40 protein-coding genes are annotated in these 57,671 nt (G+C 70.4%); 24 read left to right on the forward strand and 16 right to left on the reverse strand.

All coding sequences use genetic code 11. The annotated features are described in order from the left end of the window. The first annotated feature begins 100 nt into the window (after window positions 1-100). The 8 genes from ACF062_RS32685 to ACF062_RS32720 all read left to right on the forward strand — a co-directional run bounded on the left by ACF062_RS32685 (window position 101) and on the right by ACF062_RS32720 (window position 12,313). Window positions 101-2,038, forward strand: coding sequence for an acyl-CoA dehydrogenase family protein (locus ACF062_RS32685; RefSeq protein WP_223777087.1), 1,938 nt, complete (start codon window positions 101-103; stop codon window positions 2,036-2,038). Between the two features lie 171 nt (window positions 2,039-2,209). After that, a complete protein-coding gene (gene secA, locus ACF062_RS32690; protein ID WP_392143257.1) occupies window positions 2,210-4,921 on the forward strand; it encodes a preprotein translocase subunit SecA in 2,712 nt (903 codons plus the stop codon). Between the two features lie 77 nt (window positions 4,922-4,998). Further along, complete coding sequence (gene dxr / locus ACF062_RS32695) at window positions 4,999-6,267, forward strand: 1-deoxy-D-xylulose-5-phosphate reductoisomerase (protein ID WP_392143213.1); 1,269 nt, start codon at window positions 4,999-5,001, stop codon at window positions 6,265-6,267. Beyond that, window positions 6,264-7,565, forward strand: a complete 1,302-nt coding sequence (locus ACF062_RS32700; RefSeq protein WP_392143214.1) for a M50 family metallopeptidase — start codon at window positions 6,264-6,266, stop codon at window positions 7,563-7,565. The genes dxr and ACF062_RS32700 overlap by 4 nt, the downstream gene beginning before the upstream one ends. Before the next feature lie 191 nt (window positions 7,566-7,756). Beyond that, a complete protein-coding gene (gene ispG, locus ACF062_RS32705; protein ID WP_392143215.1) occupies window positions 7,757-8,914 on the forward strand; it encodes a flavodoxin-dependent (E)-4-hydroxy-3-methylbut-2-enyl-diphosphate synthase in 1,158 nt (385 codons plus the stop codon). Window positions 8,915-9,018: 104 nt separating this feature from the next. Continuing rightward, the gene (locus tag ACF062_RS32710) at window positions 9,019-9,867 is read left to right on the forward strand and encodes a GNAT family N-acetyltransferase (protein WP_392143216.1); all 849 of its coding nucleotides are present in this window, start codon (window positions 9,019-9,021) and stop codon (window positions 9,865-9,867) included. Between the two features lie 73 nt (window positions 9,868-9,940). Further along, window positions 9,941-10,483: a GNAT family N-acetyltransferase gene (locus ACF062_RS32715; protein WP_392143217.1), complete on the forward strand. Its 543-nt coding sequence runs from the start codon at window positions 9,941-9,943 to the stop codon at window positions 10,481-10,483. 135 nt (window positions 10,484-10,618) lie between these two features. Further along, a complete protein-coding gene (locus tag ACF062_RS32720; RefSeq protein WP_392143218.1) occupies window positions 10,619-12,313 on the forward strand; it encodes a proline--tRNA ligase in 1,695 nt (564 codons plus the stop codon). A gap of 140 nt (window positions 12,314-12,453) precedes the next feature. Here the strand turns inward: ACF062_RS32720 and ACF062_RS32725 are convergent, their stop codons facing one another. From ACF062_RS32725 to ACF062_RS32735, 3 genes are read right to left on the reverse strand one after another with little or no spacing between them, the layout of a single operon-like run. Continuing rightward, a complete protein-coding gene (locus ACF062_RS32725; RefSeq protein ID WP_392143219.1) occupies window positions 12,454-13,353 on the reverse strand; it encodes an aminoglycoside phosphotransferase family protein in 900 nt (299 codons plus the stop codon). 45 nt (window positions 13,354-13,398) lie between these two features. Then, the gene (locus ACF062_RS32730; RefSeq protein WP_392143220.1) at window positions 13,399-13,872 is read right to left on the reverse strand and encodes a ferritin-like domain-containing protein; all 474 of its coding nucleotides are present in this window, start codon (window positions 13,870-13,872) and stop codon (window positions 13,399-13,401) included. Continuing rightward, on the reverse strand, window positions 13,869-14,411 hold the full coding sequence (locus tag ACF062_RS32735; protein WP_392143221.1) for a hypothetical protein: 543 nt from the start codon (window positions 14,409-14,411) through the stop codon (window positions 13,869-13,871). The genes ACF062_RS32730 and ACF062_RS32735 overlap by 4 nt, the downstream gene beginning before the upstream one ends. 236 nt (window positions 14,412-14,647) lie before the next feature. Between ACF062_RS32735 and rimP the strand changes: the two genes are divergently transcribed. The 9 genes from rimP to ACF062_RS32780 all read left to right on the forward strand — a co-directional run bounded on the left by rimP (window position 14,648) and on the right by ACF062_RS32780 (window position 27,101). After that, complete coding sequence (rimP, locus tag ACF062_RS32740; protein WP_356580390.1) at window positions 14,648-15,166, forward strand: ribosome maturation factor RimP; 519 nt, start codon at window positions 14,648-14,650, stop codon at window positions 15,164-15,166. Window positions 15,167-15,168: 2 nt separating this feature from the next. Continuing rightward, complete coding sequence (gene nusA, locus ACF062_RS32745; RefSeq protein WP_223777098.1) at window positions 15,169-16,155, forward strand: transcription termination factor NusA; 987 nt, start codon at window positions 15,169-15,171, stop codon at window positions 16,153-16,155. 167 nt (window positions 16,156-16,322) lie between these two features. Further along, complete coding sequence (locus ACF062_RS32750; protein ID WP_356580392.1) at window positions 16,323-16,613, forward strand: YlxR family protein; 291 nt, start codon at window positions 16,323-16,325, stop codon at window positions 16,611-16,613. Window positions 16,614-16,759: 146 nt separating this feature from the next. Next, the gene (gene infB, locus ACF062_RS32755; protein WP_392143222.1) at window positions 16,760-19,894 is read left to right on the forward strand and encodes a translation initiation factor IF-2; all 3,135 of its coding nucleotides are present in this window, start codon (window positions 16,760-16,762) and stop codon (window positions 19,892-19,894) included. Between the two features lie 161 nt (window positions 19,895-20,055). Continuing rightward, window positions 20,056-20,349: a DUF503 domain-containing protein gene (locus ACF062_RS32760; RefSeq protein ID WP_392143223.1), complete on the forward strand. Its 294-nt coding sequence runs from the start codon at window positions 20,056-20,058 to the stop codon at window positions 20,347-20,349. 51 nt (window positions 20,350-20,400) lie between these two features. Next, window positions 20,401-20,877, forward strand: a complete 477-nt coding sequence (rbfA, locus tag ACF062_RS32765; protein ID WP_223777104.1) for a 30S ribosome-binding factor RbfA — start codon at window positions 20,401-20,403, stop codon at window positions 20,875-20,877. Beyond that, window positions 20,874-21,782 carry a tRNA pseudouridine(55) synthase TruB gene (gene truB, locus ACF062_RS32770; protein ID WP_392143224.1) on the forward strand — a complete coding sequence of 303 codons (909 nt, stop codon included), beginning with the start codon at window positions 20,874-20,876 and terminating at the stop codon, window positions 21,780-21,782. Before rbfA ends, truB begins: the two co-directional genes overlap by 4 nt. A gap of 240 nt (window positions 21,783-22,022) precedes the next feature. After that, window positions 22,023-25,820 (forward strand): trypsin-like peptidase domain-containing protein, encoded by a 3,798-nt coding sequence (locus tag ACF062_RS32775; RefSeq protein WP_392143225.1) that lies wholly within the window; start codon window positions 22,023-22,025, stop codon window positions 25,818-25,820. Between the two features lie 327 nt (window positions 25,821-26,147). After that, window positions 26,148-27,101, forward strand: coding sequence for a bifunctional riboflavin kinase/FAD synthetase (locus ACF062_RS32780; RefSeq protein WP_392143226.1), 954 nt, complete (start codon window positions 26,148-26,150; stop codon window positions 27,099-27,101). An 89-nt stretch (window positions 27,102-27,190) separates the two neighbouring features. On the opposite strand, the gene ACF062_RS32785 is transcribed toward ACF062_RS32780, so the two are convergent. The 8 genes from ACF062_RS32785 to eccE all read right to left on the reverse strand — a co-directional run bounded on the left by ACF062_RS32785 (window position 27,191) and on the right by eccE (window position 39,194). Further along, the gene (locus ACF062_RS32785) at window positions 27,191-28,201 is read right to left on the reverse strand and encodes an ABC transporter ATP-binding protein (RefSeq protein WP_392143258.1); all 1,011 of its coding nucleotides are present in this window, start codon (window positions 28,199-28,201) and stop codon (window positions 27,191-27,193) included. Window positions 28,202-28,230: 29 nt separating this feature from the next. Beyond that, window positions 28,231-29,259, reverse strand: a complete 1,029-nt coding sequence (locus ACF062_RS32790; protein ID WP_392143227.1) for an ABC transporter ATP-binding protein — start codon at window positions 29,257-29,259, stop codon at window positions 28,231-28,233. After that, the gene (locus ACF062_RS32795) at window positions 29,256-30,215 is read right to left on the reverse strand and encodes an ABC transporter permease (protein WP_392143228.1); all 960 of its coding nucleotides are present in this window, start codon (window positions 30,213-30,215) and stop codon (window positions 29,256-29,258) included. Before ACF062_RS32795 ends, ACF062_RS32790 begins: the two co-directional genes overlap by 4 nt. After that, window positions 30,212-31,306, reverse strand: a complete 1,095-nt coding sequence (locus ACF062_RS32800) for an ABC transporter permease (RefSeq protein ID WP_392143229.1) — start codon at window positions 31,304-31,306, stop codon at window positions 30,212-30,214. Before ACF062_RS32800 ends, ACF062_RS32795 begins: the two co-directional genes overlap by 4 nt. Window positions 31,307-31,309: 3 nt before the next feature. After that, entirely contained in the window at window positions 31,310-33,211 is a 1,902-nt protein-coding gene (locus ACF062_RS32805; RefSeq protein WP_392143230.1) for an ABC transporter substrate-binding protein, read from the reverse strand. 321 nt (window positions 33,212-33,532) lie between these two features. Continuing rightward, on the reverse strand, window positions 33,533-36,850 hold the full coding sequence (locus ACF062_RS32810) for an SCO5717 family growth-regulating ATPase (protein WP_392143231.1): 3,318 nt from the start codon (window positions 36,848-36,850) through the stop codon (window positions 33,533-33,535). A 305-nt stretch (window positions 36,851-37,155) separates the two neighbouring features. After that, complete coding sequence (locus ACF062_RS32815; protein ID WP_392143232.1) at window positions 37,156-37,872, reverse strand: hypothetical protein; 717 nt, start codon at window positions 37,870-37,872, stop codon at window positions 37,156-37,158. Beyond that, window positions 37,869-39,194: a type VII secretion protein EccE gene (eccE, locus tag ACF062_RS32820; RefSeq protein ID WP_392143233.1), complete on the reverse strand. Its 1,326-nt coding sequence runs from the start codon at window positions 39,192-39,194 to the stop codon at window positions 37,869-37,871. Before eccE ends, ACF062_RS32815 begins: the two co-directional genes overlap by 4 nt. Window positions 39,195-39,403: 209 nt before the next feature. Between eccE and eccB the strand changes: the two genes are divergently transcribed. Next, complete coding sequence (eccB, locus tag ACF062_RS32825) at window positions 39,404-40,936, forward strand: type VII secretion protein EccB (protein ID WP_392143234.1); 1,533 nt, start codon at window positions 39,404-39,406, stop codon at window positions 40,934-40,936. Window positions 40,937-40,958: 22 nt separating this feature from the next. Next, a complete protein-coding gene (gene mycP, locus ACF062_RS32830; protein WP_392143235.1) occupies window positions 40,959-42,227 on the forward strand; it encodes a type VII secretion-associated serine protease mycosin in 1,269 nt (422 codons plus the stop codon). Window positions 42,228-43,552: 1,325 nt separating this feature from the next. Here the strand turns inward: mycP and ACF062_RS32835 are convergent. Genes ACF062_RS32835 through ACF062_RS32845 form a run of 3 tightly spaced genes read right to left on the reverse strand, consistent with a single transcriptional unit; the run spans window position 43,553 to window position 46,466 of the window. Then, complete coding sequence (locus tag ACF062_RS32835; RefSeq protein WP_392143236.1) at window positions 43,553-44,146, reverse strand: hypothetical protein; 594 nt, start codon at window positions 44,144-44,146, stop codon at window positions 43,553-43,555. Next, on the reverse strand, window positions 44,143-46,026 hold the full coding sequence (locus ACF062_RS32840; protein WP_392143237.1) for an alpha/beta hydrolase: 1,884 nt from the start codon (window positions 46,024-46,026) through the stop codon (window positions 44,143-44,145). The genes ACF062_RS32835 and ACF062_RS32840 overlap by 4 nt, the downstream gene beginning before the upstream one ends. Next, window positions 46,023-46,466 carry an amino acid ABC transporter permease gene (locus ACF062_RS32845; RefSeq protein WP_392143238.1) on the reverse strand — a complete coding sequence of 148 codons (444 nt, stop codon included), beginning with the start codon at window positions 46,464-46,466 and terminating at the stop codon, window positions 46,023-46,025. The genes ACF062_RS32840 and ACF062_RS32845 overlap by 4 nt, the downstream gene beginning before the upstream one ends. 412 nt (window positions 46,467-46,878) lie before the next feature. Here ACF062_RS32845 and ACF062_RS32850 point away from each other — a divergent pair, with 412 nt between their 5' ends. The 4 genes from ACF062_RS32850 (at window position 46,879) to ACF062_RS32865 (ending at window position 51,043) form a co-directional block, all read left to right on the forward strand. After that, window positions 46,879-47,418: a hypothetical protein gene (locus tag ACF062_RS32850; RefSeq protein WP_392143239.1), complete on the forward strand. Its 540-nt coding sequence runs from the start codon at window positions 46,879-46,881 to the stop codon at window positions 47,416-47,418. 1,792 nt (window positions 47,419-49,210) lie between these two features. Continuing rightward, window positions 49,211-50,302: a S8 family serine peptidase gene (locus ACF062_RS32855; RefSeq protein WP_392143240.1), complete on the forward strand. Its 1,092-nt coding sequence runs from the start codon at window positions 49,211-49,213 to the stop codon at window positions 50,300-50,302. 85 nt (window positions 50,303-50,387) lie between these two features. Further along, window positions 50,388-50,693: a WXG100 family type VII secretion target gene (locus ACF062_RS32860; protein ID WP_230903069.1), complete on the forward strand. Its 306-nt coding sequence runs from the start codon at window positions 50,388-50,390 to the stop codon at window positions 50,691-50,693. A 47-nt stretch (window positions 50,694-50,740) separates the two neighbouring features. After that, on the forward strand, window positions 50,741-51,043 hold the full coding sequence (locus ACF062_RS32865) for a WXG100 family type VII secretion target (RefSeq protein WP_392143241.1): 303 nt from the start codon (window positions 50,741-50,743) through the stop codon (window positions 51,041-51,043). Window positions 51,044-51,155: 112 nt separating this feature from the next. Here the strand turns inward: ACF062_RS32865 and ACF062_RS32870 are convergent, their stop codons facing one another. Then, a complete protein-coding gene (locus ACF062_RS32870) occupies window positions 51,156-51,458 on the reverse strand; it encodes a DUF397 domain-containing protein (protein ID WP_392143242.1) in 303 nt (100 codons plus the stop codon). A gap of 147 nt (window positions 51,459-51,605) precedes the next feature. Next, window positions 51,606-55,589, reverse strand: a complete 3,984-nt coding sequence (gene eccCa, locus ACF062_RS32875) for a type VII secretion protein EccCa (protein WP_392143243.1) — start codon at window positions 55,587-55,589, stop codon at window positions 51,606-51,608. A gap of 319 nt (window positions 55,590-55,908) precedes the next feature. On the opposite strand from eccCa, the gene eccD reads away from it, so the two are divergent. After that, window positions 55,909-57,420: a type VII secretion integral membrane protein EccD gene (gene eccD, locus ACF062_RS32880; RefSeq protein WP_392143244.1), complete on the forward strand. Its 1,512-nt coding sequence runs from the start codon at window positions 55,909-55,911 to the stop codon at window positions 57,418-57,420. The last annotated feature ends 251 nt before the right edge of the window (window positions 57,421-57,671 follow it).

Genomic DNA, 57,671 nt, shown 5'->3' on the forward strand with positions numbered 1-57,671 from the left:
ACTGGTGGGTACGGGACGAATGGGGTACCAACGATCCAGTAGCACCAGGCAGTAACCGAAGCCCGTACCCGACCCTTCTGCGCGGCGAGGTGAGCTCCTCATGACCGCACCAACCCCCAAACCGTCCGTGAGCGAACGCGAGGCCCGGCGGGTCGCCGAGGCCGCCCGCGAGCAGGACTGGCGCAAGCCCAGCTTCGCCAAGGAACTCTTCCTCGGGCGCTTCCGGCTCGACCTGATCCACCCGCATCCGATGCCCCCGGCCGAGGACGCCGTACGCGGCGAGGAGTTCCTCGCCAGGCTCAGGGAGTTCTGCGAGACGAAGATCGACTCGGCCCGCATCGAGCGCGAGGCGCGCATTCCCGACGAGACCATCAAGGGCCTCAAGGAACTCGGCGCCCTCGGCATGAAGATCGACACGAAGTACGGCGGGCTCGGTCTCACGCAGGTGTACTACAACAAGGCCCTCGCCCTCGTCGGCTCCGCGAGCCCCGCGATCGGCGCGCTGCTCTCCGCGCACCAGTCGATCGGCGTACCGCAGCCGCTGAAGATCTTCGGTACACAGGCGCAGAAGGACGCCTTCCTGCCGCGCTGCGCCACCACCGACATCACGGCCTTCCTGCTGACCGAGCCGGATGTCGGCTCGGACCCGGCACGCCTTGCCACCATGGCCGTGCCCGACGGCGACGATTACGTCCTGGACGGCGTGAAGCTGTGGACGACCAACGGCGTCGTCGCCGACCTGCTCGTCGTGATGGCGCGCGTGCCGAAGTCGGAGGGCCACAAGGGCGGCATCACGGCCTTCGTCGTCGAGGCGGACTCCGAGGGCGTCACCGTCGAGAACCGCAACGCCTTCATGGGCCTGCGCGGCCTGGAGAACGGCGTCACCCGCTTCCACCAGGTGCGGGTCCCGGCCGCGAACCGCATCGGTCCGGAGGGCGCGGGACTGAAGATCGCCCTCACCACCCTCAACACCGGACGGCTCTCCCTGCCCGCCATGTGCGTCGGCGCGGGCAAGTGGTGCCTGAAGATCGCCCGCGAGTGGTCGGGCGCCCGTGAGCAGTGGGGCAAGCCGGTCGCGCACCACGAGGCGGTCGGCGCGAAGATCTCTTTCATCGCGGCGACCACCTTCGCGCTCGAAGCCGTACTCGACCTCTCCTCGCAGATGGCCGACGAGGACCGCAACGACATCCGCATCGAGGCCGCGCTTGCCAAGCTGTACGGCTCCGAGATGGCCTGGCTGATGGCCGATGAACTGGTGCAGATCCGCGGCGGCCGCGGCTTCGAGACCGCCGAGTCCCTCGCGGCGCGCGGCGAGCGTGCCGTGCCCGCCGAGCAGATCCTGCGGGACCTGCGCATCAACCGCATCTTCGAGGGCTCCACGGAAATCATGCACCTGCTGATCGCCCGCGAGGCCGTCGACGCCCACCTGAAGGTCGCCGGCGACCTCATCGATCCCGACAAGACCCTCTCCGACAAGGCCAAGGCGGGCGCGCGGGCCGGCGGCTTCTACGCCCGCTGGCTGCCGAAACTCGTGGCGGGCCCCGGCCAACTGCCGCGCTCCTACGCCGAGTTCCACCCGCCCGGGCACGCGGACCTCTCCGGCCACCTGCGCTACGTCGAGCGCGGCGCCCGCAAGCTGGCCCGCTCCACCTTCTACGCCATGTCCCGCTGGCAGGGAAAGATGGAGACCAAGCAGGGCTTCCTCGGCCGCGTCGTCGACATCGGGGCGGAGCTCTTCGCCATGAGCGCGGCCTGCGTACGCGCCGAGCTCCTGCGCACCACCGAGGACCACGGCCGCGAGGCGTACCAACTGGCCGACGTCTTCTGCCGTCAGTCCCGCATCCGCGTCGAGGAACTCTTCGGCCGGCTGTGGACCAACACCGACGACCTGGACCACAAGGTGGTCAGGGGCGTCCTCTCGGGCACCTACACCTGGCTCGAATCCGGGATCATCGACCCCTCCGGCGACGGGCCGTGGATCGCGGAAGCGGCCCCGGGCCCCTCCAAACACGACAACGTCCACCGCCCCATTCGCTGAGAGCACGCGCCCCACCCGCTGAATCAATTCCCACCCGTCGCATTCCGCCCCGCCCGAAACCGGTCCGCTTGCCCGGGAGTTGGAGCCCGCCCACAATGAGCGGACCGGCCGGGGAATCAGGGGGGAATTCCGTTGTCCGTACTCAAATTGGAACGCCTCACCGGAAAGATCATGCGCGCGGGCGAAGGCAGAATGCTGCGCCGCCTGGAACGCCTGCGGGATCAGGTCAACTCCATCGAGAGCGACGTCGAGCGGCTCTCCGACGCCGAACTGCGCGCGCTCACCGACGAGTACAAAGAGCGGTACGCCGACGGCGAGAGCCTCGACGACCTGCTCCCCGAGGCCTTCGCCACCGTCCGCGAGGCGGCCCGGCGCACCCTCGGCATGCGCCACTTCGACGTACAGATCATGGGCGGCGCGGCCCTCCACCTCGGCACCGTCGCCGAGATGCAGACCGGCGAGGGAAAGACCCTGTCCGCGACGCTGCCCGCCTATCTGAACGCGCTGACGGGCAAAGGCGTCCACCTCGTCACGGTCAACGACTACCTGGCCGCGCGCGACGCCCGCTGGATGGGCAGCGCCTACGATTTCCTCGGTTTGAGCGTCGGCGTCATCAGGGCCGAGATGAGCCCGGCCGAGCGCCGTTCCGCGTATGCCTGCGACATCACGTACGGCACCAACAACGAATTCGGTTTCGACTATCTGCGCGACAACATGGCCTGGTCCAAAGACGAACTGGTGCAGCGCGGGCACCATTTCGCGATCGTCGACGAGGCGGACTCCATCCTCATCGACGAGGCGCGCACCCCGCTGATCATCTCGGGGCCCGCCGACCAGCCGACGCAGTGGTACGCGTTCTTCGCCGCGGCGGTACGGCGCATGAAGGGTGTCGCGATCCAGGACGAGAAGTTCACCACCCCGCAGGCCAAGCTCGAACTGGCCGAACTGCGGGCCGCGTACGACTACGAGTACGACCCGAAGAAACGCACCGTCGCGATCCTCGACAGCGGCGTGGAATTCCTGGAGGACCAGCTCGGCATCGACAACCTCTACGACTCGGCCCACACCTCCCTCATCGGCCAGCTGCACAACGCGCTCAAGGCGAAAGAGCACTTCAAGAGGGACAAGGACTATGTCGTCACCGACGGCGAGGTATTGATCGTCGACGAGCACACCGGGCGCATCCTCGCCGGACGCCGGTACAACGAAGGCGTCCACCAGGCGATCGAGGCCAAGGAAGGCGTGACGATCAAGGACGAGAACCAGACCCTCGCCACGATCACCCTCCAGAATTTCTTCCGCCTCTACGACAAACTCTCCGGAATGACCGGCACCGCCATGACGGAGGCCGCCGAATTCCATCAGATCTACGAACTGCACGTGGTGCCCATTCCCACCAACAAGCCGATGGTCCGCGCCGACAGACCCGACGTCGTCTACCGCGAGGAGTCCGTGAAGTTCGACGCGGTCGTCACGGACATCGCCGAACGGCACCGCGAGGGCCAGCCCGTCCTGGTCGGCACCGTCTCCGTCGCGAAGTCCGAGCACCTCTCGGCACTACTGGCCCGGCGCGGCATCCCGCACGAGGTGCTGAACGCCAAGAACCACCGGCGCGAGGCGCAGATCGTCGCCCAGGCCGGGCGCAAGGGCGCCGTCACCGTCGCCACGAACATGGCGGGACGCGGCACCGACATCATGCTCGGCGGCAACCCCGAGGCCATGGCCGAGGCCGAGCTGACGCAGCGCGGCCTCACTCCCGAGACGGCCCAGGAGGAGTACCGCGAAGTCCTGGCACGCATCGAGGCCGAGGCAGCCGCCGAGCACGACGAGGTCAAGGAACTCGGCGGCCTGTACGTCCTCGGCACCGAGCGGCACGAGTCCCGCCGCATCGACAACCAGCTGCGCGGCCGCAGCGGCCGCCAGGGCGACCCCGGGCAGTCCCGCTTCTACCTCTCGCTCGGCGACGACCTGATGCGGCTGTTCCGCGCCGAACTCGTCGAGCGGGTCATGCTGATGGCCAACGTCCCCGACGACGTGCCCATCGAGAACAAGATGGTGACCCGCGCCATCGCCTCCGCGCAGTCCCAGGTCGAACAGCAGCACTTCGAGACCCGCAAGAACGTCCTCAAGTACGACGAGGTCCTCAACCGCCAGCGCTCCCTCGTCTACGCCGAACGCCGCCGCGTCCTGGAGGGCGAGGACCTGCGCGAGCAGATCCATCACTTCATGGACGACACCATCGACGCGTACGTGGCCGCGGAGACCGCCGAGGGGTTCGGCGAGGAATGGGACCTCGACCGGTTGTGGAGCGCCTTCGGCCAGCTCTACCCCGTGGGCGTCACCGTCGAGGAGCTGGAGGAGGCCGCGGGTTCCCGCGCGGAGCTGACCGCCGCCGTGATCGGCGAGCGCCTCATCGAGGACATCCACGCGCGCTACGCGGAACGCGAGCGCGAACTCGGCGAGGACGTCATGCGCGAGCTGGAGCGCCGCGTGGTGCTCGCGGTCCTCGACCGGAAGTGGCGCGAACACCTGTATGAGATGGACTACCTCCAGGAGGGCATCTGGATGCGCTCCTACCTCGGCAGGGACCCCCTCTTCGAGTTCCAGCGCGAGGGCTTCGACCTGTTCACCGCGATGATGGACGCCATCAAGGAGGAGTCCGTCGGCTACCTCTTCAACCTGGACGTCCAGGTCGAACCGTCGGACCTGGAGGCGCCCCGGAGCACCGGCCCGCTCCGCTTCAGCGCGCCCACGATGGACACGGAGGAGGGCGTCGTACGGGGCGACTTCGCGCCCACGGAGGACGAGCCGGGGGAGGCGGGGGAGGACGGCCCGAGCCCCGCGGACCGTCCCCGGCAGAGGCGCCGCCGCAAGAAGCGGTGACCCGCGCCGGACGCCACGTACGCCACATCGGGGCCCGCGGGGTCCGGGCGGCGACGTCGTGCGGCCACAATGGGGGCATGAGCGACAGCCCATCTCCCCTCGCCGACCCGCATCTCGTCTTCGACCCCGTCTCCATCGCGGACGGGGACGGACCGCGGGACATCGTCATCCTCGGGTCCACGGGTTCGATCGGCACCCAGGCCATCGACCTCGTCCTGCGCAACCCCGACCGCTTCCGCGTCACCGCGCTCTCCGCCGCGGGCGGCCGCGTCGGCCTCCTCGCCGAGCAGGCACGCCGGCTCCGGGTGAAGACCGTCGCGGTCGCCCGCGAGGACGCCGTACCGGCGCTGCGCGAAGCGCTCCAGGGGCAGTACGAGGCGGGGGAGCCGCTCCCCGAGATCCTCGCCGGACCGGACGCCGCCACGCAGGTCGCCGCCTTTGCCTGTCACACGGTCCTCAACGGCATCACCGGCTCCATCGGCCTCGCACCGACGCTCGCCGCGCTGGAAGCGGGCCGCACCCTGGCGCTCGCCAACAAGGAATCGCTGATCGTCGGCGGCCCGCTCGTGAAGGCGATCGCGAAGCCCGGCCAGATCATCCCGGTCGACTCCGAGCACGCCGCCCTCTTCCAGGCGCTCGCCGCCGGCACCCGCGCGGACGTACGCAAACTCGTCGTCACCGCCTCCGGCGGCCCCTTCCGCGGACGTACGAAGGCCGATCTCGCGCACGTCACCCCCGAGGACGCGCTCGCGCACCCCACCTGGGCCATGGGCCCGGTGATCACGGTCAACTCCGCGACGCTGGTCAACAAGGGTCTTGAGGTCATCGAGGCACACCTCCTCTACGACATCCCCTTCGACCGCATCGAGGTCGTCGTCCACCCGCAGTCGTACGTGCACTCCATGGTGGAGTTCACCGACGGCTCCACCCTCGCCCAGGCGACCCCGCCGGACATGCGCGGCCCGATCGCCATCGGCATCGGCTGGCCCGAGCGGGTGCCCGACGCGGCGCCCGCCTTCGACTGGACCAAGGCGTCGAGCTGGGAGTTCTTCCCGCTCGACGACGACGCGTTCCCGTCGGTCGGGCTGGCCCGGCACGTCGGAGCGCTCGCGGGCACGGCCCCGGCGGTGTTCAATGCCGCCAACGAGGAATGCGTGGCCGCGTTCCTCAAGGGCGCGCTGCCCTTCAACGGCATCATGGAGACGGTGACGAGGGTCGTGGACGAGCACGGCACCCCCTCGGGGGGAACCTCCCTCACCGTCGCGGACGTCCTCGAAGCGGAGACCTGGGCGCGCGCCCGGGCATGCGAACTGGCAGCACAGACGACCGCGGAGGCTCGTGCATGACGACCTTGATGATGATCCTCGGGATAGTCGTCTTCGTGATCGGGCTGCTCTTCTCGATCGCCTGGCACGAGCTGGGGCACCTGTCGACCGCCAAGTTGTTCGGCATCCGGGTGCCGCAGTACATGGTCGGCTTCGGCCCGACCCTGTTCTCGCGCAAGAAGGGCGACACCGAGTACGGCATCAAGGCCATCCCCCTCGGCGGCTACATCCGCATGATCGGCATGTTCCCGCCGGGCGCGGACGGCCGCATAGAGGCACGCTCCACCTCGCCCTGGCGCGGCATGATCGAGGACGCCCGCTCGGCGGCCTTCGAGGAGCTGCGGCCCGGCGACGAGACCCGCCTCTTCTACACGCGCAAGCCGTGGAAGCGCGTGATCGTGATGTTCGCGGGCCCCTTCATGAACCTGGTCCTCGCCGTGGCGATCTTCCTCGGCGTGATGATGACGTTCGGCATCAGCAGCCAGACGACCCAGGTCAGCAAGGTCTCGGACTGCGTCATCCAGCAGAGCGAGAACCGCTCCAAGTGCGAGAAGGGCGACAAGGCGGCGCCCGCCAAGGCGGCGGGCCTGAAGCCGGGCGACAAGATCGTCGCCTTCCAGGGGCAGCCCGTCGACGACTGGTCCACGCTCCAGTCGAAGATCCGCGAGACCATCGGCCCGGCCACGATCACGGTCGAGCGGGACGGCAAGCGCCTGGACCTGCACGCCGACCTCATCAAGAACCAGGTCACCAAGACCGACGGCGAGGGTGCGTACGTCGAGGGCAAGTACGTCTACGCGGGCTTCCTCGGCTTCACCCCCGCCACCGGCATCGTCCAGCAGTCCTTCGGCCAGTCCGTGGAGCGCATGGGCGACATGATGGAGAACGGCGTCGAGTCGATCATCGCCCTGCCGTCCAAGATCCCGGACCTGTGGGACGCGGCGTTCGGCGACGGCGAGCGCAAGCAGGACTCGCCCATGGGCGTGGTGGGTGCCGCCCGCGTCGGCGGCGACGTGTTCACCCTGGACATCCCGCCGCAGAACCAGATCGCGATGATGCTGTTCCTCATCGCGGGCTTCAACCTCTCGCTCTTCCTCTTCAACATGCTGCCGCTGCTGCCACTGGACGGCGGCCACATCGCGGGCGCCCTGTGGGAGTCCGTGCGCCGCAACGCGGCGAAGGTCCTGCGCCGCCCCGACCCGGGCCCGTTCGACGTGGCGAAGCTGATGCCGGTCGCCTATGTGGTGGCGGGGATCTTCATCTGCTTCACGATCCTGGTACTCATCGCGGATGTCGTGAATCCGGTGAGAATTTCCTGATTCAGCATGATAGGGACGGCCCGGCGTGCTATACGCCGGGCCGCCCCCATTGGGTGGACTTCCGGACGTGGTGTGCCCGGGCCCCGCGGGGTGCCGTAATCTCGAAGCCCGGAGCCCGCCGATCTCGGGACCTCGATCCACGCTCTTGTGACCACACTCTTGTGATCCACACTCTTGGGGATGCTCGCCAGATGACTGCCGTATCGCTCGGAATCCCGTCCGTTCCGACCAAGCTCGCCGACCGAAGGGTCAGCCGCAAGATCCAGGTCGGTTCGGTGGCCGTCGGCGGAGACGCGCCGGTCTCGGTGCAGTCGATGACCACGACGCGTACGTCCGACATCGGCGCCACCCTCCAGCAGATCGCGGAGCTGACGGCCTCGGGCTGCCAGATCGTGCGCGTGGCCTGCCCGACGCAGGACGACGCGGACGCGCTGGAGACCATCGCGCGGAAGTCGCAGATCCCGGTCATCGCGGACATCCACTTCCAGCCGAAGTACGTGTTCGCGGCGATCGACGCGGGCTGCGCGGCGGTCCGCGTCAACCCCGGCAACATCAAGCAGTTCGACGACAAGGTCAAGGAGATCGCGAAGGCCGCCAAGGACGCGGGCACGCCGATCCGCATCGGTGTCAACGCCGGCTCCCTGGACGCGCGGCTGCTGAAGAAGTACGGCAAGGCGACCCCCGAGGCCCTGGTCGAGTCCGCGCTGTGGGAGGCGTCCCTCTTCGAGGAGCACGACTTCCGGGACATCAAGATCTCGGTCAAGCACAACGACCCGGTCGTCATGGTCAACGCCTACCGCCAGCTCGCCGCCCAGTGCGACTACCCCCTGCACCTCGGCGTCACCGAGGCCGGCCCCGCCTTCCAGGGCACCATCAAGTCGGCGGTCGCCTTCGGCGCGCTGCTCTCCGAGGGCATCGGCGACACGATCCGGGTGTCCCTGTCGGCACCACCCGCCGAGGAGATCAAGGTCGGCATCCAGATCCTTGAGTCCCTCAACCTCCGCCAGCGCCGCCTGGAGATCGTCTCCTGCCCGTCCTGCGGCCGCGCCCAGGTCGACGTCTACAAGCTGGCCGAAGAGGTCACCGCCGGTCTGGAGGGCATGGAGGTGCCGCTGCGCGTCGCCGTCATGGGCTGCGTCGTCAACGGCCCCGGCGAGGCCCGCGAGGCCGACCTCGGCGTCGCCTCCGGCAACGGCAAGGGCCAGATCTTCGTCAAGGGCGAGGTCATCAAGACCGTCCCCGAGTCGAAGATCGTGGAGACCCTCATCGACGAGGCGATGAAGATCGCCGAGCAGATGGAGAAGGACGGCGTGGCCTCCGGCGAACCGACGATCTCGGTGGCGGGCTGAGACACCGCGGCGGGGGGGCCGCGGACAGAAGGCGCCCCCCGCACCCGCCGCCCTCGCCAGGTACAGTGCGGAGATCAGCAGACCGTATGGTGAGGCCCCCGCACGTGTTGACTCAGACCACCACCCGGGTCCTCGAACCGAGTGACCTCGACGCCGCGATGGCCGTGCTCGACCGCGAGCCGGTCGCGAACGCCTTCGTGACCGCTCGCGTCCAGGTGGCCGGTCTCGACCCGTGGCGCCTCGGCGGCGAGATGTGGGGCTGGTACGAGGGCGGCATGCTGGAGTCGCTCTGCTACGCGGGCGCCAACCTCGTCCCCATCTGCGCCACCCCGCGGGCCGTGCGCGGCTTCGCCGACCGCGCCCGCAGGGCCGGCCGCCGCTGCTCCTCCATCGTCGGCCCCGCGACCGCCACGGCCCAGCTGTGGCGGCTCCTCGAACCGTCCTGGGGCCCCGCCCGCGAGGTCCGCGCCCGGCAGCCCCTGATGGTCACCGACCGGCTGCCGGACGACGTCGCCCCCGATCCGTACGTCCGCCGCGTCCGCAAGGACGAGATGGACACGATCATGCCGGCGTGCGTGGCGATGTTCACCGAGGAGGTCGGCGTCTCCCCGATGGCCGGCGACGGCGGCCTGCTCTACCAGGCGCGCGTCGCGGAACTGGTCGGCTCCGGGCGCTCGTTCGCCCGCCTCGACGACGAGGGCAAGGTCGTCTTCAAGGCCGAGATCGGCGCCGCCACCGCGCGGGCCTGCCAGGTCCAGGGCGTCTGGGTGGCCCCCGAGTACCGCGGCCGCGGCCTCGCCGCCCCCGGCATGGCCGCCGTCCTGCGCTACGCCCTCGCGGACGTCGCCCCCGTCGTCAGCCTGTACGTCAACGACTTCAACACCGCGGCCCGGGCGGCGTACCGACGCGTGGGCTTCCGAGAGGTCGGCGCGTTCATGAGCGTGCTGTTCTGACGCCCGGCCGGGCCCCTCGCCCCATCCAGAGCGCCCTGTTCAGAAGCGCGGCGGCGCGAAGTAGGGTCGCCCCATGACTGACGACGTCGTGATCGGGCCCCTCGACCTCGCCGCGCGGGTGGACGAAGCGCTGGACGTCCAGGCCCATGCCTTCGGGCTGAGCGACGACGAGGTGGCCGTGCGGCGCCAGATCGTCCTGCGCCACCTCACCTACCCCGGGGCCCGCTCGTTCGGCGCGACCACCCCCGACGACCGGCTCGTCGGGTTCGTCTACGGCATGCCCAACGACCGCCGCCACTGGTGGTCGACGGTCGTCGAGCCCTACCTCCGCGGCCGGCGGCTGGACCACTGGCTCGACGGCTCCTTCGTCATCACCGAACTGCACGTGCACCCCGGCCACCAGAACCGCGGCATCGGCCGCTCACTGATCACCACCATCACCGACGGCGTCGCGGAGCCCCGCTCGATCCTCTCCGCGATCGACGTCGAGAGCCCGGCCCGCGGCCTGTACCGCTCCCTCGGCTACACCGACCTCGCGCGGCGCGTTTTGTTCCCGAGCGCCGCCAAGCCGTACGCCGTGATGGGCGCCCCGCTGCCCCTGCCGCGCCGGGTCTGACCGAGAACCGGCCGGGTCCGCACGAGAACCGATTTCCGCCCGCGCCCGCGCCCCGGCTAACCTCCTAGCCATCACCCTTCCCCGAGCTCTCGGCACCGTTCGAGCGGGGGGACCCCCTTGTAGCAGGAGTTCATCATGGCCCAGGTCCAGCGCATGTCCCGGTTGATGGTCAAGACACTGCGCGACGACCCCGCGGACGCCGAGACGCTCAACCACAAGCTGCTCGTCCGGGCCGGTTACGTCCGCCGCACCGCCGCCGGCATCTGGACCTGGCTGCCGCTCGGCAAGAAGGTCTACGAGAACATCGCCCGCGTCGTCCGCGAGGAGATGGACGCCATCGGCGGCCAGGAGGTGCTGCTCCCGGCCCTCCTGCCCAAGGAGCCCTACGAGGCCTCCGGCCGCTACGAGGAGTACGGCGACCTGCTCTTCCGCCTCAAGGACCGCAAGGGCGCCGACTACCTCCTCGGCCCGACCCACGAGGAGATCTTCACCCAGGTCGTCAAGGACCAGTGCTCGTCCTACAAGGACCTGCCGGTGATCCTCTACCAGATCCAGACGAAGTACCGCGACGAGGCCCGCCCGCGCGCCGGTGTGCTGCGCGGCCGCGAGTTCCAGATGAAGGACTCGTACTCCTTCGACACCACGGACGAGGGCCTCGCCGAGTCGTATGCCCTGCACCGCGGCGCCTACCAGCGCATCTTCGAGCGCCTCGGCCTCGACTACCGCATCGTGTCCGCCGTCGCGGGCGCCATGGGCGGCTCCAAGTCGGAGGAGTTCCTGGCCCCCGCCCCGGCCGGCGAGGACACCTTCGTGGACTGCCCCGCCTGCGACTACGCCGCCAACACCGAGGCCGTCACCTTCGCGCTCGCCCCGGTCGACGGCTCGGCGCACGGCCCCGTCGAGGAGCTGGACACCCCCGACACCCCGACCATCGAGACCCTCGCCGAGCACCTCGGCGTCCCGGCCTCCGCGACCCTGAAGAACCTCCTGGTCAAGGTCGACGGCGAGATCGTGGCCGTCGGCGTCCCCGGCGACCGCGAGGTCGACCTCGGCAAGCTCGGCGAGCACCTGGCCCCGGCCGATGTCGAGCTCGTCACCGCCGAGGACTTCGAGGGCCGCGACGACCTCGTACGCGGCTACGTCGGCCCGCAGGGCCTGGACAAGGTCCGCTACATCGCCGACCCGCGTGTCGCCCCCGGCACCGCCTGGATCACGGGTGCCAACAAGCAGGACAAGCACGCCAAGAACGTCGTCTGCGGCCGCGACTTCGAGGTCGACGACTACCTGGACGTCGTCGTGGTCGAGGAGGGCGACCCCTGCCCCAACTGCGGCGCCGGCCTCAAGCTGGACCGCGCCATCGAGATCGGCCACATCTTCCAGCTCGGTCGAAAGTACGCCGACACCTTCCAGCTCGACGTCCTCGGTCAGCAGGGCAAGCCGGTCCGCGTGACCATGGGCTCGTACGGCATCGGCGTCTCCCGCGCGGTGGCGGCCCTCGCCGAGCAGACCGCCGACGACAAGGGCCTGTGCTGGCCCAAGGAGGTCGCCCCCGCCGACGTCCACGTGGTCGCCGCGGGCAAGGCGCTCCAGACTGAGCTGGCCCTGGACGTCGCCGAGAAGCTGGGCGCCGCGGGCGCGCGGGTCCTCGTGGACGACCGGGCCGGGGTCTCCCCGGGCGTGAAGTTCACCGACGCGGAACTGATCGGCGTCCCCCAGATCCTGGTCGCGGGCCGCCGCTCCGCCGAGGGCGTCGTGGAACTGAAGGACCGCCGCACGGGCGAACGAGAAGAAATGACGGTCGAAGAGGCCATCGCCCGCCTGACGGCGTAACCCGAGCGACATCCCGAAGGGGCGCCCCTGGGGGGGCGCCCCGCCCCCTCAGGGGCGCGGGGAACTGCGCGCGAAACCACACACGCCCCGCAGACTCATCCGAAGAGCAACCCCCAACGGCGGCCCCCCCACCGCCACCCTCACAACCAGCCCGCGAACTCCAGCAACAGCTCCGCATCCTGCCCACGCCCCACGCGAAGTGCCCGCACACCGGACTCGACCGCCCGGAACAGCGTCCACCCCCGCAGCCGCTCCTGATCGACCTCAAGAGACTCCGCGAGCTTCTTCACGCGCCGCCGCGTGACCGCCGCACCGGACGGCGAGGCGATCAGGTCCTCCACGCGGTCACGGACCAGCCGCGCCAGATCGAACGCGGGGTCGCCCACCACCGGATCCGGCCCCACGGCCAGCCACGGCACCCGGTCCCCCGCAAGGACCTTGCTCTGCCGGAAGGTGCCGTGCAGCAGCCTCGGCGCCACCTCCACCGCGAGCAGCTCCTCCCGCGCCGCGAGCGCCGCGTCGACCAGCGGCACGACCTCCGCGTCCGCGTCGGCGGAACCCCGCATCGCCTCGGCCTGCCGCCCCGTCCGCTCGGCGACCGTCTCGAAGCGGTGCCCGGCGGGCGGCGGAGCCCACAGCCGCCGCAGCGTCCCCGCGGCTTCGAGCAGCGCCTTGGCCTCGGGCAGCGACCGCACGGACACATCACGGTGCAGCCGCTCGAGAAGCAGCGCCCCGTCCGAGCACTCGGGGTCGAGCAGCCGGGCGGCGCCGAGCCCGTTCCAGTGCGCGAGGGCGGCCCGCTCGCTCTCCGGCCGGGACCGGGGCGGCACGAGCTTGAGCACGGCGGGCGTGCCGTCGGCCCGCAGGACCATCAGGACGAGGCCGCTGCGCCCACCGGGGACGTGCACCCGCTCGACGGTCAACTCGCGTGCCGCGACGGCCCGTTCGACCGCCTCCGGCAGTCTCTCCAGCCAGTCGTCGCCGTCCTGCGCCGTCTCGCCGAGTGCGGTGACAAGGCGCCGGGGCGGTTCGAAAGCCATACGCGAGTCGTTTCCCTTCCCTGAGCTCCCTGAGCTCCCTGAGCGTCACGCCTTGGGCGTCGTCGGTACGGACGCGGGTGACGTCCGCTCGGCGAGCCCAGGGAAGGCTACGCTCCCGCCCCGCCACCGCGCCGCCCGGACCGCCGCCTCCCGCAGCGCGCGGGCCGCGTCGCCGCGCCGGTCGCCCGAAGAGGCGCGTACGAGATCGGAGTAGACCCCGGCGATGCGGTCCTCCAGCTCGGCGGCGAGCCGGACCGCGGCGGCGGTGTCCGGTACCGGGAACGGCAGTGCGTAGGCCGCGTCCGCGGGCTGCGGCTCGCCGCCGAGGTCGCGCACGGCGCGCCGCAGTCCGTCGCGCCGGGCGCGGTGCGCGTCGTACGCGGTGCGCGCCTCGTCCCGGCGCCTCTCGCCGACCCGGCCGCCGACGACGCCGTAGCCGTACACCGCCGCGTGCTCGGCGCTCAGGGCGGCCTGAACCGCCTTCAGCTCCTCGTCCTTCGAGTCCTCGGCCTCGCTCACTTGTCCCCCTCCGTCAGCAGATACGCGTGCGCCGCCCCCGCGGCGGCCACCGAGGCGAGCAGCCTGGCCTCCGCGGCCGGGGCGTCGACCAGGGCCGCTCCCCGCCGGTCGGCCAGTTCCCGCTCGGCCTTGGCGAGGTCGCCCACGGCCTTCTTGGGATCGGACGCCACAGAACGCGCCGGCGACGGCTTGGAGGCGACGTGGGAACCGGCGGCCGACGCCGACGCGGCGGCCGGAGCGCGGCCGTCCTCGAACGCCTCCGCGTGCTTCTTCACCTCAGCCCGCAGCGGCGCGAGCCGCCCGGAGAGCGAGGGATGCGCGGCGAGCACGGCGTCGTAACGCCCGAGCAGTTCCGCGCTCTCCTCGGCGGCCCGGGCGCGCAGGCGGCGGGCGGCGGAGGAACGGCCGTCGGCGTCGGAACCGGCGGAGTCCGTACAGCCCGTGAGCAGCGCCGCGGACGCGACGCCGGCGGCCCCGGCGAGCAGACTCCTGCGGCGCGGTCCCGGGCGGGACCGGGGAGCGGTGAGATACGACGGCACGGCAGACGTCCTCGGAAAGGAAGGCCAAAAGGCGCGAGCGAGAAGGAAGAAGGTGGGCGCGGGCCCTGTGATCACCGTACCTTCGGACGGTCTCCGTACGGGTGAGCGGCTCGGGACGAAGCGGTACAGGGCCCCGCAGGTGGGCGGCAACACCCCTCCGGACCGGATACCCTTTGACCTGACACGCAGACTTGCAACGCACCCACAACAGCACACGCGGCCGAGGAGTCACCCGGATGAGCACCACCCAGAGCGAGAGGCTGCGGCAACTACTGGAACCGCTCGTCAGCTCCCAGGACCTGGATCTCGAAGAGATCGAAGTGGCCTCGGTCGGACGCAAGCGAGTGCTGAGAGTCGTCATCGACTCCGACGACGGCGTGGACCTGGACCAGATCGCGGAAGTGAGCCGCCTGCTCTCCGCGAAGCTCGACGAGACCGACGCCATGGGCGAGGGTGAGTACGACCTGGAGGTCGGATCCCCCGGCGCCGAGCGTGCGCTGACCGAGCACCGTCACTACCTGCGTGCCGTGGACCGCCTGGTGAAGTTCCAGCTCACCGAGGGCGGCGAGCTGACCGCCCGCATCCTCGCGGTGGACGACGAGGGCCTCGACCTCGAAGTGCCCGGCGTGAAGGGCCGCAAGCCCACCAGCCGCCGGATCGCCTTCGCGGAGATCGACAAGGCGCGGGTGCAGGTCGAGTTCAACCGCAAGGACAAGAAAGACAACAAGGACATGAAGGAAGAGGAGGAGGCGTAGCCGTGGACATCGACATGAGTGCCCTGCGGGGTCTGGTTCGGGAGAAGGAGATCTCCTTCGACCTGCTCGTCGAGGCGATCGAGTCGGCCCTCCTCATCGCCTACCACCGCACCGAGGGAAGCTTCCGTCGTGCCCGTGTGAAGCTGGACCGCGAGACCGGTCACGTCACGGTGTGGGCGACGGAGGACCCGGCGGATCTCGAAGAGGGCCAGGAGCCCAAGGAGTTCGACGACACCCCGTCCGACTTCGGCCGCATCGCCGCGACGACCGCCAAGCAGGTCATCCTCCAGCGGCTGCGCGACGCCCAGGACGACGCGACGCTCGGTGAGTACGCCGGGCGCGAGGGCGACATCGTCACCGGCGTGGTCCAGCAGGGCCGTGACCCGAAGAACGTCCTGGTCGACATCGGCAAGCTGGAGGCCATCCTGCCGGTGCAGGAGCAGGTCCCCGGCGAGGAGTACCCCCACGGGATGCGCCTTCGTTCGTACGTCGTCCGGGTGGCGAAGGGCGTGCGCGGCCCGTCCGTCACGCTCTCGCGCACCCACCCGAACCTGGTGAAGAAGCTCTTCGCGCTGGAGGTGCCCGAGATCGCCGACGGTTCCGTCGAGATCTCGGCCATCGCCCGCGAGGCCGGCCACCGCACCAAGATCGCCGTGCGCTCGACGCGCTCGGGGCTCAACGCCAAGGGCGCCTGCATCGGCCCGATGGGCAGCCGCGTGCGCAACGTCATGGCCGAACTCAACGGCGAGAAGATCGACATCGTCGACTGGTCGGACGACCCGGCGGACATGGTCGCCCACGCGCTCTCCCCGGCCCGCGTCAGCAAGGTCGAGATCGTCGACCTCGCCGCCCGCTCGGCCCGGGTGACCGTGCCGGACTACCAGCTCTCGCTGGCCATCGGCAAGGAGGGGCAGAACGCCCGCCTGGCCGCGCGGCTCACGGGCTGGCGCATCGACATCAGGCCCGACACCGAGCAGCCCGAGCAGTAGCCGGACCGGCGCCGGGGCCCCTCCTCGCATGGGCGGGGCCCGGCTCCGGAGGCGGCCGCGGGAATAAATCCGGGCGATCACCGCTTGGATCACGACAGTATGTGGCGAGTAGCCGTTCGATTTCTGCCCCAAAGGGGTGAGGTCGGTGCGGGGAGGTAGACTTAAGCGTGTCTGGCCGGACGCATACCCGCGTACGCCCTGAGCGCACCTGTGTGGGGTGCCGGGAGCGAGCGGCCAAGAGTGAACTGCTGCGCATCGTGGCGATCGAGGGCGACTGCGTCCCCGACCCAAGCGGTACGCTGCCCGGCCGGGGTGCGTACGTGCACCCCGCCCCGGTCTGTCTCGACCTGGCGGTCCGCCGCCGGGCGTTTCCCAGGGCCTTCCGAGCCCAGGGACCGTTCGGCACCGAGGCGCTGCGCCGAGCTGTCGAGACAGTTGCCGAGCAGGCAACACCGTAAGACGTGGTCGCACGGAACCCCGTGCGGTCTTGGTATTCCGCGAGTTGGAAGTAGGTCGAGATTGCGATGAGCACTCGATGAGCACGCGATGAGTACGCCCATGAAGTAGCGACGGTCCGGCGTAACCCGGACCTAAAAGGAGCGAAGTGGCTAAGGTCCGGGTATACGAACTCGCCAAGGAGTTCGGGGTAGAGAGCAAGGTCGTCATGGCCAAGCTCACAGAACTCGGTGAATTCGTACGTTCGGCGTCCTCGACGATCGAGGCGCCCGTAGTACGCAAACTGACTGACGCATTCCAGGGCGGCAGCGGCAAGTCCGCCGCCAAGCCCGGCGCGCCGCGCAAGCAGGCCGCCCCCAAGCCGCCGGCCCCCTCCGGGCAGGCGTCCCCCTCTCTCGCGCAGGCCGCCCGTCCGGGCCCGGCCGCGCCGAAGCCGCCGGCCCCCAAGCCCGCGGCCGAGAAGCCCGCGGCTTCCCCCGCGGCGCCGGGCCCGCGCCCGACGCCCGGCCCGAAGCCCCCGGCCCCCAAGCCGGCCCCGGCCTCCCCGGCTCCGGCCGCCCCGGAGTTCACCGCTCCGCCGGCCGCTCCGGCTGCCCCGGCCGCCTCCTCGGCGCCGGCCGCCCCGTCCGGCGCGCGCCCCGGCGCCCGTCCGGGCCAGGGTGCCCCGAAGCCCGGTGGCCGTCCGGCTCCCGGCCAGGGTGGTCAGGGCCGTGACGAGCGTGGTGGCCGCGGCGACCGTCAGGGTGCTCCGCGCCCCGGCGGCCAGGGCGCCCCGCGTCCCGGCGGTGCCCGTCCCGCGGGTCCGCGTCCGGGCAACAACCCGTTCACCTCTGGTGGCTCCACCGGCATGGCGCGCCCGCAGGCGCCCCGTCCGGGCGGCGCCCCGCGCCCCGGTGGTCCCGGCGGCCAGGGCGGCCCCGGCGGCGCCCCGCGCCCGCAGGGCGGTCAGGGCGGCCCCGGTGGCGCTCCCCGTCCGCAGGGTCAGGGCGGCGCCCGTCCGACCCCCGGCGGCATGCCTCGCCCGCAGGCCCCGCGTCCCGGCGGCGGTCCCGCCGGTAACCGTCCGAACCCCGGCATGATGCCGCAGCGTCCCGCTGCCGGCCCGCGTCCCGGTGGTGGCCCCGGCGGTGGCCGCGGTCCCGGCGGCGGCGGTCGCCCGGGTGGCGGCGGCGGTCGTCCCGGTGGCGGCGGCTTCGCGGGCCGTCCGGCCGGTCCTGGTGGTGGCGGCGGCGGTTTCGCCGGTCGTCCCGGCGGTCCCGGTGGCGGTGGCGGCGCTGGTCGTCCCGGTGGTGGCGGCGGCTTCGGCGGTCGTCCCGGCTTCGGTGGCCGTCCCGGTGGTCCCGGTGCCCGTGGTGGCACGCAGGGTGCGTTCGGCCGTCCCGGCGGGCCCGCCCGTCGTGGCCGCAAGTCGAAGCGGCAGAGGCGCCAGGAGTACGAGGCCATGCAGGCCCCGTCGGTGGGCGGCGTCATGCTGCCTCGCGGCAACGGACAGACCGTCCGCCTGTCGCGCGGTGCCTCGCTGACCGACTTCGCCGAGAAGATCAACGCCAACCCGGCGTCGCTCGTCGGCGTGATGATGAACCTCGGCGAGATGGTCACCGCCACGCAGTCCGTCTCCGACGAGACGCTGAAGCTCCTCGCGGACGAGATGAACTTCGTCCTGGAGATCGTCAGCCCGGAGGAGGAGGACCGCGAGCTGCTCGAGTCGTTCTCCATCGAGTTCGGTGAGGACGAGGGCGGCGAGGACATGCTCGTCTCCCGCCCGCCGGTCGTGACCGTCATGGGTCACGTCGACCACGGTAAGACCCGGCTCCTCGACGCCATTCGCAAGACGAACGTCGTCGCGGGCGAGGCCGGTGGCATCACCCAGCACATCGGTGCCTACCAGGTCGCGACCGAGGTCAACGGCGAAGAGCGCGCCATCACCTTCATCGACACCCCCGGTCACGAGGCGTTCACCGCCATGCGTGCCCGTGGTGCGAAGTCCACCGACATCGCGATCCTCGTGGTCGCGGCGAACGACGGTGTGATGCCGCAGACGATCGAGGCGCTGAACCACGCCAAGGCGGCCGACGTGCCGATCGTGGTCGCGGTCAACAAGATCGACGTCGAGGGTGCCGACCCGACCAAGGTGCGCGGTCAGCTCACCGAGTTCGGTCTGGTGGCCGAGGAGTACGGCGGCGACACGATGTTCGTCGACATCTCCGCGCGCCAGGGCCTCAACATCGAGCAGCTGCTCGAGGCCGTGGTCCTGACCGCGGACGCCTCGCTCGACCTGCGGGCCAACCCGGAGCAGGACGCGCAGGGCATCGCCATCGAGGCCCACCTCGACAAGGGCCGCGGCGCCGTCGCGACCGTCCTCGTCCAGCGCGGTACCCTCCGCGTCGGCGACACGATGGTCGCCGGTGACGCGTACGGCCGAGTCCGCGCGATGCTCGACGACAAGGGCGAGAACGTGGAGGAGGCGACCCCGTCGACTCCGGTCCTCGTGCTCGGTCTCACCAACGTCCCGGGCGCGGGCGACAACTTCCTGGTCGTCGACGAGGACCGTACGGCCCGTCAGATCGCCGAGAAGCGTGCCGCCCGTGAGCGCAACGCCGCGTTCGCCAAGCGCACCCGCCGGGTGTCCCTCGAGGACCTCGACCAGGTGCTCAAGGCCGGCCTGGTCCAGGACCTCAACATCATCATCAAGGGTGACGCGTCCGGTTCGGTGGAGGCTCTCGAGTCCTCGCTGCTCCAGCTGGACGTCGGCGAAGAGGTCGACATCCGCGTCCTGCACCGCGGTGTGGGTGCGGTCACCGAGTCGGACATCGACCTGGCGATGGGCTCCGACGCCATCGTCATCGGCTTCAACGTCCGCGCGGCCGGCCGTGCCGCGCAGATGGCGGAGCGCGAGGGTGTCGACGTCCGCTACTACTCGGTGATCTACCAGGCCATCGAGGAGATCGAGGCGGCCCTCAAGGGCATGCTCAAGCCGGAGTACGAGGAGGTCGAGCTCGGCACCGCGGAGATCCGCGAGGTCTTCCGCTCGTCCAAGCTCGGCAACATCGCCGGTGTCCTCATCCGCTCGGGCGAGGTCAAGCGCAACACCAAGGCCCGACTGCTCCGCGACGGCAAGGTCATCGCGGAGAGCCTCAACATCGAGGGTCTGCGCCGCTTCAAGGACGACGTCACCGAGATCCGCGAAGGCTTCGAGGGCGGTATCAACCTCGGCAACTTCAACGACATCAAGGTCGACGACGTCATCGCGACGTACGAGATGCGCGAGAAGCCGCGCGGCTGATCGACTGCCTCACGGCGGTTCGAACTGCGCGGTCAGTGTCGGGGCCGGTCGACGGGGAAAATCCCGTCGATCGGCCCCGGCCGTTCCGTGTACGGTTCTTGTGTCCCTGCCAAGTGGTTGGCGGGGCGCCGAACCCGTACCGGCGGGACATCCGGATACACATGTATGTGGGGACTCTGTCCTTCGATCTGCTCCTCGGCGACGTACATTCGCTGAAGGGGAAACGCTCCGTCGTCCGCCCGATCGTCGCCGAACTCCAGCGAAAGTACGGGGTGAGCGCGGCGGAGGTGGGCGGTCAGGATCTGCACCGCAGGGCCGAGATCGGCCTCGCCGTGGTGTCGGGCGACTGGAGCCATCTCACGGACGTACTGGACCGGTGCGAGCGCCTCGTCGCCGCCCGGCCCGAAGTGGAGCTGCTGTCGGTCCGGCGGCGGCTGCACGGCGACGACGACTGAACAACAGCAAGACAAGCCCAGGGAATGCCCGGGGATAAGGGAGACGGAGCAGTGGCCGACAACGCGCGGGCGAAAAGGCTGGCGGACCTCATCCGAGAGGTGGTTGCCCAGAAGCTGCAGCGCGGGATCAAGGACCCGCGGCTCGGGACGCACGTGACCATCACGGACACCAGGGTGACCGGTGACCTGCGGGAGGCGACCGTCTTCTACACGGTCTACGGCGACGACGAGGACCGCGCCGCCGCGGCGGCGGGCCTGGAGAGCGCCAAGGGCGTGCTGCGCTCGGCGGTCGGCCAGGCCGCGGGCGTGAAGTTCACGCCGACGCTGTCCTTCGTCGCGGACGCGCTGCCGGACAACGCCAGGGCCATCGAGGACCTCCTCGACAAGGCCCGGATGTCGGACGAGAAGGTGCGGGAGGTCTCCGCGGGCGCCGAGTTCGCGGGCGACGCGGACCCGTACAAGAAGCCCGAGTCCGACGAGGACACGGACGGCACTTCGGACGAGACGGACGGCGACGCCCGCGCATGAGCAAGAGCAGCACCACAACGCCGGACGGACTTGTCATCGTCGACAAGCCGTCCGGCTTCACTTCGCACGACGTGGTGGCCAAGATGCGCGGGATCGCCAAGACCCGCCGCGTCGGCCACGCGGGCACCCTGGACCCCATGGCGACGGGCGTCCTCGTGCTCGGCGTGGAGCGCGCCACCAAGCTCCTCGGTCATCTGGCGCTGACCGAGAAGGAGTATCTGGGCACCATCCGCCTCGGGCAGAACACGCTCACCGACGACGCCGAGGGCGAGATCACCTCGTCCGCCGACGCCTCGGGGATCGCCCGTGAGGCGATCGACGCGGGCATCGCCAAGCTCTCCGGCGACATCATGCAGGTGCCGTCCAAGGTCAGCGCCATCAAGATCGACGGCAAGCGGTCGTACGCGCGCGCTCGCAAGGGCGAGGACTTCGAGATCCCGGCCCGGCCGGTGACGATCTCCGCCTTCACCGTGTACGACGTCCGTGACGCCGTCGCCGAGGACGGCACCCCCGTCCTCGACCTGGTCGTCTCGGTCGTCTGCTCCTCGGGCACGTACATCCGGGCGCTCGCCCGTGACCTCGGCGCGGACCTCGGCGTCGGCGGCCATCTGACCGCCCTGCGCCGCACCCGCGTCGGGCCGTACAAGCTGGACGCGGCCAAGACCCTGGACCAGCTCCAGGAGGAGCTGACGGTGATGCCGGTGGCCGAGGCCGCGAGCCGGGCCTTTCCGCGCTGGGACGTCGACGACAAGCGCGGCAAGCTGCTGCTCAACGGCGTCCGGATCGACATGCCCGGGGAGTACGCGGGTGTCGGCGCCGTCGCCGTCTTCGACCCGGAGGGCCGCTTCCTGGTCCTCGCGGAGGAGTCGCGGGGCAAGGCCAAGAGCCTGGCCGTCTTCGCCTGAGCGGGCCCTGCCCGCATCTCGCCTCGTCGTGGAGCGGCGGACTCCGGTACGCCGCTCCACGGTCCCCCCCACGGTCCCCCCACTCAAGGTGTTTCCACATCACCGCGCGGATTCACCCCTTCGGGCAGGCGCTCGGAGTGAACCGAGGGAGCGGAAGGGGGCGCGTTCGCGTCGCGTTCTGTTCCGCTGATCACCGCCGACCTACGGTCGGAGGACGGGGAACAGCCGGGAGGTTCGAGCATGGCGGGACGGGGTCCGCGGGCCGAGGGTGCCGGGGACACCGCGGGCGCGGGGGAGCGAGGCGGCCACACGGCGCCGGACCAGGCCCTCGTGCGGGTGTGCGACATGGCGGGGCGCCCGCGGGGCACGGGCTTCGCCGCCGACGAGCACGGCACGGTCATCACCAGCCACGAGGCCGTCGACGGCCTCGCGCGGATCGTCCTGCACGCGCCGGACGGGCGCACCTGCGTGGTGCCCGCCGAGGCCGTCGTGGCGCTGCCCGGCGCCGACCTCGCGCTGGTGCGCACCGAGGGCCTCGGACTGCGGCCCCTGCCCCTGGCCGTGCGGGACTCCGTGGCGCGGGGCACCTACGTGCGGATCGCCGCGCTCGGCTGGCGCGAGGCCCGCGTCCTCGGCTCGTCCCCCGTGACGTACACCGCGACCGACCGCTTCCACCCGGTGGGCGCCGCCCTGGAGCTGGCGATCGGCACGGAGGGCGCAGAAGCGCTGCGGCCCGGCCGCGGAGCCGCGGGCGGACCGGTCGTGGACGTCGCGTCCGGCGCGGTCCTCGCCGTCCTCTGCACCGCCCTGCTGCCCCAGGACCCCGGCCCCCGCCCACTCGGCGACGCGCCCTTCACCCACCGTCCGCCCGGGTTCGCGATTTCGCTGCGGGAGGCGGCCGCCGCAGACCCCGGCGGACCGCTCGCCGAGCTGATCGCCCGCAACGCCGCGACCGTCCCGGCGTACGGCCACGACCTGAATCCGGCGGGCGCGCTGCACCTGACGGCCACCTCGGCGGGCTCCGACGGGCCACGGGCCGCCCACCTGGAGCCGGTCGAACGGCCCGATGTGGCGCGGGAGTTCGCCGCCTTCCTCGATGGCCCGGCCTGCGTCCTCGGCCTGGTCGGCGCCCCCGGCACGGGGCGTACGACGGAACTGGCCGCGCTCGCCGCCCGGCGGACCCGGGGCGCCGAGCCCGCGCCGACGCTGTGGCTGCGCGGCGCCGACCTGCGGGGCACGGACGCGTCCGTCGCCGACGCCGTGCAGCGGGTCCTCGACCGGGCGGTACGGATCCTGGCGGCCGCACAGGAGGCACCGGGCGGCGAGGGCCTCGGGGACGTCTCGGCGGGGCGCGTGGCGCGGCTCGTGCGGGACGCGGGGCTGCCGTTGCTGCTGCTCCTCGACGGGCCCGAGGAGATGCCGCCCCTGTCGGCGCAGCGCCTCGCCGGGTGGAGCGACGCCACGGCGGCCTGGCTGCGGGACACGGGCGCGCGCCTCGTCATCGCCTGCCGGGCGGAGTACTGGGAGCAGGCGGGGGCGTACTTCGACGGGGCCTCGCTCCACGGGGCGGCGTTCCACGAGGCGGCGACAGGGGAGGCGGCGGTTTCCGGCTTCCCCCGGTGTGTACGTCTCGACGAGCTGTCCGAGCCGCAGGCGCGTCAGGTCCGCGCGCGGTACGGCATCCCGGACGGGGCGCTCGCCGAGGCCGACGCGCGGCATCCGCTGACGCTGCGGCTGCTCGGCGAGGTGCGGGCCGCCCTCCCCGACGCGCCGCCGCCGGGCACGCCCGGCCGGGACGAGGTCTTCGCCGCCTATCTGGACCTGATGTGCCTGCGGGTCGCCGTGCGGCTCGCGGCGGCGAACGGCCTGCGCGGCACCGCCGTGCGACGCCTCGCGGCGAAGGTGTCCGGCCAGGTCCACGAGGCGGCGCGGCGCTGCCTGGGGCCGGCGCAGGGGGAGCTGGACCGGGCCTCCTTCGAGGACGTCTTCCCGTGGGGTGCGCTCCCCGGTGCTCCCGGATGCTGTACGGGCTGGGCGTCGGCCGTGCTGGCCGAGGGGCTGCTGGTACCGGCGGGCACGGGCTACCGCTTCGCGCACGAGGAGGTGGCCGACTGGCTCCAGGGCACGCATCTCGACGTGGACGGCGCGCTTGCCTCCCTCGTCCACCGGCACCGGGGCACGGCCCGCTCCCCGGTGGTCCCGGAACAGCGCCGCCGCGGCCCTGCCCCTACCCGCCCGGCCCCGGTGCCGCGCCACCGCATCGGCCCCGTGATCGAAGCCCTGCTCACGCTGGGCCGACAGCGCGGCCCGGCCGAACTGGACGAGCGGCTGCGTGACTTGGCGGACGCGCTGACCGACCTCACGGAGGCGGCGGCGCCGGGCGGCGAGGCGTACGCGGTGACGGGCGGCGAGGCGGACGCGGCGACGAACGCGGTAACGGGCGCGATGCCAGGCGGCGAGGCGGACGCGGCGACGAACGCGGCGACGAACGCGGTAACGGGCGCGATGCCAGGCGGCGAGGCGGACGCGGCGACGAACGCGGCGACGAACGCGGCGACGAACGCGGCGATGGGCGCGGCGGCGGGCGCGGTGACGGACGACGCGGTGACGGACGCCCGGTGGTGGGCCGCGCACCTGCTGCGCGGGACCTTGCTGCGCGTGCCCGACGCGGCGCCCCACCTCCCGGTGCTCGAAGTCCTCGCGGAGCGCGGCCTGTTCGAGGCCGCCTTCTGGCTTCGGCTGTCGCTGGGGGAGACCCCGCGGTTCGCGCTGCTGCGGCACCTCGTCGTACACGACGGGCCGCCGGGGGCCCCGGGCCGCTGCCTGGACGCCGTCGCCGGACTCCTCGCCGCCGACCCCGCGAACGTACAGCCGCACCTCGTCCGCTGGTTCACCGACGAGCGGCCGCTGGACGCCGCGCCCGACGCCACCGTCGCCTCCGCCGCGCAGGCGCTGCTCCATACCCACCGGCACCGCGCCGTCGACGACCTCACCGAAGCCCTCGCCGACTGCGCGCACGCCCGCGCCGACGAACTGCTCGCCGCCCTCGCCGAGGAGGAGCCCGCCGCCGTCTGCCGCGCCGTCGGCCGCTGGGCGCACGACGAGCGGCCGGGCCGGCGCGCGGCCGCCGCCTCCCAAGGCCTGCGCGCCGCCCCCCACGCCACCGCCGACACCGACCGCGCCCACCTGCGGCACGCCGCCCTCGCCCTGCTCGCCCGCCCGGACGACGGCGCCCTGCACGGCGCCGCGCTCGCCCTGCTCGTCCGCGACCCGCAGACCCGCTCCCGGTACCTGCCCCGGGTCCTGCGGCGCTTCGCCGCCGGGGACCCGGCGCTGCCCGCGAGCGCGGCGGCCGAGGCCCTGGCCACCCACCCCGAGCAGGTGCTCGCCGCCTTCACCGCCCGCCTGCACCGGCCTGGCCCGGCGGACGACGGGTTCGGCGAGGCGCTGCGCCGCCTGGCCGACGCGGCCACACCCGCCCTCGCGCACCGCGTCGCCTCCCTGGTGCGCGACGCCCTGGAGGCCCGCCCCGAGGCCATCGCGTCCGCGGCCGCATACTTCGACCGGCGGCTCGAACAGGGTCCCGAGGCGCGGACCGTCCTCTTCCCCCTGGTGGCGGGCCTGCTGCACAGCCGTCTCCCGCGCGTCAGGGCGGCCCTCGGGCCGGTACTCGCCGCCCCGGGCACCGCCGCCTCACAGGCCCTGCGGAGCGACCTGCTCGACGTACTGCTCGGCCAGGAACGCGACCCCGCGGTCCTGGAGAGCGTCCTGCGGTCCGTGGCCCGCGGCGCCGCCGAGATCGGCGAACCCCCCACCCGCGAGCGGGTCCACCGCGCCGGGCTGCTCCTCGGCCGCACCCCGGAGGGCGCCTCCCGCTTCGACCGCTGCGTGGTCGAACTGGCCCGCTCCGACCCCGGCTTCGCCGCCCTTGTCGCCGGCTGGCTCCACGACGCCCCGCAGGAGTGGGCCGCCCTGGTCGGCCCGAGCGCCTCCCGGACGCTGACGGACCTCGCGGGCGGCGCGCCGGTGCCTGCCTAGGGCCTGTCTGACAATTCGCGTCGTCGCCCGGAGGGCGGCCTCGCGGCGTCAGGTGCGTGCTCTCGGCGTGCCGGGCGTAGGGCCTCGTACTGGATGTACTTGGCTCTGCGCCCGGTGCGGCGAGAGTGCGTGCATGGCGTCGCGAGGCAGGCGGGAATTGTCAGACAGGCCCTAGCCCGGAGCGGCCCGAGTGACCCCCGCCACCCTTCCCGGGGAGACACCGATGCGGGGCGGCGCCCCTCGGCATGGCAGTCTTAGACCTGCGCAATCGGCAATGGGAACGTACAGACGTAACGGACGTACACGGGTTCGGCGAGGAGCAAAGAAGTGCAGCGCTGGCGTGGCTTGGAGGACATCCCCCAGGACTGGGGGCGCAGCGTCGTCACCATCGGTTCCTACGACGGCGTGCACCGCGGTCACCAGCTGATCATCGGGCGTGCCGTGGAGCGCGCCAGGCGGCTCGGCGTGCCCGCCGTGGTCGTCACCTTCGACCCGCACCCCAGCGAGGTCGTGCGCCCCGGCAGCCACCCGCCGCTGCTCGCCCCGCACCACCGGCGCGCCGAGCTGATGGCCGACCTCGGCGTGGACGCGGTGCTGATCCTGCCCTTCACCACCGAGTTCTCGAAGCTGTCGCCCGCCGACTTCGTCGTGAAGGTCCTCGTCGACAAGCTGCACGCGCGCGTGGTCGTCGAGGGCCCCAACTTCCGCTTCGGCCACAGGGCCGCGGGCAATGTGGACCTCCTCGCCGAGCTCGGCCGCACGTACGACTACGAAGTCGACGTCATCGACCTGTACGTGACCGGTGAGGCCGGTGGTGGCCGCCCGTTCTCCTCGACGCTGACCCGCAGCCTGGTGGCCGAGGGCGACATGACGGGCGCCGCGGAGATCCTCGGCCGCCCGCACCGCGTCGAGGGCGTCGTCGTGCGCGGTGCCCAGCGCGGCCGCGAACTCGGCTTCCCCACCGCCAACGTGGAGACGCTGCCGCACACCGCCATCCCCGCCGACGGTGTCTACGCCGGTTGGCTGCACGTCGAGGGGGAGGCGATGCCGGCGGCGATCTCCGTCGGCACGAATCCGCAGTTCGACGGCACCGAGCGGACCGTCGAGGCGTACGCGATCGACCGGGTCGGTCTTGACCTGTACGGGCTGCATGTCGCGGTGGACTTCCTCGCCTTCGTGCGGGGGCAGGCGAAGTTCGACTCCATCGAGGCGCTGCTTGTCGCCATCGCGGACGACGTGAAGCGGTGCCGGGCCCTGATCGAGGCCGCCAAGTCGCCGTAGGCGGTGCGGGTGCTCGCGCGGCCGCGAGTGCGTCGTGGTTGCGCGCGCAGTTCCCCGCGCCCCTTACGGGGCGCCCGGGCAAGCCCCGTCTAAGGCGCCCCCTCCACCACCCGCTCCCGCGCCCAGTGGCATGCCACCTGCGTCTCGCCTTGCCCCGACAGCACCGCCAGATCCTCCCCACGGCATCGGTCCGCCACCCCCGCCCGCTTCGCCTCCCCGGAGGCAAGCACCTGGCACCGGACATGGAACCGGCAGCCCCCCGGGATGCGGGACGGGTCCGGCGGCTCACCCGTGAGGACGACCGGCTCCCCGGGGGCCTCTGGAAGCACCGACAACAGGGCCTGAGTATAAGGATGTTGAGGGGCCGTCAGCACCTCCTCCACCGTTCCTGTCTCGACGATGCGGCCCAGGTACATCACCGCCACCCGGTCCGCGATGTTCCACGCCAGCCCCAGATCGTGCGTCACCACCAGTGCCGAAAGACCCAGTTCGTCCCGCAGGCGAAGCAGCAGGGCGAGGATCTCGCCGCGTACGGACGCGTCCAGGGAGGCCACCGGCTCGTCGGCGACGATGAGTTCCGGTCCGAGGACCAGCGCGCCCGCGATGACGACCCGCTGGCGCTGACCGCCCGACAGCTCGTGCGGATAGCGCAGGAAGAAGCGCTCCGGAGGGCGCAGCCCGGCCCGTGAGAGCGCCTCGGCGACCGCGGCCCGCTCGTCGCCCGCGTACCCGTGGATGCGCAGCCCCTCGGCCACGGCCTCGTACACCGTGTGCCGGGGGTTCAGCGAACCGCTCGGGTCCTGGAGGACCAGCTGGACGCGCTTGCGGTACGCCTTGAGGGAGCGCGCCGAGTACTCCAGCGGCTTCCCGGCGAACGTCACCGTGCCGGAGGTCGGCGGGACCAGGCCGAGCAGGGAACGGGCCAGCGTCGTCTTGCCGCAGCCCGACTCGCCGACCAGGGCGACGATCTCGCCGCCCTTGATGTCGAGGTCGACGCCGTCCACCGCCCGCGCGGTCGGCGCGCCCCGGCGGCCGGGGAAGGCGATGTGCAGATCGGCGGCGGACAGCAGCGGCCCGCCGCCCGGCTCGGGGGTGGTCATGCGCGGCTCCTCGTCACGGATGCTCTGGGTCACGGTGTGCGCTCCGCCGTCGTCGGCGCCGACGTGGGCTGCGCCGGGAGCGGCGCGCCCGCGTGGACGCAGGCCGCGCGGTGGTGCGGGCCCGCCTCCCGCAGGGCCTGGTCCTCCGTCGTGCAGGACTCCAGCGCGACCGTGCAGCGCGGATGGAACGTACAGCCCGTGGGGAGCGCCGACGGGTCGGGCGGGTCGCCGGGCAGGCCGCGCGGCGCGAACCTGGACGCCGGGTCACCGATGCGCGGGAAGGCCGCGGAGAGGGCCTTGCCGTAGGGGTGCCGGGCGTTCTCGTAGACCTGGGAGGCCGGGCCCTCCTCGACGACGCGGCCCGCGTACATCACCGCGAGCCGGTCGCAGGTGTCGGAGAGCACCGCCAGGTCATGGCTGATCATCATCAGGCCGAGGTCCTGCTCGGACACGAGCTGTTCGATCAGGCGCAGGATCTGGGCCTGGATCATCACGTCGAGCGCGGTGGTCGGCTCGTCCGCGATGATCAGACGGGGATCGCAGGCCAGCGCCATGGCGATCATGACGCGCTGGCGCTGGCCGCCGGACAGCTCGTGCGGATAGGCGTCCGCGCGGGCGGCGGGCAGCCCGACGTGTTCGAGGAGTTCGCCGACCTTCTTGCGCGCGCCCGCCTGCGTCGCCTTCTTGTGCAGCAGGATCGGCTCGGCGATCTGGTCGCCGATGCGGTGCACGGCGTTCAGCGAGTGCATCGCGCCCTGGAAGACGATCGAGGCGCCCGCCCAGCGCACGGCCCGTACCCGGCCCCACTTCATGGCCAGCACGTCCTCGCCGTCGAGCAGGATCTCGCCGGACACCTTCGTGCCCGCGGGCAGCAGCCGCAGCAGCGCCAGCGCGAGCGTGGACTTGCCGCAGCCGGACTCGCCCGCGACGCCCAGCTTCTGGCCCGCGTCGACGGCGAGGTGCACGCCACGGACGGCGGCGGCGCCGTTCGCGTACGTCACTTCCAGGTCGCGCACGTCGAGGAGCCGGTGCCCTTCGGTTTTCGCTGCGTCGTTCAACGGGTGGCCCCCAGCCTGGGGTTGAGCACGGATTCCACGGCACGCCCGCACAGCGTGAACGCGAGCGCGACGATCGCGATGGCGAGACCGGGCGGGGCGAGATACCACCAGTGGCCCGCGCTGACCGCGCCCGCCTCGCGCGCGTCCTGGAGCAGGCCGCCCCACGACACGCTCGTCGGGTCGCCGAGGCCGAGGAAGGCGAGCGTGGCCTCGGTGAGGATGGCGCCGGAGATGACGAGGGTGGTCTGCGCGAGGACGAGCGGCATGACGTTGGGCAGGACGTGCCGGGCCATGATGTGGCCGTGGCCGCCGCCGAGCGCCTGCGCCCGTTCGATGTAGGGCCGCGATTCCACGGCGAGGGTCTGCGCCCGGACCAGGCGTGCCGTGGTCGGCCAGGTGGTGACTCCGATCGCCAGGATGATCGTCCAGATCGTGCCGGACATCACGGCGGCGAGCGCGATGGCGAGCACCAGCGTCGGCATCACCAGGAACCAGTCGGTGATCCGCATGATGACGGTGGCGTACCAGCCCTTGAAGTGCCCCGCCGTGATGCCCACGAGAGTGCCGATGGCCACGGACAGGACGGCGGCGAGCAGCCCCACGGAGAGCGAGATGCGCGCGCCCCACACCAGCAGGCCCAGCAGATCCCGCCCGAACTGGTCGGTACCCAGGGGGAATTCAGTGCTCGGCGACTCCATCGGCTTGCCCGGCGCGTCGGTCACGCTCTGCGCGTCCGACCCCACGAGCAGCGGGGCGAAGACCGCGGCGAGCGCGATCAGGACGAGCACGGCCAGGCCGAAGAGCCCAGCCCGGTGGGTGCGGTACTCCCGCCAGAACCGAGCCACGGAGTGCCGTCTGCGCGCCCACGCGAGCGACCGCGCGCTCCCGCCCGGCGCGGCGGATACAACGGGAGGGGCCGGTGTGGGCGGGGGAGTCGGTGCGGATTCGGTCGTCATCGGCCCACCCGGGGATCGAGCAGCGGATAGATCACGTCGGCCAGCGTGTTCATCAGGATCACCGCGACCGAGAAGACGAAGAACAGCCCCTGCACCAGCGGCAGGTCCGGCACGCTCAGCGCCTGGTAGAAGAGTCCGCCGAGCCCCGGCCAGGAGAAGACGGTCTCGACGAGGATCGCGCCCGCCACCACCGTGCCGAGATTGACGAACATCAGGGTGACGGTCGGCAGCATCGCGTTCGGCACGGCGTGCCGGCGGCGTACGAGATCGTCGCGGAGCCCCTTGGCCCGCGCGGTCGTCAGATAGTCGCCGCCCATCTCGTCCAGGAGCGAGGACCGCATGACGAGCAGCGTCTGCGCGTACCCGACGGCGACCAGCGTGATCACGGGAAGCACCATGTGGTGCGCGACATCGATGACGTACGCGAACCCGGTCTCACCGCCCGACTCCAGGCCACCCGTGGGGAACATCCCGGGAATCGGCCCGATCCCCACCGCGAAGGTGATGATCAGCAGCAGCCCGAGCCAGAACGACGGCACGGAGTAGAGCGTGAGCGCGAGCCCGGTGTGGAGGCGGTCGCCCAGTTTGCCGTTGCGCCAGGCCGTGCGCGTGCCGAGCCAGATGCCGATCAGCGTGTAGAGGATGTACGCCGTTCCGGTGAGCAGCAGCGTCGCGGGCAGCGCCTCCGTGATCTTCTCCATGACGGGGGCGTGGAACTGGTACGACGTACCGAAGTCGCCGCTCAGCACCTTGCCGGTGTAGTCGAAGAACTGGGCCATCACGGGCTTGTCGAGGCCGAACTCCTTGCGCATCGCGGCGAGCTGCTCGGCCGAGACGCGCTTGCCGCCCGTCATCTGCTTGACGGGGTCGCCGGGGATGAGCCGGAAGAGGAAGAAGCTGGTGACGAGCACGGCGAAGAGCGACACGATCGCGCCGCCGAGCTTGCCCGCCACATAGAGGAGATAGGCGCGGGTGTTGCGGGCCCGTGGCCCGCGGGCCGACGACAGCCCGGCCTTCGCCGGGTCGCCGTCGGCCCCGGGGCCCAGTGGGCCCTCGGTGTCGAGCAGAGCGGGATTGCTGTCAGCGGTCATGCGTTACTCGCGGTCCTCTGCGGTCGAACGGCGGCGCAGGGCGAACAGGACTCCGCCGCCCACGAGCACCACCGCGGCAGCGGCGATACCGATGATGACACCGGTCGAGCCGCCGTCCTTGGAGGAACTCTTCCCATCCGCGGGGACGGCCGACCACCAGCTCCAATATCCGTCCTGGCCGTAAATGTTGCCCGCGGCCGTCGGCATGGTGGTGATGGACTTGATCTGGTCGGTGCGGTAGGCCTCGACGGCGTTCGGGTACGCGAGGACGTTCATGTACCCCGAGTCGTACAGCCACGACTGCATCCGCTTGACGATCTCGGCCCGCTTGGCCGGGTCGTACTCCGCGAGCTGCTTGGCGTACAGCTCGTCGTACTTCTTGTCGCAGATGAAGTTGTCGGTGGCGGCGCTCTCCTTGGCCTTCACCGGCAGCGCGGCGCAGGTGTGGATGCCGAGCACGAAGTCCGGGTCGGGGTTGACCGACCAGCCGTCGAACGCGAGGTCGTACTCGCCCGCGTACCAGGGCACGGAGACGTCATCGAGGCAGTTGACCTTGAGCCCGATCCCGAGGTCCCCCCACCACTCCTTCAGATACTTGCCGACCGCCTTGTCGTTGGGGTCGGTGGCGTGGCAGAGAATGCGCAGGTCGAGCGGCTTGCCGTCCTTGCCGACGCGCTTGCCGTCACCGTTCTTCTCGTATCCCGCCTCGTCGAGGAGCCGGGCGGCCTTCTTCGGGTCGTACGTCATCTCCTGGTCGGCGGACGGCTTCCAGGCGTAGTCGGAGAAGCGGGGCGGGATATAGCCCGCGCCCTCGACGGCGTTGCCCTGGAACACCTTGTCGACGATCGCCTCGCGGTCGACGGAGAGGAACAGCGCCTGACGGACCCGCTTGTCCAGCAGGGCCGGATGGCCGTCACCGAACTTCTCACCGTCCTTCGTCCGCGCGCCCGGGTTGGTGGCGATGGCGAAGAAGCGGCGGCCCGGCCCCTCGTTGACCTTGACGTTCTCCGCGCTCTTCAGGGAGTTCGCCTGCGCCGGGGTGAGCGCCGGCTGCCCGGCGACGAAGGACACCTCGCCCTTCCTCAGGGCGGAGACCGCCGCGTCCTGGTCCTTGTACGTCCGGAAGACCAGCTCGTCGAACTTGGGCGCGTCACGCCAGAAGTCCTTGTTGGCCTTGAGCCGCACGTACTGGTCGACCTTGTAGTCCGTCAGGATGAACGGGCCGTTGCCGACGACCGGGAAGTCCTTGTCGTTGTTGAACTTCGAGATGTCGTCGACCTTCTCCCAGACATGCTTGGGGACGATCGGCACGTCGAGCGCGGCCATCGTGGCCTGCGGCTTCTTCAGCTCGATGACCAGCTTGGTGGGGCTCGGCGCGGTCACCTTCCTGAAGTTGGTGACGAAGTTGGAGTTCGCGGTGGCGGTGCCCTCCTTGGACATCACCTTGTTGAACGTCCACGCCGCGTCCTCGGCGGTGGCGGGCTTCCCGTCCGACCACTTGGAGTCGTCCCGGATCGTGTACGTCCAGGTCAGCTTGTCGGCGGACGGCTTCCACTCGGTGGCGAAGCCGGGAATCGCGCGGTTGTTCTTCGCGTCGTAGTTCGTCAGGTATTCGTACGTGAGGCGGTGCAGGCTGGTGCTGAGCAGCCGCTGGGCGAGGAAGGGGCTGAGCGAGTCGACGCTCTGCGCCACGGCGACGGTGAGAACTTTCTTGCCGCCGTCATCCTTGGCCTCGGCCTGCTGCGGGGTCGGGTTGAGAGGCGTGGCGAGACCGGCCGTGAGAGTGAACGCGGCGGCGGCGCCGGCGAGGAGGAACCTCGGGCGACGGCTTCGGCGGGACCGCGGCGGGGCGGGGGGTGGTGTCGTGGTTGCTGCTGGTCTGCCGTGCTGATCTTGTGTGTCCATGGGTCGGTGACCTCGCGTCATCGCTCGCACAGGGATGGCTGGTTGCACGCTGGTTGATCAAGGGGCGTCAGCTGGATTGATGTGTGTCTACCAGCGCCGGTCTGGGCGAGTCAACGGCAGGTGAACCCCATGTGGCCTGCGGAAATAACGAGTTGACCGTGATTTCACCCGCATTGGTCAAGACCTCTGACGCATGGCTGGTGGGGGCGTGGCGGTGGGGGGAGGGGCAGGTGGGGGCCACCGGGCAGCGGTCGACGGGGCGGACACGCGAGCGGGTCCGCGCCGAGGAACGGCGCGGGCCCGCTGGGGGTTCTGCGGAACTTACTGCTGGGGTGGCTGCGGCTGTTGCTGCTGAGGAGGCCGCGGTGCCTGGAACGGGGCGCCCGGCTGCACCGGCTGCGGGGCCTGCGGCTCACCCTGCGGCTGCGGCTGCCCCTGCGGCTGCTGCGGTGCCTGGTGCTGCTGCGGTGCCTGGTGCTGCGGCGGCTGCCAGGCCTGCGGGGCTCCTGGCTGCTGAGGGTAGGGCTGGGGCGGTACCTGCTGCTGGGGTGGCTGCGGCTGCTGCGGTTGGGGGTGCTGCTGCGGCTGGGGTTGCCCCTGAGGCTGGGCATAGGGCTGGGGCTGCTGCTGGCCCTGCTGCGGCTGCTGACTCTGCGGCTGGCCCTGCGCCTGCGAAGGAGCGTACGGCTGCTGCGCGTGCTGCCCCCCGTACGGCACCTGACCCGGCAACGGCGGAGCCATGTGCGGCGGCGGATTCCCGTCCGACGTCCAGAGCCCCTGCTGCTGCTGAGCCCGCACGAAGTCCTCGGCGACCATCGCGGAGAGGTTGAAGTACGCCTCCCGCACCTTCGGCCGCATCATGTCGAGATCGACCTCCGCACCGGCGGCCAGATGCTCGTCGAAGGGCACGACGACCACGCCCCGGCACCGCGTCTCGAAGTGCGACACGATGTCATCGACCTTGATCATCTTGCCGGTCTCGCGCACACCGGAGATGACGGTGATGGAACGCGAGACCAGGTCGGCGTACCCGTGCGCGGACAGCCAGTCCAGCGTCGTGGACGCGCTGCTCGCCCCGTCCACGGACGGCGTCGAGATGATGATCAGCTGGTCGGCGAGGTCGAGGACCCCGCGCATGGCGCTGTACAGCAGACCCGTACCGGAGTCCGTCAGGATGATCGGGTACTGCTTCCCGAGTACGTCGATGGCGCGCCGGTAGTCCTCGTCGTTGAACGTGGTCGACACGGCCGGGTCGACGTCGTTCGCGATGATCTCAAGACCGGAGGACGCCTGCGAGGTGAACCGGCGGATGTCCATGTACGAGTTGAGGTACGGGATCGCCTGGACGAGGTCACGGATGGTCGCCCCGGTCTCGCGCCGCACGCGCCGCCCGAGCGTACCGGCGTCGGGGTTGGCGTCGATCGCGAGGATCTTGTCCTGCCGCTCGGTGGCGAGGGTGGAGCCGAGCGCGGTGGTCGTGGTCGTCTTGCCCACGCCGCCCTTGAGACTGATGACGGCGATCCGGTAACAGGAGAGGACCGGCGTCCGGATCAGCTCCAACTTCCGCTGCCGCTCGGCCTCTTCCTTCTTGCCACCGAGCTTGAACCGCGAACCGCCACCCGAGGGCCGGCTGCTCTTCGTCTTCGGCTTGGTGTTGCGCAGCAGCCGGTCGGAGGAGAGCTCCACGGCGGCGGTGTAGCCGAGGGGAGCCCCTGGGTTGGTGCGCTCCCGCTGATCGTGCTGCAGGGGCTGGGGCCAGGCGGCGCCGGTACGGGGGTCGATGGGCGGTTGGCCCGGCTGTCCCGGCTGGCCTTGCTGCCCCGGCTGGCCTTGCTGAGGGGCCTGCGGCTGGGCGGCGACGGGGGGCAGCGGCTGGGCCTGGGCAGGCGGCTGGGCCTGGGGCTGCTGGGGCTGGGCCGGGAGCGGCTGCTGTCCCTGGGGGGCGGGCGGCTGCGGGAAGCCGTAACCACCGCCCTGCGCGGGCAGGTTGGGCGCGGCAGGAGCGGGCGTTCCCTGCAGCGGGAACCCGTACGCGGCCTGCGGGGCGGGGGCGTCCGGCGCGACGGGAGCGGGAGCGGGGGCAGGCATCGGCGCGGGCGCGGGAGCCGGCGCGGGCTGCTGCGCGGGCGTGAAGGGCGCACCGGGCGCCGACTGCGGGAATCCGTAACCACCGGCCTGCGGAGCCTGGGGCTGAACCGGAGCCTGGGGCTGCGGCTGAACCGGAGCCTGGGGCTGCTGAACCGGCGCTTGCGGCTGCGGCTGAACCGGAGCCTGCGCCTGTACGGGTTCGGGGGCCGGGGCCGGGGCGGGGGCAGGCGCGGGCTCGGCCTGAACCGGCTGCGCGGGCGGCGCGCTCTGCGTAGGCACGGGCCACTGCGGCGCCGAGGTCGGAGCCGCGGGCTGGTAGGCGGGAGGCAACGGCGGGATTCCGCTCTGCGGCGGGGGCGGCGGAGTCCAGGAGGACGGCACGGAGTCCTGCACATCATCGACGACGGCCGCGGGCACGGCGTCCTGAGGCGCGTCTTCCTCCGTGACGGCGGCGGGTCCGGCGACGACCGGCTCCTCGTCACGCCCCTCATCAGCACCCGCTACGTCGGGCTCGGCCTCGACCACAGCCTTGGGCTCCGACTCCGACTCCGAGACCGATACCGACTCGGGCTCGGGGGCGGGGTCCGACTTGGCCTCAGGAGCCGAGGCGGCGGCACGCTCCTCGATCTCGCGCTGGAGGGCACGTGCGGAGAACCGCATGGTGGCGCCACTCTCCAGATCACCGTTCCCCGCGACAGGCTCGACGATCTCGGCGTCGCGCTCGGGCTCCTCCGCACCGGCCTCGGACGAGCCACCGGAACCCGCACGAGGCGCCGACTCCCCGACCTCAACCTCAGTCTCAGCCTCGGCGCCGGCTTCTGTCTCCGCCTCTGCCTCGGCCTTGGCTTCGGCGAGGGCGTCCACCTCGTTCTTCGGTACGACACCGGTCACGTGGACCGAGGCGGCCGGCCCCGCAACAGCGGCGCTCCAGTCGGTGGCCCCGCCACCGGACACCACGGGAGACTCAGCCCCGGAGTCCGTCTCCTCTGCCTCCTCCTTCTCCTCCTTCTCTCCCGTCTCCTCGTCCCGAGCCGCAGGCTGGAACCCGCTCCCGACCGGAAGCTTCGGCACCACGCCGGGAACAGAGTGGGAGGGAGCCGCCGCAGGCGGCTCGGCGGGCTCAACCGCCTCCGTGCGCAGAGGCGGAACCGGCCCCGCGGGCGGAACGATGGGCACGGGCGGCGCAGCGAAGGAAGGCATGGCCGGAGCGGCCGCGGAACCAGGAGCGGAACCGTCCGAACGGGCAGCATCCGAACCGCCAGCGTCCGAACCAACCGGAGTGGACGCCGACGGAGTGGAGACGGGCGGAGCAGGGACAGACGGAGCAGGGGCAGGCGGAGTGGAGACCGGCGGAGTGGAACCGCCCGACGTCGAAACGGCGGACGCCGAAGGCGTCTCACCGGCACTGCCCGAAGCGTTCTGCGTGTACCAGGCGGGCGGCGCGTAGTCGATGGTGAACTCGCCCGTCGTCTCGGCGGCGGACTCCGCGTCGGACTGATCATCGACGGGTGAGTCCCAGCCCCCGCGGATCTCGTCCCGATCGCTGTTCACAATGCCTCCTGGTGTGGTCGAGCACCCTCGTGCCGTGGTGGGGGGCGACCGTTCCTGTCGTCCGATCCGCCTGGCTCTCCCCGTTGAGGACGCGCACGACCCGCTCGCGGGTTTCTGGCGTCGCGCCCTGCCCCAGACTAATCACCAAAACCACCGGCACGGCAGGGCAGCCCACCCCGCCCACGCTGTCCATTGCGTCACGCCGCGCCCGGAAGTGATCCACGTACGCCAAAACCTGACGGACAAAACACCCAACAGGGGATAGAGCGCGCCGATTTCACCACGAAGACGGCCTCCGCCCGGCCTCAGTCCATCCGGCGGGCGGCACCCAACAATCCGGTCTCGGCATCGGTGGCCTGCGTCATCACGTACTGCCGGTCGCGATCGGCGCACCACAACGTCACGCCGTCGGCAAGCGTCGGCAACGAATCCACGTCCGCGCCCGGCAACCCCAGCTCCCGCCCGATCAGCGTGGCTTCATCAGGCGACACCCGCTGGACCCCCACGAGCCGGGCCTGCCGCATCAACCGGGGAGCGACAGGACTGAGATAGGGCAGCACCGTCAGCACCGACTGCCAGGGCCCGGCCACCACCCGCCCTCGAGGCGGCCGCATCCCGCAGTCACGCACCACGAGCACAGGACTCCCCGCCGAGGCCCCCTGCGGCGGCACCCGCCCCACCTCATGCACAGCCATCCCACTGGGCCCGACCCCAAGCGCCTGAACAAGCCGCCCCCACGCCCCGGCCCGCCCGGTCTCCACGGCCACCCGAGTCCCGATGGCGGCGGCCCGCAACGCGATGACCTGAGCGGTCCACAGGCCGCCGATGAACAGGATGTCGTACGGCGTCGGACGGTTGAGCCCGAGAGTCGCGGGCCGGCTCTCCGCGTCCGCCCCGATGACCACCCCGTCATCCCCGATGGGCAGGGTGAGCGCATCCACCTGATCAGCCGTGAGTCCGTGTCGCCCGTGCCGGGGCCCGATCAGCCCGAAGCCCCCACGCACGACATCCAGAGCCGTCACCGCGCACCTCCCAGGGGAAGCGTCGCCAACATCCCCGGCAGCTGCTCCCGATCCAACCGCAGCAAGCCCGCTCCCACCTGTCGCGCTCCTCGCTCCAGCCCCTGCCGTGCCGCCGAGAGCTCGGCGTCGCTGCGGCCCGTCACCCGCACATGACCGCTCAAGGCGATCTCCTGCCGCGCACCCCGCCCGAGCGTGAGACTGAACGTCGTGGCAAGTGCCGGTACCGCGGTGAGGACAGCGATGAGTTGAGGCAGCGCAGGTCCGCCGTCACCACCGAGCCGGGGCCAACGCCGTACCCAGTAGGTGGTGTGCCGCCGGTTGTCGCACCGCCACGCGCGCAAGGACTCCTCGGTCCTGCGCTCCGGCAGTTCCGCACGCCCGGCCTGGGCGGTCATCAGAGGGTTGGCACAGGCGGAGGTCGCCACAGCGGCGGCCACCTCGTCCTCGTTCAGCACCGCCACCCGGAATCCCGCCCCCGTCAGCCGGCTCGAGAGCTGGTCGACGGCGCGCACCAGACACTTCTGGGCCCCCGCCGGCCCACCCCCGCGCGCCGCCACGGCCTCCGGACACAGCTCCGGGTCCAACTTGAGGGCGATCCACGTGATGCGCACGGCCGGTGCTCCGGTCTGGGCCTGTAGCGGCGCGTAGTTGCTGACGGCCACGGACTGCTGAGGCAGGTGCAGTGCGGGTGCGGGCTGCGTGTGGATCACTATCTGCGCGGATTCCAGCCGGATTCCGTCCACTTCGAGTGCCGCGCGGACCAGCCCGACCGGCAGCGGCTGCCGTCCCCGCTCGGCCCGCAACGCGGTCGCGTCGGATTCGATCTGCAACACCGCCGTCAGGAACGTCCCGTCCCCCGCCATGCCGACCTGCCGTCGCGAACGACCTCGGTAGGCATACGTCCGCAGGGCGGGATCGCATTCGACGGCCGGGGCGAAGGAAGGGTCCGTGCCGGGCGGCACCGGCACTTCGGCCGAACGTCGCACGCGTCCCCGGAACGCCCGTGTGATGGCCAGCCATTCATGCCACGGGCGGCCATGGCGACGTCCGAAGGCGAAGAACACCAGCACCGCCGCGATCACCGCTGCCGGTGCGGCCGCCAGGGGATCGACGAGCCAGGCCGCCCCCACCAGGGCAAGGGCCAACTCCACAAGCACCATGGGGCGCAAGCGGGACCAACCGAACTGCGGTGAGCGGGAAGTGAGGTGCGGAGCGAAGGCGCTGTGGGGGAGAGGTGCGGGTGAAGCGGCCGCCGGTGCCTGTGCACGCGTCCCGGATTCGGCACGACGCCGCCCGGGCCGGGTCCGCACTGACGTAACCATCGACACAACCCCTCGTAGGTCTCCCAAATCGGCGTGTAGAACGCGAACTTGAGGCCCCTCGCCCTCACCCACCTCACACGCGCGATCACACAACAGGCATAGTAGGGGGCCGGTCTGACAGCGGAGGTCCGGGGCAGGCGTCCGCCCCGGCCCTGCTCGGGTGGAGCGACGATCGCCCACGCTCGCTCATAGGGGGAACGCAGACGCGCATGGCATCACGACGGGACGAACTCAACGCCTACACCTTCGCGAAGCGCCGCACGCTGGCCGCCTTCGTCCAGCCTTCACCGTCGGGCTCGGAGGAAGGGGCCCCGCGTCCGCTGCGCGCGGTGGTGCCCGGCCTCATCGTCGCCGTGGTGGTCCTGGCGGTGTTCGGGGCGTGGGGGATGTTCCGGCCGGCGGCGAAACCGGGCTGGGACAAGCCCAAGGAACACGTCATCATCGCGAGCGACTCGACGACCCGCTACGTCATCCTGAAGACCGACGGCAAGCGCCAACTGCACCCCGTCCTCAACATGGCCTCCGCCAAGCTCCTCCTCGACTCGGGCAAGGGCGAAGTCATCAAAGTCGACGAGTCGATCCTCGACAAGGGCACGATCCCGCACGGCGCGACGATCGGCATCCCCTACGCCCCCGACCGCCTCCCCTCCGCGTCCGAGGCCGGCACAGCCAAGCGCTGGGCGGTGTGCGAACGCCCCGTCGAAGGCGGAAGCAGCGTCCAGAAGGCCGCGTTCGTGCTGGGCGACCGGGACCGGAACAAGACCGAGGGCCGCCAACGCCTGCGGCGCGGCGAGCTGTTGTACGTCGTCGGCCCCGACAAGGCCCGGTACGTGGTCGACGCGCGCGGCACCAAGTACCGGATCGCGGAGAAGGAGGACCGCGAACTCCTGCTGCGTGTCCTCGTGAGGTCGGACCACGAACCGCAGCGTGTCTCCAAGCAGTGGCTCGACACGCTGCACCCCGGCGGCGCCATCGCGTTCCCCGAGATCGAGGGCGTCCCAGGAACCGACGCGAAGGTGCCGGGCCTCCAGGACCGGGCGGCTGACAAGGTCGGCATGATCATCAAGGCGACCGACGGCGACAGGGCACAGCACTACGTGGTCCTCCCAGGACGGATCGCCCCGGTGTCCGACTTCACCGCGAACCTGCTCCTCGCCAGCCCTGACCTCGTCGACCTGAAGCAGGACGGCCGGGCCCGTCCACTGAGCGCCGGAGCCTTCACCCCCGACACCGAGGAGTTCGGGCCGGGGAACAGATGGCCGCGTGAGAAGCCGACGGCGGCCAACGAGGCATCGACCACGGAAGGCAGCCGCAACACCGTCTGCAACGTTCTGCGCGCTGTCGACGCCGACAACGGCGAGACCACTCTCAGCACGTGGGCGGGCACCGATTTCCCGGCCCCGCTCCCCACCGGATCGTCGAGCGCTTACGTCACTCCGGGCTCAGGCCAGCTCTACCGGCAGTTCCTCGGTTCGGAGACCAAGGCGGGCGGCATCTTCCTGGCCACCGACACGGGCCTGCGGTACGCGCTGCAGTCCAACAGCGACAGCGCGACGGACGACGCGAGCATCGGCCTGTCCGCCAAGCAGCGCAAGCAGCAGCAACAGGAGGCGCAACAGGCGCAGACACGCCTCGGATACGGGGATACGGACGTGACCCTGATCCCCGCGGCCTGGTCCGCGTTCCTGCCCACGGGCCCGCGCCTGTCAACGGCCGCGGCTCGTCAGCCGCAAGGTGCCTGAGGGCCAGGAACGGAGCGCTGACATGACGTACGTGACCGCCACGTCCGCCGCGCGTGCACGCCGCGCGAGAAAAGCCGCAGGTACGGCCGCGGCAGCACTGGCACTCGGGCTGGCCACGCCGATGCCGGCCGCCGCCGACCCGTCGTCGTCCGGGCAGTGCACGTTCCCCTCCAAGAAGTACGAGGGCCGTCCTTGGTCCCTGCAACGCGTGCTCCTGGACGAGCTGTGGCGCCAGTCCACGGGCAAAGGCGTGCGGGTCGCGGTGATCGACACGGGGGTGGACACCAAGAACCCCCAGCTGAGGCCCGCGGTGGACACGGCACGCGGCCGCAACTTCCTGCCCGCCAAGGACGAGAAGGGCAAGAAGATCGACCGCGGCAAGGCCGACGGCACCACGGACACGGTCGGTCACGGCACGCGCGTGGCGGGCATCATCGCGGCGCGCCCCGCCAAGGGAACCGGCTTCGTGGGCCTCGCTCCCGAGGCGACGATCATCCCGATCAAGCAGAACGACGCGGAGGGCCACGGCACCGCGGAGACTCTCGCGAAATCCATCGACTACGCGGTCGGCGCCGGGGCGGACGTCATCAACATCTCACAGGACACCGCGAACGCGGCCGAGCCCTCTCCGGAACTCAAACGGGCGGTGGACAGGGCGCTCGGCCTGCGGCGGGTGATCGTCGCGTCGGCAGGCAATGACGGCCTGGGCGGCAACGTCAAGAAGACCTACCCCGCCTCCTACGAGGGCGTCCTCGCGGTGGCAGCCTCCGACCGCAACAACGAACGAGCCGCCTTCTCCCAGTCCGGCGGCTTCGTCGACGTGGCGGCCCCGGGTGTCGACATGATCTCGACGGTCCCGCTGGGCGGCCACTGCGCCGACAGCGGCACGAGCTTCGCGGCCCCGTACGTCGCCGGCCTCGCGGCCCTCATCAAGTCCAAGCACCCCACGTGGACCCCGCGCCAGATCACGGCCCAAATCCAACAAACAGCGGAACGCTCGGTATCCGGCCACGACCGCCTGGTCGGCTGGGGCGTGGCAGACCCGACCCGGGCCCTGACGGAAGACGCCCACCCACTCGAACGCCCCTCGGCCCAAGAGGGAGTACGCAAGGCGAAGGCCCCGACTCCCGGAGAGCTCCACCTGGGCGAGACGGCTGAGCAGCGAACAGCGCGTATCGCTACGTACGTTGTCGTGGGAGCCGTCGTTGTGGTGGCGGGGCTGGGCGGAGCGGGAGTTGCTGTGAGGGACGCAAGGCGGCGGAGGACCGAGGGCGGCGGAGCGGTCCGGTAGGCCGGTGATCGAGGAGACGTTCGCAATGCTGACGTCTCGGCCAGGGAGCTCTGGCTCATCGCTGGTGTCGGCCAACCTCATCAGGGATGTTCGGCCTGTTTTCGCATGGAATCTTTTGAGACAGCTTCTTCGCCACGGCGGAGACCATCTTTCCACGTAGGGCTGTGTCCATTTGTGGAATCCTCTTCACGCGGATCGCGATCTCAAGGGGGAGCCCTGACTCCTGTTTGATATGCGCAGATGGCACCTTGCAGGGAATGGCCAGCCGCAAAATATTCACCCCTCCATCTTCACTCGCGAATATTCCACTTCCTACCTCACGCCATGCAATGGAATCCTCGCCAGATTTGATTCGGGAGAAGCTTGAGGTTGACCATCGAACCTCTGTGGAGAAACGCTCTCGATTCTCCGGTACAGCGACCTGACAAGGTGCGAAAGAGGAACCGAAATGGGCATCGCTACCCGGCTTCCAACGTCGGGCCCCATGGGTAAGAGCATCTGTCAGTTCGTTGCCAGTGACGAGTTGATTTTCGATCCGGACAGTCCCCTTTCCCATTGCGGCCACCAGCGAATCGATGTTCCGGTCCCCGAAAATCTCGTTGCACGCTGCCCAGCCTTTGGGCGAATCATCGCGTCTGGGTGGGTCGCTTGAACAACCCATGGCGAGAAGCGGAAGTGCCAGAGCCATCCTGCAGACTGCCCCCCGGAGGATAGTTGACTTCACTGTTGCACCAGTTTCACCGTTCGATCACTTCCCTTGCCTTGCGGTAGTGCGGTAGGAGGCTCGATTTCGCTGGAACGTAATCGACGTTTCCCGGAACGCTTCGGGACTCAGAGGTAGGGCGGGCCCCATTGGTGCCGGTGGTGGCATTCCTGGCGGGGGGCGACTTCTCTGACAAGTGGCCCCCTGTCCCATATGCCGGGCGGTGGGCAGGGCGCTCGGCCTGTGGCGGGTGATCGTCGCGTCGACATGATCTCGACCGTCCCTCTGGGGGGCCACTGCGCCGAGGTCGGCTGGGCGTGGGGGACCCGGTTCGTACCCTGACGGAGGATGACGACCCGATCGAGACCCCTACCTCTGCAGAGGTCCTCACTCAGGCGGAAGCTCCAACTCCCGCCAGGTTGCAGGTCGGTGACCTCGGAGGAGGGCACGGCACGTGTCGCCACGTAGGTAGCCGTGGGTGCGGCGGTACCGGTGGCGGGGCCCGGCGGGACAGGAGCGGCAGTACGAGACACGCGACGCGGACGTCGATGGGTTCCGTGTACACGGGCCGCGGAGACGCCTATCAGTGTCTCGGACCCGGCGGGGGAGCGCGGATGCTCTTTCAGGAGGCAGGTGTGGCCGCTGACCAGAAGTCGGAGTGGAGATAGGGGAGACCCTTGGAGGCTGGGTCGTCCGGGTCGAGGGTTTCCGTGGTGGGATCGTCGACCTTGGATTCAGTCACGCAGGGTGACGAAACATCAAAGAACGCCTGGCCCTTGTAGCCAATCTTCAGGGCGAGACCGAAGCCGTCAGGGGTCGAGGCGAAGATGGCCGGCATGTCCTTGCTGTCACGAACCGAGGTGATTTTGTAGCCGTTCTTCTTCCAATGCCGCTCCACAACTCCGATGAAGCTACCGCGGCGTTCAGGGGAGATGATCGTCAAGACATATCGGCTCTGTTTTACATCGCCCCTTCCGGTTGAATCGTTCTTGAAATCAGCACAGGGGCCGCTGCGTGGCGCATTACGGTCCCATTTGACAGACGGTTTGATCGCTTCCATCGTCGTGTCAAGGATTTCATCCGCGCGATCTGCGGCCTCTTGCATGTCCATGCGGGTCTGTGTGCTCCTGGTTTTGGTGTCTGCCGTGTTGTTCGTAACGCTGCAGCCGGCCAAGGACAGGGTCGCGAACACCGTGATGAGCAAGCGGAACTTCATCGATGTTGCTCCGTGGTCAAGAGGTCGGGACGGCCTGCGACCACGGCTGCGATATTTGCCGCAGACTCGGGGTCCCCGCCGTTCGTCACCTGTGCGGGGTCGAAGTAGTTCGAGTGGGCGTCGATCGGTCCGCTCCCGGCGGCGAAGGGGAGCGGGCCGTCATCGACTCTGAAACGCGTGGCTCCGAAAGCTTCGCTGGCCGGGTCCCTTCCGAACCAGAGATCGTCGTCTCCCCGGTCGGCCATGTCCCCGGCCAGATAGGAGGTGTAGGGGCCGCCGAGGAGTCCCATGGTCCCGGCCAAAGCCTGCTGCCTGGAAGGAACATGAGTAACCGCATCGTTGTCCGCAGCACCGACGAAGACGTGGTCCCTGCCGACACCGAGATCCTCGGCTCTGTCCACTCCCACGCCAGGACTGCCGACGAAGAGGATGTCATCGGCGCCCGGGATGCCGCCCTCCGCCTGGGCGGCTGCTCCGACTGTGCGGGAACCGTAGGAGTGACCAATGGCTGTGAGGTGAGGGTCATCATGCTGGTTGGTTGCGCCAAGGCCGCTCATGAAGCTGTTGTAGGCGGGCGCGCCCAACTTCGCGTTATCGTCTTTCGCGACCGCCAAGTTGCCCAGAATACTTTCGGAGTCCGGGCCGACCTGCGGTGCGTCATAGCCGAGCCAGACGATCGCCGCACTGGAAGGATCGATCTCACGCGCCCCCATGGCTGTGTCGTGGGCCCGCTTGGCGACGTCGTTGTTCACGAAGTCCTTGTCCAGCGCGGTGCCGAGGCCGGGAACATAGGCCGAGACATTCTTCGAGGTATCAGGGTTACCGTAAGCGACAATTGCCCTGCCTCCTCCCTCTCCGCCGATGCCGAGCAGGAGCATGGGCGGTTCCTTGGGGTGCTTGAGGCGCAGCTTTTCGTTCTCTTCCAGCTTTCGATCGATTTCCTGCAGGCCGGCCAGCTGGGTCCGGGCCTTTTCGTCGTTCCTTCCTTCCATCTCTCCTATGAGCAGATTCAAATTCTCAAGGTTGGCCTCATGCCTGACACTGGCCGGGATTCCATCAAGATTGCCGATGATATTGGGGTAGACGGCGACATATTCCTCGCGTTGTTCCTTGCTCAGGCCATCCCACCATGCCTTCCGTTCGGCCGGTGACTTGTCCTGAGGGATGTCCTCTGCAAGGTATGCATCCGCGACTTCACGTACCGCCTCCGCGTCCTTGGCGGCGTCCGTCCACGTACTCGCATCGACCTTCAGGCCTGGCTCGGCCTTGAGCTTGCGGAGTGTTTCACTAAAACGTGCATCGATCTCCTGTGCCTCATGCAGGGCGCGAGCGATACGGTCAGCTATGTCCTGAGCTTTTGCCTGGTGAGGGTTAAGGCTGGGTGGTCTCGGTGTTCCTCGATCGAAGCCCGGTTGGTGCAGGCCATTGCTGTCAAGCGGGTATTCAAGCAAGTAGTAGTTCCCGAAGGCAATGCCTCCCGGGATCTGCTTGCCGGTGACAGTATTTTCACCGCCGGCGGGATAAGTGACGCTTCCGTCGTTGTGCACGGTGTAAGACAGTGAGGCAGCGTCATCCAGCGCCTCCTTCAGACGTCGCTGAGGAGCGCTCAGCTCGTGCGAAAGTCCGTTCACCGTCGAGCGGATCAATCCGCACTCGGTGTGGATGTACTCGTAGTTGCGTCCCAGGCGTTTGAGGCGGCGGGCAGCAGACCTTGCGGATTCACTGTCCTGCGTCTTCAGGAGCGCACCCGTCATCTCCGCCTCGACGCGCACCCGGTTGGCGTCGGCGCGTTCGGACACCGTGCCCCACCCGTCCCCCGCGTCATCCAGCTCGGAAAGCTTCAGGTCGCGCAGGCGTTGCCAGGTCAACACGGCGCTCACCTTTCCCTTCTGGGGTCAGGCACCTGGACCGAGTCCGTCTTGGCGCCCACCTTGACATCGACCTCGCCCATGTCCTTGGCGACCTGTCGCAGTTTTGGCTCGAGGGAATCGCATTCCGCCCGCACCGTGGTCAGTCGCTTCTCCCAGGAGGTGAGGACGGCTTTCAACGCGCCTAGGCTCGCCAGTCCCTCGGAGGCGGCCGCAACGCCGACGTGCCCAGACCGCAGATCTGTCTTCGCTTGCGCGGTGCTGGTTCCCAGGTCGTTGGCCGTTCGCGCGGCGCGGGTCCACGGCCCGCCCGTGTGCTTGAGGGTTCCGGCACCTCCACCTCCCTCTCCACCGGAACCGCCCTGAGCGGATGGGCCCTGGTTGAGGTGCATCTGTGTGGGGTGGCGCTCGGCCACACTGGCTTTGAGCTGCTCCCACTCATCCCACGCCATACGTGGTCTCCCTCCCTCGAGTGTTCCGTACGGGGCTGATGTACCCCGGAGGGCCAGCTCCGCTGGGATACTTGAACGCCCGTGATCGTAGCGACAGTTGTGACCGGCTGGCTGAGTAGGCGTACTTATATGAGTTGAGTAGGGAGCACGTCGCTTGGGGGGCGCGGTGGTGGCATTGTGCGTGCTGCGGCTGATGGTGAGCGGACTGCGTGCGTTGCGCCAGCAGCATGCGCGGGTCCACCGGCAGGGACGCGCCGTTGGCCTGAAGTAGGTCTCTCAATGCCGAGGCGCGGTGTGTGGATGTGTTTTCACGAAGACACAGGGGCCAGCTTTGGCCGATTCCCAACCGTGCGGGCGATGAGCTTGGTTGGTCGCCTTACAGGGTGTGACTAGAGTGACAGGGGCGGGACAAGTGACCACCAGCCACCGCGATCACGACAGGATCGGGCTGGCAGGTAACGGGAGGGAAGGCCTAGTGCTTCCTACGGACGGGCACGGGGGTGGCGCGCCGCCGTCAGGTGCTGATGTCAGGCGCGGACTGGAAGCGTTGAAGACGTTCCGGCGGCGCATCGACACGCTCCTCAGGGAGTTCGAGGGTTCGGCGGGCAGCTCGTCGAAGGTCGGGACACAAAAGGTCTCCCGCGCCTCCTTCAGCGGTACTGGCAGCGCCTTTCCGGAGGCAGACGGGCTCTACTCGCAGTACGACCAGGTACACGAACGACTGACCTCGCTCTCAAAGACGCTCAGTCAACAGATCGAGGCAATGGGGATCGCTGTGCACGGCGCGGACGTCGGTTTCGACAACCTTGAAGACGATCTGCGGCAACGATTCTGGGCCATCCAGACGCAGGTGGGCCGGGAGCAGGGAGCCACCGGACGCGAACGCGGTGGCAGACCCGATGAGCAGCAGGGTGGCCACGGCAGCGACAAGTCCGATGCCGGGTGGACATGATGGGCTTCGAGGGACACCGTCTCAACGACATGATCGACTTGGTCGAGCAGGCCAAGCCGGGCGATCTGGAGAGCGCGGGTGAAGCGCTCAAGAAGGCGCGCGACGCGATCGCTGCCGCTGCCACGGAGTTGAGCGGGCACATCGACCGGGTCGACTGGGAGGGCGAGGCGGGCCAGGCGTTCCGTAAGTGGGGCAAGAACCTGGTCAAGGACACCCACAAGCTCTCCGACTTCGCCGGCGCCGCGAGTGTGCATTTGGCTTCGGCCGGTGCGGGCTTGGCGTCCGTGCGCAGCTCCATGCCTCCGCGTGACAGCCGCGCCGACCCCAAGACTGTCGAAGACATTCCCTCCCCGAAGAGGGTCGAGGGGAACGAGGAATATGGCGCCGCTGTCAAGGCGGAGCAGCATCGCCAGGAGGCGATCAACCAGATGAATCGGTTGGCGTCGTTCTATCTGGTGTCACAAGACGGGATGCGGCGGGAGGAGCCGCCTACCTTTTCGGCGATGCCGAAGGTGGGCGTGCCGAGGCCGCAGCGGAGTCCATTCCTGCCCGGCGGCGAGGGAAGTGGCGCCTATTCCACCGCGGGCCCCGGCGGAACACATTCGGCGCCTCAGCCCTCGGCTGACGTCGCGCCCACCGGCCCCGTCGGCTCAGATGCCTCCTTGCCGTACGGCGAGGACGCGCGAGGCCCCGTCACCCCTCCCGTTCGTTCTGTTGGTACGGAGATAGACAGCGTCAACACGTTGCCTCCGCAGACGGTTAACCCTGCCCCTGTGGCCCAGACTCCGCCGTCCGGCCCGGTGGCGAATGACACCACGTGGGGACCTCCCGTGGGGCGGAACCGCCCCCACCCCTCGATCAGCGGCCCGACGGCACGTATCCCTCGCCCTACGGGGGGTACGAACAGCCCGAGCCCGTTCATTCCGCAGGGCCGAACAGGTCAGAGCGGCTTCACCGGCCCCGGGAGTGGCCCTGGTCGTGCCCCTCTAGGGCCGACTGGACCCAGTGGCCCGACTGCTCACCCGACTGCTCAGGGGCGGAACGTCAGTGGGCAGGCAGTAACTGGGCAGCCACCGGTCGGACGCAGTGTCACCGGTGGAACGCCACGGCCCCTTGGAACGCCTGGCTTGAGCCCAGGCGGCCCGAATCCCACTGGCGCGGCTCGCTCCCAGGGCGTAGTCGGAGGACGTCCACACTCGGGGCCTGCGTTCGGCTCGGCCGGGCCCAGGGCATCGCGCGGCCCCGTCATCGGCGGTCAGGGACCGCGTACCGCCTCAACGGAGAACGCCGGTGCAGGACAGCGAGGAGTAGTGGGCGCAAGGCCGCAGGGGGGTAATAGAGGGCAGACGCCTCGTCGGGCCCTCAGCAGCCCTGAAAGCGTGGTCGGCGCGCCTAAGGGCCGCATCTCTGCGGAGTCAGTGAGCAGAAACGGCTTCACCGTGGGCGGGACCGGTCTGGTGCGCGCCCCCAGCGGCGAACAGCGGAACCCTCACGAAGAAGGCGATGAGGACGCCCGATGCCCCGACCGGTCGGTCGAGGACGAAGAGACCCTTGCCCCCTCTGGGCCGCGGTCTGCGCCGCCAGTGGTCAACCAGTCGTGAGCGAGGACATGCAGGGCATGAATGCAGGGTTCAGCCGAGGCGGCAGGCGACGCACGTCGTCTCCACGGGGAGGGCGGGGACGGATCACTGCCGGTGGCTCGGTCGTCGGTGTGCTGGCTCTCCTGTCTGTCGGACTGGCTCCGGGCGCGGTTGCGCACGATGTCCAGCCGAAGCAGTGGTACTTGGAGGCGATGAGTGCTGATGACCTGTGGAAGAAGAGCACGGGTAAGGGCATCAAAGTCGCCGTCGTCGACTCCGGTGTTTCGGTGACGCCCTCCCTCAAAGGCCGTGTGACGTCTGGAAAGGACGTAACGGGTAAGCCAGGGGGAGCGCTGGACGACTATGACAGTCATGGGACGACCATGGCGGAGCTGATTGTGGGTTCGGGCCGAGACGGAGGGCTCAAGGGGCTGGCACCTGGAGCGGAGGTCATCTCTTTCCGCACCACCCTCGACGGTCAGAAGGAAAGCGACAGCGCCGAAGCTATTCGTGCCGCCGCGGACAGCGACGCACGAATCATCAACATGTCCTTCGGCAGCGACTTCATATATCCGGAGGAAAAGGCGGCAGTGGAGTACGCCGCTTCGAAGGGTAAGTTGATGTTCGCGGGCGTAGGGAACGACGCGGAGAAGAAGAACTTCATCGGGTACCCCGCAGCGTATCCTCAGGTCACGGGAGTCTCCGCTGCTGATCGATCCGGCAGAGTGTCCAAGTACTCGGAGTTCGGCGCCTATGTGGATCTCGCCGCACCGGGCCGGGGCATCCCCCACTGGTGCGACGCAACCTTCCGCTCCTACTGCCAAGAAGGCGGTGGCGGCACCAGCTCCGCCACCGCCATCGCCTCCGCCTCCGCCGCCCTCGTCTGGTCCAAGCACCCCGAGTGGACCGCCAACCAAGTTCTCCGCGTCCTCATCGACACCGCGGGACGCGACTGGCCCAAGGACGAGCCCAGTGACTATCTCGGGTACGGGCTGATCCGCCCGGCCCGCAATGTCGTGAAGGGCGAAGGCAAGCCCGGCCCTGCGGACGTCGACCCGATCACGAATAAGAAGACCGCGGTCGCGGAGACCGGCGAGGACAGCGCCGCTCCTTCCGCCTCCGCGCCCGCCGCGTCCGCACCGCCCGCGCAGAAGGGCGCCTCAGGCGAGCAACAAGCCACCGCGGCGAAGTCCTCGGACGGCGACGACTCCTCCCGGATCTGGCTCATCGGCGGCGGCCTCGCCGCTGTCGCCGTGCTCTGCGGGGGCGGCTACGCCGCGGTGCGCGCACGGCGCGGAGCCTGAACTCGGCACCCACTGATACATCCCAACGAAGGACCATGAAGGGAGCCCCACCGTGGCTGAAGGCCAGAAGTTGAACAACCAGCAAGTGGCACTTCTGAAGAAAGAGATCGTGGGCAAGTACGACTCGGTCCAGAAGCAGCTCAAGCGTCTCCAGGGCACGCTCGACACGATGGAGGGCAACTGGCGGGGTATCGGAGCGCATGCCTTCGACAAGAAGCAGACCGAGATCAACGAGCACATGCGGGCGATCGGCAACATCCTGGTGGACTTCCTCGAAGGCATCAGCGGCAACGAGAAGCTCGTGGACGGCCTTGAGGATCAGGTCCAGTCGACGATGAACAGCATCGACGTCCAGTACGGCGGCAAGCACTCGGCCATCAGCAGCTACTGAGCGCCGGAGCACTGAGCAAGAATCAACCACTGAGAAACGGGGCAGGCATGGCAAACGTTCACCTCGACGAGCTCGCCGTCAAGTACGGCGGCCTTGACGCCATCACCACCGAACTCGGCATCCAGGCCAAGCAGCTCGAAGCCGACCTCGCCGACATCAAGCGCGCCGTGGCCAAGGTGGCCGAGGGCTGGGAGGGCGAGGCCCACACGGCGTACACCGTCAAGCAGAAGGAATGGGACAAGCACGCCGAGGCCATCCACCGGGCCCTTGTGGAGATCGGCCAGAAGGTCGGCCAGGCCGGCGGCGATTACCGCGGCGGCGACCTCAAGGGTGCCAGCTACTTCCAGTGAGCCCGCGCGACTGCGGGAGGAGAAGGCAGTCGTAGGACGTGTTGCAGGGGTGGACGCGCGCGGGAGGCGTCCACCCCTTCACGTCCCCCGAGGGGGGGCGCCGTGCCTCACTTCACTCCGCGGGGAGCCCGCCATTACGCGAAGACGGCTCCAGGTCGAACTCCCCGTCCCGCGCCCCCAGCACAAACGCCCGCCACTCCGCCTCGGTGTACCGCAGTACCGTCTCCGGCTCCAGCGACGACCGCATCGCCACCGCGCCACCGGGCAGATCCGCGATCTCGACCCGCTCCTCGTGCTGCTCGGTGCCGGGAGCGCTGCGCCACTCGACGCCGGAGATGTCGAGGGCGTAGAGCTCCTCCTTCTCGCGTTCCTTGCGGGCCTTGGTCTGCGCCTCGGTGTCGGGGGCGTCGGTCATGGCGGAAGGGTCCCTTCACAACGTACGAAACTGCTGTGGACTCACCCTACTTGGGGCACTCCGTCCCTGTTCAGAGGTTGGCAAGGACCGTGAGCGCCGGAGGCCGGCAAGGCCCGAGGCGCCTGGGGTTCGGCGCCGGCGGCGGCCTCAGTGCTCACCGGCCACCAGCCCCGTCTGCACCATCGGCTTCCCCCGTCGGCGTGACACGAAGATCCCTCGCCCGGCCGGCATCGGACGCGGCCGTACACCGCCCAGGATGTCGCCCTCGTCCGGGTCGCCGGCCAGGACCACTCCCTGCGCGCCCAGTTCCTTCATCCGCTGCATGAACGGCTCGTACGCCGCACGCCCCGCGCCCGCCGTCGAGCGGGCGATGATGAAGCGGACGCCCACGTCCCGGGCGAAGGGGAGCAGCTCGGTGAGGGCCCCCAGCGGGTTGCCGCTGGAGGTGGACACCAGGTCGTAGTCGTCGACGATCACGTACACCGTCGGGCCCCGCCACCAACTGCGCTCGCGGAGCTGCCGCGCGGTGACGTCCGCCGTCGGGGTACGCCGCTGGATCAGGTCGGCCAGCGCGGCCATGTGGTGGTCCATGGTGTTGGACATGGGGATGTACTCGGCCAGGTGGGAGGCCGGGGCGGCGTCGAGGAGGGTGCGGCGGTTGTCGACCACGAAGAGCTTGCAGACGTCACCGCTGTAGCGCTCCGTCAGCCGCTTGATGAGCAGCCTGAGCAGGTTGGACTTGCCCGACTCGCTCTCGCCGAAGACGAGGAAGAACGGGTCCTGTTCGAAGTCCACGAAGACCGGTTCGAGGTTGTTCTCGTCGAGGGCGAAGGAGATGCCCCTCTCGGGGAACACGTGGCCCGGAGGCAGCTGTTCGGCCGGAAGTTCGCGCGGCAGCAGGCGGACCGCCGGGGCGCCGGGCTCCGTCCAGTGGCGGGAGACCTCGGCGGTGAGCGCGGCCGTCGCGTCGGCGAGGTCCGTGTCGGAGGAGAGCCCGTCGATGCGGGGCACGGCCGCCATGAAGTGCTGCTTCTGCGGCGTCTGGCCTCGGCCGGGGACACCGGCGGGGACGTTCGCCGCGACCTTGCGGTCGAACTCGGAGTCCATGGTGTCGCCGAGCCGCAGTTCGAGGCGGTTCATGAGGTGGTCCTTGAGGTTGGCGCGGACCTCCATGGAGCGGGACGCGGTGAGGATCAGGTGGACGCCGTAGCCGAGACCGCGGGCCGCGATGTCGAGCACGGCGGGTTCCAGACCTTCGTACTCGGAACGGAAGTTGCCCCATCCGTCGATGATCAGGAAGACGTCACCCCACGGCTGGTCCGTCACCGAGATCTCGCCGCGCGCCCGGCAGGCCCGGAAGTCGGCGATCGACGCGATGCCCGCCGTACGGAAGTACTCCTCGCGGCGGGTCAGTACGCCGTACACCTCGGCGAGCGTGCGCCGCACCCGCTCGGGGTCGAGACGCGAGGCGACCCCGCCGACGTGGGGGAGTCCGGCGACGGACGCCATGCCTCCGCCGCCGAAGTCGAGTCCGTAGAGCTGCACTTCGTACGGTGTGTGGGTGAGGGCGAAAGCCGCCATCAGCGAGCGCAGGAGGGTCGACTTGCCGGACTGGGGGCCGCCGACGATCTGCATGTGACCCGCCGCGCCGGAGAAGTCGCACCACAGGGGTTCGCGACGCTGCTCGTACGGCTTGTCGACCAGGCCCAGTGGTACGACGAGGCGTCCGGCCCCCGCGTAACCGGGCTGGGTGAGTCCGCGACCTTCGACGGCGGTGAGACCCGTGAGCAGCGTGTCCAGCGGCGGCGGGCTCTCCAGCGGCGGCAGCCACACCTGGTGGGCGGCGGGACCCTGTGCCTCCAGGCGGCGCACGATGACGTCGAGCACGGTGTCGGCGAGCGCGTCATCGGTGTCCGGAGTGCCGGGGTCCGCCGCGGCACGCGGTGAGGGCATCGGCGGGGTCCCGTACCGCACCGGCACCTCGGCCGCCGTGAACAGCACCGGGCGGCGGTCCACGGGGCGCGGTCCGCCGAGGGCCGCGGCCTGCGCCGATCCGGAGCGGTAGACGCCTGAGACGTACGCCGCCTTGAACCGCACCATCTCGTCCGTGCCGAACTTGAGGTAGCCGGAGCCGGGAACGTTCGGCAGGTGGTAGGCGTCCGGCACACCGAGCGCGGCGCGCGACTCGGCGGCGGAGAAGGTGCGCAGCCCGACGCGGTACGACAGGTACGTCTCCAGCCCGCGGAGCCGCCCCTCCTCCAGGCGTTGCGAGGCGAGCAGCAGGTGCACGCCGAGGGAGCGGCCGATGCGGCCGATCTGGACGAACATGTCGATGAAATCCGGCTTGGCGGTGAGGAGTTCGCTGAACTCGTCGATCACCAGGACCAGGGAGGGGATGGACTGGAGCGGGGCGCCCGCCACCCGCGCCTTCTCGTAGTCGTGGATGTTCGCGTAGTTGCCCGCGTCCCGCAGCAGTTCCTGACGCCGGTTCAGCTCGCCCCGGATGGAGTCACCCATGCGGTCGACCAGCGTCAGATCGTCCGCCAGGTTGGTGATGACCGCGGCGACGTGCGGCATCTGCGCCATGCCGGCGAAGGTGGCGCCGCCCTTGAAGTCGGCGAGCACGAAGTTCAGGGTCTCGGAGGAGTGCGTCACGGCGAGGCCGAGCACCAGGGTGCGCAGCAGCTCCGACTTTCCGGAGCCGGTGGCGCCGACGCACAGACCGTGCGGGCCCATGCCCTCCTGCGCGGCCTCCTTGAGGTCGAGCATCACGGGACGGCCGTCCTCGCCGACACCGATGGGGACGCGCAGCCGCTCCGCCTGGGTGCGCGGGCGCCACGTCCGGCTGGTGTCCACCGAATCGGCGTCGCCCAGGTTCAGCAGGTCGGTGAACTCCAGGTTGGCGAGCAGGGGTTCGGCCTCGTCGCCCCCGGAGGGCACGCGCAGCGGCGCGAGTTGGCGGGCCAGCGCCTCGGCCCCTTCGTAGGACAGGACGTCGGGTGTGCCCTCGTAGACCAGGCCGTGGCCCGACTCGATCCGCATCGACCCCGGACGTACCGCGAGCGACAGGCCTCCGCGCCCCTCGGCCAGTTCTCCCGGGACCACCTCCACGACCGTCACGCCTTGTAGCCCCTCGGGCGAGGCCAGGGCCGACAGCGGAGGCAGCGACAGGCCATCGAGTACGACGACGATGTGCGGCTCCTCCGGCAGCGGGTCGCCCTCCGGGTGGAAGCGGGGACGGCCCTGGAGCCGGGCGGCGAGCATGCTCTCCAGCCCCGTCGGGTCACCGGTGATGAGACGGCGGCTGCCGGCCCCGTCCGCGGCACCCGGCATCTGACTGTGCGGCAGCCACTTGGCCCACTCCCAGGCGGGCGCCGCGGACCGGCCCGCACCGACGGCGATCACCAGGTCCTGCGGGGAGTGCAGCGAGGCGAGCGACGCGGTGAGCGCACGGGCCGTACCGCGCGCCGTCTCCGGGTCCCCGCTGATCGTCACGTGGTAGAAGGCGCGCAGCGAGACGGCCATCGGGAGGTCTTCGAGCGTGCTGTGCGCGGCGAGGAAGCGCTGCATCGCGCCCGCGGTGAGCGGCTCCAGCTCGTCCACCGGAGCGGTCTGCGGCGGGACGAGGGGAGTGGCGAGCTCCTGCGGGCCGAGACCGACGCGCACCTGCCCGAAGTCCTCGTCGCCGACGCGGCGTTCCCAGACCCGGCTGCCCTCGGCGACCAGCGCCCACAGCTGCTCGGGTGAGGGGTGGAGGTAGTACTGCGCGTCGCGCTGAGCCTTCGCGGTGTCCCGCGCCGCGCGCCGGGTCTGCTGCAGGTACCGCAGGTAGTCGCGCCGGAGATCGGCCAACTGCCCCTGGCTGCCGCGCCGGTAGCGGATGAGCATGGCCACCGACATGGCCACCGTCGAGGCGACCATGACCATGCCCATGATCTTCATGAACGGATGCGAATTGGGCATGAAGAAGAAGACCACGGAGCCACCCATGCCGAGCATGGGCAGCAACTGCATCATCGCGCCCTCCTGCTGGTCCCGTGGAAGCTCGGGCGGAGGTTGCAACACCACCTCATCGCCGGGCACTGCCGAGGGCAGAGCCCGAGGTGGGCGCTTGACGACGATGTGGCTCACTGGGCACCAAATCCCTTGCCGACCGCGGTGTTCCGTCCGCCGCCCCGTGTCGGGCGAACGGTGACCGTCGGCTGATCCTACTGACACGCACGCGGACGAGCGGGCGATAGGGTGCCGATGCGCGCGTGAACGTATGTGAATCAAGCCGCGGGACGGTGTGGGCAACAGAGCGGATACGCCTGTGACTTCACGCCGCAGGGCCCACACGCGGGATCAAGATCCGGCCAGGTGCGCTCATACACCGCGTGACGCGGTCAACCATGCGGCACAGTCATGCGGCACAGCCGGACCGGCGCCAGCGATTGAGGGGGAGCAGCAGGTGAGCATGACGGCCTCCGCGACGACCAGCGGAGCAGCACAGCCCGGCCATGGCGCAGCGCCCGGGACCAACGCGGGGTTCGGGTTCTGCCGGGTCACCATCGTCGCGCCGGACAGCCGGATCGACGTGTCGCTGCCCGACGACGTCCCTGTCGCCGACCTCTACCCGGAGATCCTGCGACTGTCCCGGCAAGGCCCGGTTGAGGGCGCCCCGGTCGGCTACCACCTCGTACGCCGAGACGGCGTCGTCCTGGACAGCGGCCGCTCCTTCGCCACGCAGCGCATTCTTGAGGGCGAACTGCTGACGCTGCGCCCCTTCTCGGAGTCGCTCCCGCCGGCCGTGTTCGACGACGTGTCCGAAGCGGTCGCGTCCGCGGTGACGCGCGACCGCATGCTGTGGAACGGCGACCTGACGCGCGCCGCCGGCCTCACCGGCACCACGGTGCTGTCGGCCCTCCTGGCCTTCGTGGCCTGGACGGCCGCCCCTCGCCATGACATGCACGGCCTCCCCGGAATCCTGGCCGCCGTCGCGGGTGTCCTGCTGCTCACCCTCTCCGCCGTGCGGGCACGGATCTACGACGACCGCGCCGCGTCGGTGGCCCTTGGTCTCGGCGCGCTGCCGAATCTCGCCGTGGCCGGGTCGGGACTGCTGGCGCTCACCGCGGGGCACGGCATCGGCCGGCTCCAGGCCCTGCTCGCCTTCGCGGCCGTGCTCGTCGCTTCGACGGTCCTCACCCTCGTGTCGCCCCGCGGGGACGGCCCGTTCGTCGCCTGCCTCTTCGCCTCGGCCATGGGCCTGCTCGCGACGTTCCTCGCGGCGCTGTGGCGGCTGTCCCCCGTCGAGACAGCCGCCCTGTGCGCCCCGTCGGCCGTCGGGGCCCTCGCTTTCCTGCCGGGACTGTCCATGCGGTTCGCCCGCCTTCCCATCGGGTTCGAGCCGCCGCACGGCAGCCGCAGTGGGTACGACGCAGAGCCCGCCCAGCAGGAACCCGTCGACGCCGAGCGCATCGCGGCCCAGGCGCGCCGCGGTCACGAGCTGCTCGTCGGCCTGGTCGGCGGCTGTGCCTTGTCGGCCATCGGTTCGGCAGCCGTCCTCGGCTTCTCCGACGACGCATGGGCGCAGCTCCTTGCCCTCGCCACCGGCATCGCCATGCTGATGCGCGCCCACCTCTTCCGCTACACCGCGCAGGTCGGCTCCGCCCTGGGCGCCGGCCTCGCCTCCCTGGTCCTGCTCGGCGTCGGCCTCTGCCTCAACCCTCCGCAGGGCCTCATGCGCGCCGCCCGGGCGGGTGACACGGCCGCGCTCGATCTGCGCACCGTATGGCTCGTCGCGGCCATCGCGGCGGCGGTGGCGCTGGTCACGGCTCTCGGACTCATCACTTCGCGCACCGGTGTGACGCCCTTCTGGGGCCGCTTCCTGGAGATCGCCGAGGCCTTCGTGCTGCTGACGTTGGTGCCACTGGCCCTCGCGGTCTTCGACGTGTACGCCAAGGCCAGAGCGATGACCAGCTGACGGCCCACCCCCGTCCCCTTGATCCAGTCCCGGCTCACGGCCGCCGAGGACAGGAAGAGGCGGACCCCGCTCGGCGTCGGCGTACGACATGACCAGCGGCGAGCGCCTCTGGGCCGACACGGCCCGCGCACGGGAAAGTCCCTGTGGACGTACAAGGCCGCCGAGGGGATCAAGGGCGCCCACGTCGCTTCCTCTGAGAGGATTCGAGAGCAGCGGCTGAGGGCGGGCTCCCCGCCCGGGGACCACGGTCG

Origin of the sequence: Streptomyces sp. NPDC015345 (genome assembly GCF_043078805.1) — a bacterium.
Classification (GTDB): Bacteria; Actinomycetota; Actinomycetes; order Streptomycetales; family Streptomycetaceae; genus Streptomyces.

Excerpts from the sequence above, each read along its gene's own strand:
- ACF062_RS32685 (WP_223777087.1), top strand. The coding sequence starts at position 101 with ATGACCGCACCAACCCCCAAACCGTCCGTGAGCGAACGCGAGGCCCGG.
- secA (WP_392143257.1), top strand. The coding sequence starts at position 2,210 with ATGCGCGCGGGCGAAGGCAGAATGCTGCGCCGCCTGGAACGCCTGCGG.
- dxr (WP_392143213.1), top strand. The coding sequence starts at position 4,999 with ATGAGCGACAGCCCATCTCCCCTCGCCGACCCGCATCTCGTCTTCGAC.
- ACF062_RS32700 (WP_392143214.1), top strand. The coding sequence starts at position 6,264 with ATGACGACCTTGATGATGATCCTCGGGATAGTCGTCTTCGTGATCGGG.
- ispG (WP_392143215.1), top strand. The coding sequence starts at position 7,757 with ATGACTGCCGTATCGCTCGGAATCCCGTCCGTTCCGACCAAGCTCGCC.
- ACF062_RS32715 (WP_392143217.1), top strand. The coding sequence starts at position 9,941 with ATGACTGACGACGTCGTGATCGGGCCCCTCGACCTCGCCGCGCGGGTG.
- ACF062_RS32720 (WP_392143218.1), top strand. The coding sequence starts at position 10,619 with ATGGCCCAGGTCCAGCGCATGTCCCGGTTGATGGTCAAGACACTGCGC.
- ACF062_RS32725 (WP_392143219.1), bottom strand. The coding sequence starts at position 13,353 with ATGGCTTTCGAACCGCCCCGGCGCCTTGTCACCGCACTCGGCGAGACG.
- rimP (WP_356580390.1), top strand. The coding sequence starts at position 14,648 with ATGAGCACCACCCAGAGCGAGAGGCTGCGGCAACTACTGGAACCGCTC.
- ACF062_RS32760 (WP_392143223.1), top strand. The coding sequence starts at position 20,056 with ATGTATGTGGGGACTCTGTCCTTCGATCTGCTCCTCGGCGACGTACAT.
- truB (WP_392143224.1), top strand. The coding sequence starts at position 20,874 with ATGAGCAAGAGCAGCACCACAACGCCGGACGGACTTGTCATCGTCGAC.
- ACF062_RS32775 (WP_392143225.1), top strand. The coding sequence starts at position 22,023 with ATGGCGGGACGGGGTCCGCGGGCCGAGGGTGCCGGGGACACCGCGGGC.
- ACF062_RS32785 (WP_392143258.1), bottom strand. The coding sequence starts at position 28,201 with ATGACCACCCCCGAGCCGGGCGGCGGGCCGCTGCTGTCCGCCGCCGAT.
- ACF062_RS32795 (WP_392143228.1), bottom strand. The coding sequence starts at position 30,215 with ATGACGACCGAATCCGCACCGACTCCCCCGCCCACACCGGCCCCTCCC.
- ACF062_RS32800 (WP_392143229.1), bottom strand. The coding sequence starts at position 31,306 with ATGACCGCTGACAGCAATCCCGCTCTGCTCGACACCGAGGGCCCACTG.
- ACF062_RS32805 (WP_392143230.1), bottom strand. The coding sequence starts at position 33,211 with ATGGACACACAAGATCAGCACGGCAGACCAGCAGCAACCACGACACCA.
- eccE (WP_392143233.1), bottom strand. The coding sequence starts at position 39,194 with ATGGTTACGTCAGTGCGGACCCGGCCCGGGCGGCGTCGTGCCGAATCC.
- eccB (WP_392143234.1), top strand. The coding sequence starts at position 39,404 with ATGGCATCACGACGGGACGAACTCAACGCCTACACCTTCGCGAAGCGC.
- mycP (WP_392143235.1), top strand. The coding sequence starts at position 40,959 with ATGACGTACGTGACCGCCACGTCCGCCGCGCGTGCACGCCGCGCGAGA.
- ACF062_RS32835 (WP_392143236.1), bottom strand. The coding sequence starts at position 44,146 with ATGAAGTTCCGCTTGCTCATCACGGTGTTCGCGACCCTGTCCTTGGCC.
- ACF062_RS32845 (WP_392143238.1), bottom strand. The coding sequence starts at position 46,466 with ATGGCGTGGGATGAGTGGGAGCAGCTCAAAGCCAGTGTGGCCGAGCGC.
- ACF062_RS32855 (WP_392143240.1), top strand. The coding sequence starts at position 49,211 with ATGAGTGCTGATGACCTGTGGAAGAAGAGCACGGGTAAGGGCATCAAA.
- ACF062_RS32865 (WP_392143241.1), top strand. The coding sequence starts at position 50,741 with ATGGCAAACGTTCACCTCGACGAGCTCGCCGTCAAGTACGGCGGCCTT.
- ACF062_RS32870 (WP_392143242.1), bottom strand. The coding sequence starts at position 51,458 with ATGACCGACGCCCCCGACACCGAGGCGCAGACCAAGGCCCGCAAGGAA.